At 71.3% G+C, this 54,521-nt stretch carries 65 protein-coding genes and 1 pseudogene (1 of these 66 running past the window's edge); 56 read left to right on the top strand and 10 right to left on the bottom strand.

The features are described 5' to 3' along the window. From tuf to truA, 33 genes and pseudogenes are all read left to right on the top strand, one after another. Positions 1–929: elongation factor Tu (tuf, locus tag ACFFBG_RS16140; RefSeq protein WP_375480555.1), on the top strand; the 929-nt coding region annotated here is incomplete at its 5' end. A gap of 109 nt (positions 930–1,038) precedes the next feature. Beyond that, entirely contained in the window at positions 1,039–1,344 is a 306-nt protein-coding gene (gene rpsJ, locus ACFFBG_RS16145) for a 30S ribosomal protein S10 (protein ID WP_375480557.1), read from the top strand. 9 nt (positions 1,345–1,353) lie between these two features. Further along, on the top strand, positions 1,354–2,010 hold the full coding sequence (rplC, locus tag ACFFBG_RS16150; protein ID WP_375480559.1) for a 50S ribosomal protein L3: 657 nt from the start codon (positions 1,354–1,356) through the stop codon (positions 2,008–2,010). After that, positions 2,007–2,702, top strand: a complete 696-nt coding sequence (rplD, locus tag ACFFBG_RS16155; protein WP_375480561.1) for a 50S ribosomal protein L4 — start codon at positions 2,007–2,009, stop codon at positions 2,700–2,702. Before rplC ends, rplD begins: the two co-directional genes overlap by 4 nt. Beyond that, positions 2,702–2,995, top strand: coding sequence for a 50S ribosomal protein L23 (gene rplW / locus ACFFBG_RS16160; protein WP_375480563.1), 294 nt, complete (start codon positions 2,702–2,704; stop codon positions 2,993–2,995). Before rplD ends, rplW begins: the two co-directional genes overlap by 1 nt. A gap of 15 nt (positions 2,996–3,010) precedes the next feature. Beyond that, entirely contained in the window at positions 3,011–3,844 is an 834-nt protein-coding gene (rplB, locus tag ACFFBG_RS16165; RefSeq protein WP_375480565.1) for a 50S ribosomal protein L2, read from the top strand. 15 nt (positions 3,845–3,859) lie between these two features. Beyond that, on the top strand, positions 3,860–4,141 hold the full coding sequence (gene rpsS / locus ACFFBG_RS16170) for a 30S ribosomal protein S19 (protein WP_375480567.1): 282 nt from the start codon (positions 3,860–3,862) through the stop codon (positions 4,139–4,141). A gap of 10 nt (positions 4,142–4,151) precedes the next feature. Then, positions 4,152–4,535 carry a 50S ribosomal protein L22 gene (rplV, locus tag ACFFBG_RS16175; protein ID WP_375480569.1) on the top strand — a complete coding sequence of 128 codons (384 nt, stop codon included), beginning with the start codon at positions 4,152–4,154 and terminating at the stop codon, positions 4,533–4,535. 85 nt (positions 4,536–4,620) lie between these two features. Further along, positions 4,621–5,448, top strand: a pseudogene (rpsC, locus tag ACFFBG_RS16180) (30S ribosomal protein S3); the annotation flags it as partial. A gap of 273 nt (positions 5,449–5,721) precedes the next feature. Next, positions 5,722–6,138 carry a 50S ribosomal protein L16 gene (gene rplP, locus ACFFBG_RS16185; protein ID WP_375480571.1) on the top strand — a complete coding sequence of 139 codons (417 nt, stop codon included), beginning with the start codon at positions 5,722–5,724 and terminating at the stop codon, positions 6,136–6,138. Further along, positions 6,138–6,392 (top strand): 50S ribosomal protein L29, encoded by a 255-nt coding sequence (rpmC, locus tag ACFFBG_RS16190; RefSeq protein WP_375480573.1) that lies wholly within the window; start codon positions 6,138–6,140, stop codon positions 6,390–6,392. The genes rplP and rpmC overlap by 1 nt, the downstream gene beginning before the upstream one ends. Next, positions 6,389–6,706 carry a 30S ribosomal protein S17 gene (rpsQ, locus tag ACFFBG_RS16195; protein WP_375480575.1) on the top strand — a complete coding sequence of 106 codons (318 nt, stop codon included), beginning with the start codon at positions 6,389–6,391 and terminating at the stop codon, positions 6,704–6,706. The genes rpmC and rpsQ overlap by 4 nt, the downstream gene beginning before the upstream one ends. A gap of 64 nt (positions 6,707–6,770) precedes the next feature. After that, positions 6,771–7,139 carry a 50S ribosomal protein L14 gene (gene rplN / locus ACFFBG_RS16200; RefSeq protein ID WP_375480577.1) on the top strand — a complete coding sequence of 123 codons (369 nt, stop codon included), beginning with the start codon at positions 6,771–6,773 and terminating at the stop codon, positions 7,137–7,139. Positions 7,140–7,141: 2 nt separating this feature from the next. Continuing rightward, entirely contained in the window at positions 7,142–7,459 is a 318-nt protein-coding gene (gene rplX, locus ACFFBG_RS16205) for a 50S ribosomal protein L24 (protein WP_375480579.1), read from the top strand. Then, the gene (gene rplE / locus ACFFBG_RS16210; protein ID WP_375480581.1) at positions 7,459–8,031 is read left to right on the top strand and encodes a 50S ribosomal protein L5; all 573 of its coding nucleotides are present in this window, start codon (positions 7,459–7,461) and stop codon (positions 8,029–8,031) included. The genes rplX and rplE overlap by 1 nt, the downstream gene beginning before the upstream one ends. Positions 8,032–8,095: 64 nt before the next feature. Continuing rightward, the gene (locus tag ACFFBG_RS16215) at positions 8,096–8,281 is read left to right on the top strand and encodes a type Z 30S ribosomal protein S14 (RefSeq protein ID WP_375480583.1); all 186 of its coding nucleotides are present in this window, start codon (positions 8,096–8,098) and stop codon (positions 8,279–8,281) included. Between the two features lie 66 nt (positions 8,282–8,347). Next, positions 8,348–8,767 (top strand): 30S ribosomal protein S8, encoded by a 420-nt coding sequence (gene rpsH, locus ACFFBG_RS16220; RefSeq protein ID WP_375480585.1) that lies wholly within the window; start codon positions 8,348–8,350, stop codon positions 8,765–8,767. A 13-nt stretch (positions 8,768–8,780) separates the two neighbouring features. Continuing rightward, complete coding sequence (gene rplF / locus ACFFBG_RS16225) at positions 8,781–9,320, top strand: 50S ribosomal protein L6 (RefSeq protein WP_375480587.1); 540 nt, start codon at positions 8,781–8,783, stop codon at positions 9,318–9,320. Positions 9,321–9,331: 11 nt separating this feature from the next. Then, positions 9,332–9,706, top strand: a complete 375-nt coding sequence (gene rplR, locus ACFFBG_RS16230) for a 50S ribosomal protein L18 (RefSeq protein ID WP_375480664.1) — start codon at positions 9,332–9,334, stop codon at positions 9,704–9,706. Positions 9,707–9,734: 28 nt separating this feature from the next. Further along, positions 9,735–10,382 carry a 30S ribosomal protein S5 gene (rpsE, locus tag ACFFBG_RS16235; protein ID WP_375480589.1) on the top strand — a complete coding sequence of 216 codons (648 nt, stop codon included), beginning with the start codon at positions 9,735–9,737 and terminating at the stop codon, positions 10,380–10,382. Between the two features lie 2 nt (positions 10,383–10,384). Beyond that, positions 10,385–10,567: a 50S ribosomal protein L30 gene (gene rpmD, locus ACFFBG_RS16240; protein WP_375480591.1), complete on the top strand. Its 183-nt coding sequence runs from the start codon at positions 10,385–10,387 to the stop codon at positions 10,565–10,567. Positions 10,568–10,569: 2 nt separating this feature from the next. Beyond that, positions 10,570–11,013 (top strand): 50S ribosomal protein L15, encoded by a 444-nt coding sequence (gene rplO, locus ACFFBG_RS16245; protein ID WP_375480593.1) that lies wholly within the window; start codon positions 10,570–10,572, stop codon positions 11,011–11,013. 191 nt (positions 11,014–11,204) lie between these two features. Continuing rightward, the gene (gene secY / locus ACFFBG_RS16250) at positions 11,205–12,521 is read left to right on the top strand and encodes a preprotein translocase subunit SecY (protein WP_375480595.1); all 1,317 of its coding nucleotides are present in this window, start codon (positions 11,205–11,207) and stop codon (positions 12,519–12,521) included. A gap of 16 nt (positions 12,522–12,537) precedes the next feature. After that, positions 12,538–13,188 (top strand): adenylate kinase, encoded by a 651-nt coding sequence (locus ACFFBG_RS16255; protein ID WP_375480597.1) that lies wholly within the window; start codon positions 12,538–12,540, stop codon positions 13,186–13,188. Beyond that, on the top strand, positions 13,188–14,015 hold the full coding sequence (gene map, locus ACFFBG_RS16260; protein ID WP_375480599.1) for a type I methionyl aminopeptidase: 828 nt from the start codon (positions 13,188–13,190) through the stop codon (positions 14,013–14,015). Before ACFFBG_RS16255 ends, map begins: the two co-directional genes overlap by 1 nt. A 198-nt stretch (positions 14,016–14,213) precedes the next feature. Continuing rightward, the gene (gene infA, locus ACFFBG_RS16265) at positions 14,214–14,435 is read left to right on the top strand and encodes a translation initiation factor IF-1 (RefSeq protein ID WP_027139599.1); all 222 of its coding nucleotides are present in this window, start codon (positions 14,214–14,216) and stop codon (positions 14,433–14,435) included. A 31-nt stretch (positions 14,436–14,466) separates the two neighbouring features. After that, positions 14,467–14,580, top strand: coding sequence for a 50S ribosomal protein L36 (rpmJ, locus tag ACFFBG_RS16270; protein WP_015883600.1), 114 nt, complete (start codon positions 14,467–14,469; stop codon positions 14,578–14,580). Between the two features lie 158 nt (positions 14,581–14,738). Then, positions 14,739–15,119: a 30S ribosomal protein S13 gene (gene rpsM / locus ACFFBG_RS16275; RefSeq protein WP_375480601.1), complete on the top strand. Its 381-nt coding sequence runs from the start codon at positions 14,739–14,741 to the stop codon at positions 15,117–15,119. Beyond that, a complete protein-coding gene (gene rpsK, locus ACFFBG_RS16280; protein ID WP_375480603.1) occupies positions 15,119–15,523 on the top strand; it encodes a 30S ribosomal protein S11 in 405 nt (134 codons plus the stop codon). Before rpsM ends, rpsK begins: the two co-directional genes overlap by 1 nt. After that, positions 15,523–16,128, top strand: a complete 606-nt coding sequence (gene rpsD / locus ACFFBG_RS16285; protein ID WP_375480604.1) for a 30S ribosomal protein S4 — start codon at positions 15,523–15,525, stop codon at positions 16,126–16,128. Before rpsK ends, rpsD begins: the two co-directional genes overlap by 1 nt. Before the next feature lie 143 nt (positions 16,129–16,271). Beyond that, entirely contained in the window at positions 16,272–17,297 is a 1,026-nt protein-coding gene (locus tag ACFFBG_RS16290) for a DNA-directed RNA polymerase subunit alpha (RefSeq protein ID WP_375480605.1), read from the top strand. A gap of 20 nt (positions 17,298–17,317) precedes the next feature. Then, positions 17,318–18,004, top strand: coding sequence for a 50S ribosomal protein L17 (gene rplQ, locus ACFFBG_RS16295; protein WP_375480606.1), 687 nt, complete (start codon positions 17,318–17,320; stop codon positions 18,002–18,004). A gap of 33 nt (positions 18,005–18,037) precedes the next feature. Further along, positions 18,038–18,850 (top strand): tRNA pseudouridine(38-40) synthase TruA, encoded by an 813-nt coding sequence (gene truA, locus ACFFBG_RS16300; RefSeq protein WP_375480607.1) that lies wholly within the window; start codon positions 18,038–18,040, stop codon positions 18,848–18,850. A 59-nt stretch (positions 18,851–18,909) separates the two neighbouring features. Here the strand turns inward: truA and ACFFBG_RS16305 are convergent, their stop codons facing one another. After that, the gene (locus tag ACFFBG_RS16305) at positions 18,910–19,497 is read right to left on the bottom strand and encodes an RBBP9/YdeN family alpha/beta hydrolase (protein ID WP_375480608.1); all 588 of its coding nucleotides are present in this window, start codon (positions 19,495–19,497) and stop codon (positions 18,910–18,912) included. A gap of 366 nt (positions 19,498–19,863) precedes the next feature. Continuing rightward, positions 19,864–21,282 (bottom strand): FAD-binding oxidoreductase, encoded by a 1,419-nt coding sequence (locus ACFFBG_RS16310; RefSeq protein ID WP_375480609.1) that lies wholly within the window; start codon positions 21,280–21,282, stop codon positions 19,864–19,866. Positions 21,283–21,365: 83 nt separating this feature from the next. Here ACFFBG_RS16310 and ACFFBG_RS16315 point away from each other — a divergent pair, with 83 nt between their 5' ends. Next, entirely contained in the window at positions 21,366–22,985 is a 1,620-nt protein-coding gene (locus ACFFBG_RS16315; RefSeq protein WP_375480610.1) for an ABC-F family ATP-binding cassette domain-containing protein, read from the top strand. Positions 22,986–23,062: 77 nt separating this feature from the next. Here ACFFBG_RS16315 and ACFFBG_RS16320 read toward each other — a convergent pair whose 3' ends face one another. Then, complete coding sequence (locus tag ACFFBG_RS16320; RefSeq protein WP_375480611.1) at positions 23,063–23,743, bottom strand: class F sortase; 681 nt, start codon at positions 23,741–23,743, stop codon at positions 23,063–23,065. A 190-nt stretch (positions 23,744–23,933) separates the two neighbouring features. On the opposite strand from ACFFBG_RS16320, the gene rplM reads away from it, so the two are divergent. Genes rplM through ACFFBG_RS16340 form a run of 4 tightly spaced genes read left to right on the top strand, consistent with a single transcriptional unit; the run spans position 23,934 to position 27,515 of the window. Beyond that, positions 23,934–24,374 (top strand): 50S ribosomal protein L13, encoded by a 441-nt coding sequence (rplM, locus tag ACFFBG_RS16325; protein WP_375480612.1) that lies wholly within the window; start codon positions 23,934–23,936, stop codon positions 24,372–24,374. Positions 24,375–24,382: 8 nt separating this feature from the next. After that, a complete protein-coding gene (gene rpsI / locus ACFFBG_RS16330) occupies positions 24,383–24,766 on the top strand; it encodes a 30S ribosomal protein S9 (RefSeq protein WP_375480613.1) in 384 nt (127 codons plus the stop codon). A 5-nt stretch (positions 24,767–24,771) separates the two neighbouring features. Further along, positions 24,772–26,103 carry a phosphoglucosamine mutase gene (glmM, locus tag ACFFBG_RS16335; protein WP_375480614.1) on the top strand — a complete coding sequence of 444 codons (1,332 nt, stop codon included), beginning with the start codon at positions 24,772–24,774 and terminating at the stop codon, positions 26,101–26,103. 2 nt (positions 26,104–26,105) lie between these two features. Continuing rightward, positions 26,106–27,515 carry a serine/threonine-protein kinase gene (locus tag ACFFBG_RS16340; RefSeq protein WP_375480615.1) on the top strand — a complete coding sequence of 470 codons (1,410 nt, stop codon included), beginning with the start codon at positions 26,106–26,108 and terminating at the stop codon, positions 27,513–27,515. Between the two features lie 6 nt (positions 27,516–27,521). Here the strand turns inward: ACFFBG_RS16340 and ACFFBG_RS16345 are convergent, their stop codons facing one another. Next, positions 27,522–29,117, bottom strand: coding sequence for a GMC family oxidoreductase (locus tag ACFFBG_RS16345; RefSeq protein ID WP_375480665.1), 1,596 nt, complete (start codon positions 29,115–29,117; stop codon positions 27,522–27,524). A gap of 47 nt (positions 29,118–29,164) precedes the next feature. Next, positions 29,165–30,175 (bottom strand): MBL fold metallo-hydrolase, encoded by a 1,011-nt coding sequence (locus ACFFBG_RS16350; protein ID WP_375480616.1) that lies wholly within the window; start codon positions 30,173–30,175, stop codon positions 29,165–29,167. 119 nt (positions 30,176–30,294) lie between these two features. On the opposite strand from ACFFBG_RS16350, the gene glmS reads away from it, so the two are divergent. The 14 genes from glmS (at position 30,295) to groL (ending at position 45,945) form a co-directional block, all read left to right on the top strand. Further along, a complete protein-coding gene (gene glmS / locus ACFFBG_RS16355; RefSeq protein ID WP_375480617.1) occupies positions 30,295–32,151 on the top strand; it encodes a glutamine--fructose-6-phosphate transaminase (isomerizing) in 1,857 nt (618 codons plus the stop codon). A gap of 18 nt (positions 32,152–32,169) precedes the next feature. After that, entirely contained in the window at positions 32,170–33,204 is a 1,035-nt protein-coding gene (locus tag ACFFBG_RS16360) for an NAD(P)/FAD-dependent oxidoreductase (RefSeq protein ID WP_375480618.1), read from the top strand. A 5-nt stretch (positions 33,205–33,209) separates the two neighbouring features. Next, positions 33,210–33,581, top strand: a complete 372-nt coding sequence (locus ACFFBG_RS16365) for a holo-ACP synthase (RefSeq protein WP_375480619.1) — start codon at positions 33,210–33,212, stop codon at positions 33,579–33,581. 129 nt (positions 33,582–33,710) lie between these two features. Beyond that, entirely contained in the window at positions 33,711–35,144 is a 1,434-nt protein-coding gene (locus tag ACFFBG_RS16370) for an NAD(P)H-hydrate dehydratase (RefSeq protein WP_375480620.1), read from the top strand. Positions 35,145–35,266: 122 nt separating this feature from the next. After that, positions 35,267–36,385, top strand: coding sequence for an alanine racemase (gene alr, locus ACFFBG_RS16375; protein ID WP_375480621.1), 1,119 nt, complete (start codon positions 35,267–35,269; stop codon positions 36,383–36,385). Continuing rightward, on the top strand, positions 36,382–36,876 hold the full coding sequence (gene tsaE / locus ACFFBG_RS16380) for a tRNA (adenosine(37)-N6)-threonylcarbamoyltransferase complex ATPase subunit type 1 TsaE (RefSeq protein WP_375480622.1): 495 nt from the start codon (positions 36,382–36,384) through the stop codon (positions 36,874–36,876). The genes alr and tsaE overlap by 4 nt, the downstream gene beginning before the upstream one ends. A 63-nt stretch (positions 36,877–36,939) precedes the next feature. Then, a complete protein-coding gene (gene tsaB, locus ACFFBG_RS16385) occupies positions 36,940–37,593 on the top strand; it encodes a tRNA (adenosine(37)-N6)-threonylcarbamoyltransferase complex dimerization subunit type 1 TsaB (protein ID WP_375480623.1) in 654 nt (217 codons plus the stop codon). After that, positions 37,590–38,090, top strand: a complete 501-nt coding sequence (gene rimI / locus ACFFBG_RS16390; RefSeq protein ID WP_375480624.1) for a ribosomal protein S18-alanine N-acetyltransferase — start codon at positions 37,590–37,592, stop codon at positions 38,088–38,090. Before tsaB ends, rimI begins: the two co-directional genes overlap by 4 nt. 19 nt (positions 38,091–38,109) lie before the next feature. Continuing rightward, positions 38,110–39,129, top strand: coding sequence for a tRNA (adenosine(37)-N6)-threonylcarbamoyltransferase complex transferase subunit TsaD (tsaD, locus tag ACFFBG_RS16395; protein WP_375480625.1), 1,020 nt, complete (start codon positions 38,110–38,112; stop codon positions 39,127–39,129). Next, a complete protein-coding gene (locus ACFFBG_RS16400) occupies positions 39,126–39,377 on the top strand; it encodes a hypothetical protein (RefSeq protein WP_375480626.1) in 252 nt (83 codons plus the stop codon). Before tsaD ends, ACFFBG_RS16400 begins: the two co-directional genes overlap by 4 nt. Before the next feature lie 68 nt (positions 39,378–39,445). Beyond that, the gene (locus ACFFBG_RS16405; RefSeq protein ID WP_375480627.1) at positions 39,446–42,448 is read left to right on the top strand and encodes an AMP-binding protein; all 3,003 of its coding nucleotides are present in this window, start codon (positions 39,446–39,448) and stop codon (positions 42,446–42,448) included. Between the two features lie 46 nt (positions 42,449–42,494). After that, positions 42,495–43,742 carry a hypothetical protein gene (locus tag ACFFBG_RS16410; RefSeq protein ID WP_375480628.1) on the top strand — a complete coding sequence of 416 codons (1,248 nt, stop codon included), beginning with the start codon at positions 42,495–42,497 and terminating at the stop codon, positions 43,740–43,742. Between the two features lie 137 nt (positions 43,743–43,879). After that, positions 43,880–44,185 (top strand): co-chaperone GroES, encoded by a 306-nt coding sequence (gene groES / locus ACFFBG_RS16415; RefSeq protein ID WP_375480629.1) that lies wholly within the window; start codon positions 43,880–43,882, stop codon positions 44,183–44,185. A 113-nt stretch (positions 44,186–44,298) separates the two neighbouring features. After that, entirely contained in the window at positions 44,299–45,945 is a 1,647-nt protein-coding gene (gene groL / locus ACFFBG_RS16420) for a chaperonin GroEL (RefSeq protein WP_375480630.1), read from the top strand. A 73-nt stretch (positions 45,946–46,018) separates the two neighbouring features. Here groL and ACFFBG_RS16425 read toward each other — a convergent pair whose 3' ends face one another. Both ACFFBG_RS16425 and ACFFBG_RS16430 read right to left on the bottom strand, forming a co-directional pair. After that, on the bottom strand, positions 46,019–46,327 hold the full coding sequence (locus ACFFBG_RS16425) for a WhiB family transcriptional regulator (RefSeq protein WP_375480631.1): 309 nt from the start codon (positions 46,325–46,327) through the stop codon (positions 46,019–46,021). 126 nt (positions 46,328–46,453) lie between these two features. Further along, complete coding sequence (locus ACFFBG_RS16430; RefSeq protein WP_375480632.1) at positions 46,454–46,834, bottom strand: DUF5319 family protein; 381 nt, start codon at positions 46,832–46,834, stop codon at positions 46,454–46,456. A 203-nt stretch (positions 46,835–47,037) separates the two neighbouring features. On the opposite strand from ACFFBG_RS16430, the gene guaB reads away from it, so the two are divergent. After that, on the top strand, positions 47,038–48,534 hold the full coding sequence (gene guaB, locus ACFFBG_RS16435; protein ID WP_375480666.1) for an IMP dehydrogenase: 1,497 nt from the start codon (positions 47,038–47,040) through the stop codon (positions 48,532–48,534). A gap of 4 nt (positions 48,535–48,538) precedes the next feature. Here guaB and ACFFBG_RS16440 read toward each other — a convergent pair whose 3' ends face one another. After that, a complete protein-coding gene (locus ACFFBG_RS16440) occupies positions 48,539–49,198 on the bottom strand; it encodes a response regulator (RefSeq protein ID WP_375480633.1) in 660 nt (219 codons plus the stop codon). Further along, complete coding sequence (locus ACFFBG_RS16445) at positions 49,146–50,570, bottom strand: GAF domain-containing protein (protein ID WP_375480634.1); 1,425 nt, start codon at positions 50,568–50,570, stop codon at positions 49,146–49,148. The genes ACFFBG_RS16440 and ACFFBG_RS16445 overlap by 53 nt, the downstream gene beginning before the upstream one ends. A 273-nt stretch (positions 50,571–50,843) precedes the next feature. On the opposite strand from ACFFBG_RS16445, the gene ACFFBG_RS16450 reads away from it, so the two are divergent. Next, entirely contained in the window at positions 50,844–51,962 is a 1,119-nt protein-coding gene (locus ACFFBG_RS16450) for a GuaB3 family IMP dehydrogenase-related protein (protein ID WP_375480635.1), read from the top strand. A gap of 76 nt (positions 51,963–52,038) precedes the next feature. Here the strand turns inward: ACFFBG_RS16450 and ACFFBG_RS16455 are convergent, their stop codons facing one another. Beyond that, entirely contained in the window at positions 52,039–53,067 is a 1,029-nt protein-coding gene (locus ACFFBG_RS16455) for a magnesium transporter CorA family protein (RefSeq protein WP_375480636.1), read from the bottom strand. 76 nt (positions 53,068–53,143) lie between these two features. Between ACFFBG_RS16455 and ACFFBG_RS16460 the strand changes: the two genes are divergently transcribed. Together ACFFBG_RS16460 and guaA are read left to right on the top strand one after the other, a co-directional pair. Continuing rightward, entirely contained in the window at positions 53,144–54,049 is a 906-nt protein-coding gene (locus tag ACFFBG_RS16460) for an oxidoreductase (RefSeq protein WP_375480637.1), read from the top strand. 24 nt (positions 54,050–54,073) lie between these two features. Further along, positions 54,074–54,521, top strand: partial view of a glutamine-hydrolyzing GMP synthase gene (guaA, locus tag ACFFBG_RS16465; protein ID WP_375480638.1) — the beginning only. 1,103 nt of this gene lie beyond the right edge of the window; 448 of the gene's 1,551 nt are visible here — the first part of the coding sequence; the start codon lies at positions 54,074–54,076; its stop codon lies beyond the right edge, outside the window.

The following is a 54,521-nucleotide window of genomic DNA, read 5'->3' on the forward strand; positions in this document are numbered from 1 at the left end:
ACTACATCAAGAACATGATCACCGGCGCGGCCCAGATGGACGGCGCGATCCTGGTGGTCGCCGCGACCGACGGCCCGATGCCGCAGACCAAGGAGCACGTGCTCCTGGCCCGCCAGGTCGGCGTGCCCTACATCGTCGTGGCGCTGAACAAGGCCGACATGGTCGACGACGAGGAGATCATGGAGCTCGTCGAGCTCGAGGTCCGCGAGCTGCTGACCCAGTACGAGTTCCCGGGCGACGACGCTCCGGTCGTGAAGGTCTCGGCGCTCAAGGCGCTCGAGGGCGACGCGAAGTGGGGCGAGTCGGTGCTCGAGCTCATGCAGGCCGTGGACGACTCGATCCCGCAGCCCGAGCGCGAGATGGACAAGCCGTTCCTCATGCCCGTCGAGGACGTCTTCACGATCACCGGCCGCGGCACCGTCGTCACCGGCCGCATCGAGCGTGGCACCCTGAAGGTCAACGAGACCGTCGACATCGTCGGCATCCACCCGACCAAGCAGACCACCACGGTCACCGGCATCGAGATGTTCCGCAAGCTGCTCGACGAGGGCCAGGCCGGCGAGAACGTGGGCCTGCTGCTGCGCGGCATCAAGCGCGAGGACGTCGAGCGCGGCCAGGTCGTGATCAAGCCGGGCACGACCACCCCGCACACGAAGTTCGAGGCGAACGTCTACATCCTCAGCAAGGACGAGGGCGGGCGGCACACGCCGTTCTTCAACAACTACCGCCCGCAGTTCTACTTCCGCACCACCGACGTGACCGGCGTGGTGACCCTCCCGGAGGGCACCGAGATGGTCATGCCGGGCGACAACACCGAGATGTCGGTCGAGCTGATCCAGCCGATCGCCATGGAGGAAGGCCTGCGCTTCGCAATCCGCGAGGGCGGCCGCACCGTCGGTGCGGGCCGCGTCACCAAGATCGTCCAGTAGCAACCGTTCCGGGCGGGCCTGCCAAGGTCCGCCCGGGACCATGCTCCGGCTGGCGCAGCCGCGAGCTCGAACCTGCAGCATCAAGAACAACGAAGGTGAGTCAGCTCGCATGGCTGGACAGAAGATCCGCATCCGGCTCAAGGCCTACGACCACGAGGCCATCGACTCCAGCGCGCGCAAGATCGTCGAGACGGTCACGCGCACCGGGGCCCGTGTCGTGGGTCCGGTGCCGTTGCCGACCGAGAAGAACATCTATTGCGTCATCCGGTCGCCGCACAAGTACAAGGACAGCCGCGAGCACTTCGAGATGCGCACGCACAAGCGGCTCATCGACATCCTCGACCCGACGCCGAAGACGGTCGACGCGCTCATGCGCATCGACCTGCCGGCGAGCGTCGACGTGAACATCCAGTAGGCGAGAGACATGGCTAACGAGACAACGGGGATCCTGGGCGAGAAGCTCGGCATGACTCAGGTCTTCGACGAGAACAACCGGATCGTGCCGGTGACCGTCGTGAAGGCCGGGCCATGCGTCGTCACCCAGATCCGCACCGAGGAGAAGGACGGGTACCGCGCCGTCCAACTCGCCTACGGGCAGATCGACCCGCGCAAGGTCACCAAGCCGGTGGCCGGCCACTTCAAGGCCGCCAACGTCACGCCGCGCCGGCACTTGGTCGAGCTGCGCACCGACTCGGTCGACGACTACACCGTCGGTCAAGAGATCAGCGCGGACGTGTTCGTCGACGGTGCCCGGGTCGACGTCACCGGCACCACCAAAGGCAAGGGCACCGCGGGCGTCATGAAGCGGCACGGCTTCCACGGCGTGTCCTCCTCGCACGGCTCGCATCGCAACCACCGCAAGCCGGGCTCGATCGGCGCCTGCGCCACGCCCGGCCGCGTCTTCAAAGGCGTGCGGATGGCCGGCCGGATGGGCCACGTCAAGGCGACCGCCACCGGCCTGGTCGTGCACAAGGTGGACATCGAGCGCGGCCTGTTGCTGATCAAGGGCGCCGTTCCGGGCCCCAAGGGCGCGCTGCTGTTCGTCCGCTCCGCCAACAAGTCGAAGGGACCGTCGGCATGACCTCCTTGACCGTGCGACACCCGCTCGGCGCCGACTCCGACGGCGGTGCGGAGAGCGCCGTCGAGCTGCCCGCCGAGATCTTCGACGTCGAGACCAACATCGCGCTGATCCACCAGGTCGTCGTTGCCCAGCTCGCCGCCGCGCGGCAGGGCACGCACAAGACCAAGACCCGCGCCGAGGTCTCCGGCGGCGGCGCCAAGCCGTATCGGCAGAAGGGCACCGGCCGGGCCCGGCAGGGCTCGACCCGCGCGCCGCAGTTCGCGGGCGGCGGCGTCGTGCACGGCCCGCGGCCGCGCAAGTACGACCAGCGCACGCCCAAGAAGATGAAGGCTGCCGCCCTGCGCGGCGCCCTGTCGGATCGGGCCCGCAACGAGCGGGTGCACGTGGTGTCCGCGCTGGTCGACGCCGACTCGCCGTCGACCAGGGCGGCCGCCGCCGCGCTGGCGACCATCAGCGAGGCCCGGCACGTGCTGGTCGTGGCCGAGCGGACCGACGAGCTGACGTGGCGCAGTCTGCGCAACGTGCCGGCCGTCCACCTGCTCGAGCCGGGCCAGCTGAACACCTACGACGTGCTCGTCAGCGACGACGTCGTGTTCACGCAGGGCGCGCTCGAGACGTTTCTCGCGGGGCCGATCAAAGGCAAGTCCGCGAAGGCGAGCGCCAGCTCGGACGAAGTTGAGGAGACCGCCTGATGTTCGACGATCACCGCGACGTGCTGCTCGCTCCGGTCATCTCGGAGAAGAGCTACGGCCTGCTGGACGACAACAAATACACCTTCGACGTCCACCCGCAGGCGAACAAGACGCAGATCAAGATCGCCGTCGAGAAGGTGTTCAACGTCAAGGTGCTCGGCGTCAACACCCTGAACCGCCAGGGCAAGCGCAAGCGCACCCGCGGCGGCTTCGGCACCCGGCGCAGCGTCAAGCGCGCCGTCGTGACGCTGCGCGCCGGCGACCGCATCGACGTGTTCGGCCAGATCGGCTAGAGGACTGACTGACTCATGGCTATTCGCAGATACAAGCCGACCACCCCGGGCCGCCGCGGCGCCTCGGTCGCCGACTTCGCCGAGGTCACCCGTGACCACCCGGAGAAGTCGCTGGTCCGTCCGCTGCACAACAAGGGCGGTCGCAACAACACCGGCAAGATCACGACCCGGCACCAGGGCGGCGGCCACAAGCGCGCCTACCGGGTGATCGACTTCCGGCGGCACGACAAGGACGGCGTCCCGGCGACAGTCGCGCACATCGAGTACGACCCGAACCGCACCGCGCGCATCGCGCTCTTGCACTATGCCGACGGCGAGAAGCGCTACATCCTCGCGCCGCGGCTGCTCAAGCAGGGCGACCGCATCGAGAACGGCCCGAGCGCGGACATCAAGCCGGGCAACGCCCTGCCGCTGCGCAACATCCCGGTCGGCACGGTGATCCACGCGATCGAGCTGCGGCCCGGCGGCGGCGCGAAGATCGCCCGCTCGGCCGGCGCCAGCGTGCAGCTCGTCGCGAAGGACGGCCCGTACGCGCAGCTGCGCATGCCGTCCGGCGAGATCCGCAACGTCGACGTCCGCTGCCGGGCGACCGTCGGCGAGGTCGGCAACGCCGAGCAGAGCAACATCAACTGGGGCAAGGCCGGCCGCATGCGCTGGAAGGGCAAGCGCCCGACCGTCCGCGGTGTCGCCATGAACCCGGTCGACCACCCGCACGGCGGTGGCGAGGGCAAGACGTCCGGCGGCCGGCACCCGGTCAATCCGAACGGCAAGCCCGAGGGTCGCACCCGTCGCCACAAGGCGAGCGACCAGCTCATCGTCCGCCGCCGCCGCACGAACAAGAAGCGCTGAGGGGTCTGAACAGCCATGCCACGCAGTTTGAAGAAGGGCCCGTTCGTCGACGGCCACCTGCTGAAGAAGGTCGACGCGCAGAACGACCGCGGCTCGCACAACGTCATCAAGACGTGGTCACGCCGCTCGACGATCATCCCCGACATGCTCGGCCACACGATCGCCGTGCACGACGGCCGCAAGCACGTCCCGGTGTTCGTCACCGAGGGCATGGTCGGGCACAAGCTGGGCGAGTTCGCCCCCACGCGCACGTTCCGCGGGCACATCAAGGACGACCGCCGAGCGCGACGAGGCTGAGGACACTGTCATGACTGAACTGAACGAGGTGCGGCACGCCTTCGCGAAGGCGACGCATGTGCGCGTGACGCCGATGAAGGCGCGGCGCGTCGTCGACCTCATCCGCGACCTGCCGGCGCAGGAGGCGGTGTCGGTGCTCAAGTTCGCGCCGCAGGCCGCCAGCGAGCCGGTGCTCAAGGTGCTGCAGAGCGCAATTGCGAACGCCGAGCACAACTTCTCCCTCGACCCGCAGTCGCTGATCATCTCGCGCGCCTACGTGGACGAGGGGCCGACGTTGAAGCGGTTCCAGCCGCGCGCGCAGGGCCGCGCGTACCGCATCCGCAAGCGCACGAGCCACATCACGATCGAGGTCGAGAGCGTGGACACGCCAAGCCGTAAGAGGGGCAATCGATGAGTGAGCATCGCAGGGCCGCCCGCGGCCCGAGGAGCGGAGCGAACACAGCGATGAGCGCTTGCGCGAAGAGCAAAGGACACAGCTAATGGGGCAGAAGGTCAACCCGAACGGGTTCCGGCTCGGTATCACCACGGACTTCAAGAGCCGCTGGTTCGCCGACAAGCAGTACGCGGAGTACGTCAAGGAAGACGTGGCGATCCGCCGACTGATGTCCAAGGGCATGGAGCGCGCCGGCATCGCCAAGGTCGAGATCGAGCGCACCCGCGACCGCGTCCGCGTTGACATCCACACCGCCCGGCCGGGCATCGTCATCGGCCGGCGCGGCGCGGAGGCCGACCGCATCCGCGGCGAGCTGGAGAAGCTGACCCGCAAGCAGGTGCAACTGAACATCCTCGAGGTGAAGAACCCCGAGGGCGACGCGCAGCTCGTGGCGCAGGGCGTCGCGGAGCAGCTGAGCAACCGCGTCAGCTTCCGCCGCGCGATGCGCAAGAGCATGCAGTCGGCGCTGAAGGCGCCGGGCGTCAAGGGCATCCGGGTGCAGTGCGCCGGCCGCCTCGGCGGCGCGGAGATGTCCCGCTCGGAGTTCTACCGCGAGGGCCGCGTCCCGCTGCACACGTTGCGCGCGAACATCGACTACGGCTTCTACGAGGCCCGCACGACCTTCGGCCGCATCGGCGTCAAGGTCTGGCTGTACAAGGGCGAGGTGCCGACCGGCTCACGCGCCGAGCGGGAGGCCGCCGCGGCCGCCGAGGCGCTGCGCCAGCGCCGGGACCGCCCGGCCGGGGCGCGTCCGCGCCGTTCGGGCTCGCAGGGCACGACGGGTGTCAGCACCGACGCCGGTCGCGCCGCGTCCGGCCAGACAAGCGTCGAGGCGCCGGTCAGCGAGCCGGCGGAGCTCGAGGAGCAGGAGTCGCGCGTCAACACGGCCGCCGAGGCCGGCGCCGACGTCGCCGCCAGCACGCCAGACCTGGTCACCAAGACCGAGGCCGAGATCACCGCGCAGGTCAACGCCGAGCCGACGATCACCGAAGCGGCCGAGCCCGTTGAGGCAACCATCGACGCGGCCGCCGAGCGCGACAGCGCGGCTGCCGCTGCCTCGACTGACGCTGCTCCGACCGATGCCCCTTCGACCGATGCCGCTTCGACCGACGCCGCGGCCGCCGACGAAACCCCGGAGAGCTGAGTCATGCTCATCCCACGCAGGGTCAAGCACCGCAAGCAGCACCACCCGAGTCGCCGGGGCATGGCCTCCGGCGGCACCAAGGTGTCCTTCGGCGAGTACGGCATCCAGGCGCTGGAGCCCGCCTACGTGACCAACCGGCAGATCGAGTCGGCGCGTATCGCGATCAACCGGCGGATTCGCCGCGGCGGCAAGGTGTGGATCAACATCTACCCCGACCGGCCGCTGACCAAGAAGCCGGCCGAGACCCGGATGGGTTCGGGCAAGGGTTCGCCCGAGTGGTGGATCGCGAACGTCAAGCCCGGTCGGGTGCTGTTCGAGCTGTCGTTCCCGAACGAGGTCGTCGCCCGCGAAGCGCTCACCCGCGCGATCCACAAACTGCCGATGAAATGCCGGATCGTCACCCGGGAAGGTGAATTCTGATGGCCAGCTCGACGACCGCTGAGCTGCGCGAGCTCAACGCCGAGGAACTCGACACGCGGCTGCGCGAGTCGAAGGAAGAGCTGTTCAACCTGCGCTTCCAGACGGCGACCGGGCAGCTGGATAACAACCGGCGGCTGCGCGCCGTCAAACACGACATCGCGCGGATCTACACGATCCTGCGCGAGCGCGAGCTCGGCCTGTCGGTCGCGCCCGACGCAGTCAACGCGACCGCAAGTGAAGGTGTCACAGCATGAGCCAGCCAACGGCCGAGCAGACCGAGCACGCAGCGCCAACCGAGCAGACCGAACAGGCCGCCCGGACCTCGCACCGCAAGGTGCGCGAAGGCCTCGTGGTCAGCGACAAGATGAGCAAGACCGTGGTGGTCGAGGTCGAGGACCGGGTCAAGCACCCGCTCTACGGCAAGGTCATCCGCCGCACCACCAAGCTCAAAGCGCACGACGAGTCCGACCAGGTCGGCATCGGCGACCGCGTCCTGATCATGGAGACCCGTCCGCAGTCCGCGACCAAGCGCTGGCGCGTGGTCGAAGTGCTCGAAAAGGCCAAGTAAGCCCTCATTTCCTCGGGTGGATGGGCCACCGCCCTAGGTCAGCCGCAATTTCAGGAGAGTTCCAGTGATTCAGCAGGAGTCGCGACTTCGAGTCGCCGACAACACCGGCGCCAAGGAGATCTTGTGCATCCGCGTGATGGGCGGCTCCGGCCGGCGCTACGCCGGGATCGGCGACATCATCGTCGCGACGGTCAAGGACGCGCTGCCCGGCGCCGGCGTCAAGAAGGGCGACGTCGTCAAGGCGGTCATCGTCCGCACCGTCAAGGAGCGGCGCCGTCCGGACGGCAGCTACATCCGCTTCGACGAGAACGCCGCCGTGCTGATCCGCCAGGACGGCGAGCCCCGCGGCACCCGCATCTTCGGCCCGGTGGGCCGCGAGCTGCGCGACAAGCGGTTCATGAAGATCATTTCCCTAGCGCCAGAGGTTCTCTAGTCATGAAGGTCAAGAAGGGCGACGAGGTCGTCGTCATCGCCGGCAAGGACCGCGGCGTCAAGGGCAAGGTCATCGCGGCCAACCCGGACACGAACAAGGTGGTCGTCGAAGGCGTCAACCGCGTCACGAAGCACACCCGGGTCGGCCAGACCGCCCGCGGCGCGAAGTCCGGCGGCATCGAGCACGTCGAGGCGCCGATCAGCGCCAGCAACGTGATGGTGATCGACAGCGAGGGCAAGGCGACTCGCGTCGGCTACCGGCACGACGAGGAGAGCGGCCGCAACGTGCGCACGTCCCGCCGCTCCGGAAAGGATCTGTGATGAGCGCACCCGCCACCGAGGCCCCGACGCCACGGCTCAAGACCCGCTACCGCGCCGAGATCGTGCCGGCGCTGACGGAGCAGTTCTCCTTCGGCAACCCGATGCAGGTGCCCGGCCTCGTCAAGATCGTCGTCAACATGGGCGTCGGCCAGGCCGCCAAGGACAGCAAGCTGATGGACGGCGCGGTCCGCGACCTGACGCTGATCACCGGCCAGAAGCCGCTGGTTCAGCGCGCCCGCAAGTCCATCGCGCAGTTCAAGCTGCGCGAGGGCATGCCGATCGGCGCGAAGGTCACGCTGCGCGGCGACCGCATGTGGGAGTTCCTCGACCGCGTGCTGTCGCTCGCGCTGCCGCGGATCCGCGACTTCCGCGGGCTCTCGGACCGGCAGTTCGACGGCAACGGCAACTACACCTTCGGCCTCACCGAGCAGTCGATGTTCACCGAGATCGATCCGGACAGCATCGACCGGCAGCGCGGCATGGACATCACCGTGGTGACCTCCGCGGCCAACGACGACGAGGGGCGGGCGCTGTTGCGCGCGCTCGGCTTCCCGTTCAAGGAGAACAGCTGATGGCAACCGGAGTAAACGCTCACCTCCGCTTCGCGGACCAGGTGCGAAACGGAGTGTTGATCTGATGGCAAAGACGGCGCTGCGGATGAAGGCGGCCGGCAAGCCGAAGTTCGGCGTGCGCGGCTACACCCGCTGCCAGCGATGCGGACGCTCGCAGGCGGTCTATCGCAAGTTCGGCCTGTGCCGGATTTGCTTCCGCGAGATGGCGCACGCCGGCGAGCTGCCCGGCGTCACCAAATCGTCCTGGTAACACCCGAGACAACAACTCTTCGCTCCAGGCCTTTACCGGAACCGGGCGAGAAAGAAGTGCAACGCAATGACAATGACTGACCCGATCGCGGACATGCTCACCCGCGTGCGCAACGCCAACACGGCGTTCCACGACGAGGTGGCCATGCCGCACTCGAAGCTCAAGGGCCACATCGCGGAGATCCTGAAGCAGGAGGGCTACATCGCCGGCTTCAAGGTCGCCGACGCGCCGGAGGGCGCTGACGGCAAGAGTGTCGGCCGCGTGCTGACCCTCGAGCTGAAGTACGGCCCCAACCGCGAGCGCAGCATCGCCGGCGTCCGTCGGGTGTCCAAGCCGGGCCTGCGCGTGTACGCGAAGTCCACCGGACTGCCGCGGGTGCTCGGCGGCCTCGGCGTGGCCATCATCTCGACGTCGACTGGGCTGCTGACCGACCGGCAAGCGGCCAAGCGTGGGGTGGGCGGGGAAGTCCTCGCCTACGTCTGGTGACGGAGGTAGTCCAATGAGCAGAATCGGAAAGCTTCCCGTTCCCGTGCCCTCCGGTGTGGACGTGGCCATCGACGGTCAGACGGTCACGGTGAAGGGCCCCAAGGGCACCCTGAACCACGTCGTCGCCGAGCCGATCACCGTCAGCCGCGACGGCGACGTCATCGCCGTCGCCCGGCCGGACGACGAGCGTGAGTCGAAGGCGCTGCACGGCCTGTCCCGCACGCTGATCGCGAACATGGTCACCGGCGTCACGGCTGGCTACGCGAAGACGCTCGAGATCGTCGGCACCGGCTACCGCGTCACCGCCAGGGGCAGCGACCTCGAGTTCGCGCTCGGCTTCTCGCACCCGGTGTTCGTCACGGCGCCGGACGGCATCACCTTCCGCGTCGAGGCCCCCACCCGGTTCGCCGTCGAGGGCATCGACAAGCAGAAGGTCGGCGAGGTCGCCGCCAACATCCGCAAGCTGCGCAAGCCGGATCCGTACAAGGGCAAAGGCGTGCGCTACCAGGGCGAGGTCATTCGCCGCAAGGCTGGAAAGGCTGGCAAGAAGTGAGCGCGAGCAGCATCGTCAAGCAGGCCCGCGGGTCGGCCGGCGCCTCGGCCAACCGCCGGGTCGCGAAGTCCCGCCGGCACTTCCGGCTGCGCAAGAAGGTCGTCGGCAGCGCCGAGCGGCCGCGCCTCGTGGTCACCCGTTCGTCGCGGCACCTGTTCGTGCAGGTCGTCGACGACTCGTTGGGCGTCACGCTGGCCTCCGGGTCCACGTTCAAGCTCGCCGACGGCGACAAGACGGCCCAGGCCAGGCAGCTCGGCGCGACCGTCGCGGACGCCGCGAAGGCCGCCGGGGTCACCAAGGTCGTCTTCGACCGTGGCGGCAACACCTACACCGGCCGGATCGCGGCATTCGCCGAGGCCGCCCGCGAAGCTGGATTGGACTTCTGATGAGCAACACAACTGAGGGGACCGTCTGATGCCTGGACCGCAGCGCGGCGCCCGCACCGGCGGCAACGACCAAGGCGGCCCGGGTGGCCAGGGCGGTCAAGGCGGCCAGCGCGATCGTCGGGACCGTCGTGACGGCGGCCGTGGCGGCAACGCCGCGGAGAAGAGCACCTATCTCGAGCGGGTCGTGACGATCAACCGCGTCGCCAAGGTGGTCAAGGGCGGCCGGCGGTTCAGCTTCACCGCACTGGTGGTCGTCGGCGACGGCGACGGCACGGTCGGCGTCGGTTACGGCAAGGCGAAGGAGGTTCCGGCAGCCATCGCCAAGGGCGTCGAAGAGGCAAAGAAGAACTTCTTCAAGGTGCCGCGGATCCAGCAGACCATCCCGCACCCGATCCAGGGCGAGAAGGCCGCGGGCGTCGTCCTGCTCAAGCCGGCGAGCCCCGGCACCGGCGTCATCGCCGGCGGCCCGGTGCGCGCCGTGCTCGAGTGCGCCGGCATCCACGACGTGCTGTCCAAGTCGCTCGGGTCGGACAACCCGATCAACATCGTGCACGCCACCATCGCCGCGCTGAAGGGCCTCGTCCGTCCCGAGGAGGTCGCGGCGCGCCGTGGGCTGCCGCTCGAGGACGTCGCGCCCGCCGGCATGCTGCGGGCGCGCGCCGGCCAGGGAGCATGACGATGACGCAGCTGAAGATCACCCAGACGAAGTCGGGCATCGGCTACAAGCAGAACCAGAAGGACACGCTGCGGTCCCTGGGCCTGAAGCGGATGCACGACACCGTCGTCAAGGAAGACCGCCCGGAGATCCGGGGCATGGTTGCCACCGTCGTGCACCTCGTGACGGTTGAGGAGGTCGAATAGCCATGGGAAACCTGAAGGTCCACCACCTGAAGCCGGCCCCCGGCTCGCACACCAAGAAGACCCGGGTGGGTCGTGGCGAAGGCAGCAAGGGCAAGACGGCCGGCCGCGGCACCAAGGGCACCGGCGCGCGCTACCAGGTGCCCGCCGGGTTCGAGGGCGGCCAGATGCCGATCCACATGCGGCTGCCCAAGCTGCGTGGCTTCAAGAACCGCTTCCGTGTCGAGTATCAGGTCGTGAACGTGGCGACGCTGGCGGCCAAGTTCCCGCAGGGCGGGGATGTCGACGTCGATGCGCTCGTGGCCGCCGGCGCCGTCCGCAAGGGCGAGCCGGTCAAGGTGCTCGGCGACGGCGATCTCACGGTCGCGCTGACCGTCAGCGCGCACGCGTTCTCCGGCTCCGCGCGGGAGAAGATCGCCGCGGCCGGCGGCTCGGTCATCCAGCTCTAACCGCAGGTCTTGGCCCCGCTGCGGCGCGCCGCCCCGTGTGTCGCGCCGCAGCGCGGCCAACCTCTGCCTGCGGCCGTGACTGGACGAAGGTCCCGATCAGCGCCGCACTGTTAGCCTGAGCGTCATCACTGGCCGGGGTAGCCGCGCCGCCGCCCCGTCCCATGTACACCAGCATTGCCGCAGGAGGATCTGTGCTCAGCGCGTTCGCATCGGCGTTCCGGACGCCCGACCTGCGCAAGAAGCTGCTCTTCACGCTGGCGATCCTGGTGCTGTACCGCTTCGGCGCGTCCATCCCGACGCCGAACACGAACACCGACGCGATCAACGGCTGCATCGCCAGCGGCGCGAAGAACCACCAGAACATCTACTCGCTGATCAACCTGTTCAGCGGCGGCGCGCTGCTGCGGCTGTCGGTCTTCGCGCTCGGCATCATGCCCTACATCACCGCGAGCATCATCATCCAGCTGCTCGTCGTGGTCATCCCGCGCTTCGAGCAGCTGAAGAAGGAGGGCCAGGCCGGCCAGCAGAAGCTGACGCAGTACAGCCGCTACCTGACCATCGGCCTGGCGATCCTGCAGTCGACCGGCTTCATCGCGCTGGCCCGCTCGGGCCAGCTGTTCCCGGACTGCAAGAGCACCTCGATCCTCTACCACCAGGACGTCTGGACGCTCACCACGATGGTGCTCACGATGACCGCGGGCACCGCGGTCATCATGTGGCTCGGCGAGCTGATCACCGACCGCGGCGTCGGCAACGGCATGTCCGTGCTGATGTTCACCTCGATCGCGGCGCGGATCCCGAGCGAGGGCCACATCATCCTGCAGAACGCGGGCGGCTTCGTCTTCACGCTGATCCTGCTGCTCGGGCTGGCGATCATCGTCGCGGTGGTGTTCGTCGAACAGGCGCAGCGCCGCATCCCGGTGCAATACGCCAAACGGATGGTCGGCCGGCGCCAGTACGGCGGCACGTCCACCTACTTGCCGCTGAAGGTGAACCAGGCGGGCGTCATCCCAGTCATCTTCGCGTCGTCGCTGCTCTACATCCCGCAGCTGATCAGCCAGCTGACGAGCGGCAGCACCGGCAGCAGCGGCGGCTTCGCGCGGTGGGTGAACGCCTACCTCATCAACCAGCAGTCCTGGGTCTACCTGACGGTCTACTTCCTGCTGATCATCTTCTTCGCCTACTTCTACGTCGGCATCACCTTCGACCCGGTCGAACGCGCCGACGACATGAAGAAGTACGGCGGGTTCATTCCCGGCATCCGGCCCGGCCGGCCGACCGCCGAGTACCTGCAGTTCGTGCTGTCGCGGATCACGCTGCCCGGCTCGCTGTACCTGGGAATCGTCGCGGTGCTGCCGAACTTCTTCTTCAACATCACCAGCGGCAACAACCAGAACTTCCCGTTCGGCGGCACCGCCGTGTTGATCATGGTCGGCGTCGCGCTGGACACGGTGAAGCAGATCGAAAGCCAGCTGATGCAGCGCAATTACGAAGGCTTCCTGCGCTGAGAAGGGGAGTGCTGCAGTGAGACTGGTGCTCGTCGGACCCCCGGGCGCGGGGAAGGGGACGCAGGCGGAATTCATCGCCGCGCACTTCGACATCCCGAAGATCTCGACCGGCGACATCTTCCGCGCGAACGTGTCCGGCGGCACGGACCTCGGCCGGCTCGCCAAGAAGTACATGGACGCCGGGGACCTGGTGCCCGACGAGGTCACCAACGCGATGGTCCGCGACCGGCTTGCGCAAGACGACGCCCGCGAGGGCTTCCTGCTCGATGGCTTCCCGCGCAACGTCGCGCAGGCCGGCGAACTCAACGGCATCCTGGACGAGCTGGGTCTGGCTCTCAGCGTCGTGCTGGACCTCGAGGTGGAACATGCCGAGGTGGTGAAGCGGCTGTCCGGCCGGCGCACCTGCAAGAAGTGCGGCCACGTCTGGCATCTCCAGTTCGACCCGCCGTCGACGGCCGACGTCTGCGACAGGTGCGCCGGCGAGCTGTACCAGCGCGATGACGACAAGCCGGCAACGGTGCGTCATCGGCTCGATGTGTACGCCGCGCAGACCGCGCCGTTGATCGACTTCTACCGATCGTCGGACCAGCTCGTCGCCATCGAGGCGATCGGCCCGGTTGAGGACGTCACCGAGCGCGCCGTCGCCGCCCTGACGCCGTACGCCTGATGCGCGCCACCGCAGAGCGGATTGAGCTCAAGTCGCCGGAGCAGATCGCGACGATGCGCGCGGCCGGGCTGGTGGTCGCGGCTGCGCTCGCGGCGATGCGCGACGCCGTTGCGCCCGGCGTGTCGACCGGCGACCTCGACGCCATCGCCAGGGACATGCTCAAGGCGGCCGGCGCGACCCCGTCGTTCCTCGGCTATCACGGCTACCCGGCGGTGATCTGCGCGTCGGTCAACGACAAGGTCGTGCACGGCATCCCGTCCGCGGCCGAGAAACTGATGGAAGGCGATCTCATCTCGATCGACTTCGGCGCAATCGTGGACGGCTGGCACGGCGACTCGGCGATCTCGGCGCAGGTGGGGGAGATCGCTGCCGATGTCGCGGAGCTGTCGGCGGCATGCGAGGCCTCGATGTGGGACGGCATCGCCGCCGCGCGCGCGAACGGCCGGCTGAGCGACATCTCGAACGCGGTCGAGACGTCGGTCCGGCGGGCCGGCAGGTACGGCATCGTCGCTGGCTACGGCGGCCACGGCATCGGCACGCAGATGCACATGGCGCCGCACATCCTGAACTACGGCCGGCCGGGGAAGGGGCCTCGGCTGACCCCGGGCATGGCGCTCGCGATCGAGCCGATGATCACCTTGGGCTCGCGCGCGACCGAGGAGCTCGACGACGGCTGGACGGTGCGCACCGTCGACGGCTCGTGGGCCGCGCACTGGGAGCACACCGTGGCGATCCTCGACGACGGCCCGTGGGTGCTGACCGCCGAGGACGGCGGACGCGCCGAGCTCGCCCGCCGGGGCGTCCAGCTCAGCGCTACCGCCGCCTGACGTCCCGGTTTTGGCTGGACGGCGAACTCCGGCGTAGACTGGACCGCTGGCGCACGCCATCTCTTCCGTACCTCCGCTGTGGCCGCGGACAGGACGAGCCCTCACGGCGCAGCCCATTGCCCTACACAGCACTACACAGCACGACACCGCCGGATCACGGCTGTGCCTGAGCACGTCCAGTCACGAAAAGCGGAGGTTATGGCCAAGAAAGACGGGGCCATCGAGGTCGAAGGCCGCGTGGTCGAGCCATTGCCCAACGCGATGTTCCGAGTGGAACTGAGCAATGGGCACAAGGTCCTCGCCCACATCAGCGGCAAGATGCGTCAGCACTACATCCGGATCCTTCCGGAGGACCGTGTGGTCGTGGAGCTCTCGCCCTACGACCTCACCCGCGGCCGCATCGTCTACCGCTACAAGTGAGTCGCCCAGCATCTGAAAGGTTGGCACGGCCGTGAAGGTCAAGCCGAGCGTCAAGCCGATCTGCGACAAGTGCAAGGTCATTCGTCGCCACGGTCGGGTCATGGTCATCTGCGAGAACCTGCGCCACAAGCAGCGTCAGGGCTAGCAGAGCCATCCATCGAGCGCGTGCCTGCGTCGTCAGCTGACGGCTAAGCACCTCCGGACGAAGGCCGGAGCCCGCGCCGCACACCAGGACTCGTCCGGGCGTGCGACACGGGACGGACGCGCTGAACACCTTCGAGTCACACACTGGAGAACGACCGTATGGCACGTCTTGCCGGCGTCGATCTGCCCCGCGAGAAGCGGCTGGAGATCGCGCTCACCTACATCTACGGCGTCGGGCGGACCCGCGCGCACGAAACCCTGAAGGCCACCGGCGTCAGCCCGGACGTCCGCGTCCGGGACCTCAGCGAGGACGACGCGGTGAAGCTGCGCGAATACATCGACGCCAACTTCCGCGTCGAGGGCGACCTGCGCCGCGAGGTCGCCGCCGACATCCGTCGCAAGATCGAGATCGGCTGCTACGAAGGCGTCCGGCACCGCCGCGGCCTGCCCGTCCACGGCCAGCGCACGAAGACCAACGCGCGCACCCGCAAGGGCCCCAAGAAGACCATCGCGGGCAAGAAGAAGGCAGGTAAGAAGTAGTGCCAGCACAAGCGCGCAAGGCGGGCGTGAAGAAGGTCCGCCGCAAGGAGAAGAAGAACGTCGCGGTGGGCCAGGCCCACATCAAGAGCACGTTCAACAACACGATCGTCTCGATCACCGACCCGCAGGGCAACGTGATCAGCTGGGCCTCCGCCGGGCACGTGGGCTTCAAGGGCTCGCGCAAGTCGACGCCGTTCGCGGCGCAGATGGCGGCCGAGAACGCCGCCCGCAAGGCCCAGGAGCACGGGCTGAAGAAGGTCGACGTGTTCGTCAAGGGCCCGGGATCTGGCCGGGAGACCGCGATCCGGTCGCTGACCGCCGCTGGCCTCGAGGTCGGGACGATCTCCGATGTCACCCCGCAGCCGCACAACGGCTGCCGTCCGCCGAAGCGTCGGAGGGTCTGATGGCTCGTTACACCGGACCTGCGACACGTATTTCGCGGCGCCTCAACGTCGACCTCGTCGGCGGCGACCGCTCGTTCGAGCGCCGCCCGTACCCGCCCGGCCAGCACGGCCGCTCGCGCATCAAGCAGAGCGAGTACCTCCTGCAGCTGCAGGAGAAGCAGAAGGCGAAGTACAGCTACGGCGTGCTCGAGAAGCAGTTCCGGCGCTATTACGAAGAGGCCGTCCGCGGTCAGGGCAAGACCGGCGACAACCTGCTGCAGATCCTCGAGTCCCGGCTGGACAACGTCGTCTACCGTGCCGGCATCGCCCGCACCCGGCGCCAGGCCCGCCAGCTGGTGAGCCACGGCCATTTCCTGGTCAACGGCCACAAGGTCGACATCCCGAGCTACCGCGTCTCGCAGTACGACATCGTCGACGTGAAGCCGAAGTCGCTGGAGACCACGCCGTTCCTGATCGCCCGCGAGACGCAGGGCGACCGGCCCGTCCCGGCCTGGCTGCAGGTCGTGCCGAACCGGCTGCGGGTGCTCGTGCACCGGCTGCCGGAGCGCGCGCAGATCGACATCCCGGTCCAGGAGCAGTTGATCGTCGAGCTCTACTCCAAGTAGGACGCTCGCAATCTCGAGTTGTCCGCGCGTCATCGGCCCAGCGGCCGAGCAACCGAGGACAACTCGTGAAGCAAAACAACTGAACACCGAAAGTTCACGGGCTTCATATAGCGGGAGCCCCGTCAGAAGAAGGAGCACTGCCTGTGCTGATCTCTCAGCGCCCCACCCTGGCCGAAGAGCCGATCGCCGAGAACCGCTCGAAGTTCGTCATCGAGCCGCTCGAGCCCGGCTTCGGGTACACGCTCGGCAACTCGTTGCGGCGCACGCTGCTGTCCTCCATCCCGGGCGCGGCAGTCACCAGCATCCGCATCGACGGCGTGCTGCACGAGTTCACGACCGTCGAGGGCGTCAAGGAAGACGTCACCGACGTCATCCTGAACCTCAAGGAGCTCGTCGTCAGCTCGGACAGCGATGAGCCGGTCGTCATGTACCTGCGCAAGCAAGGCCCGGGCGACGTCACCGCCGCGGACATCGCTCCGCCGGCCGGCGTCACCGTGCACAACCCGGACCTGCACATCGCCACCATCAACAAGAAGGGCCGGCTCGAGATCGAGCTGGTCGTCGAGCGCGGCCGCGGCTACGTCACCGCCACGCAGAACAAGCAGGCGGGACAGGAGATCGGCCGCATCCCGGTCGACTCGATCTACTCGCCGGTGCTGAAGGTGACCTACAACGTCGAGGCCACCCGCGTCGAGCAGCGCACCGACTTCGACCGTCTGGTCGTCGATGTGGAGACGAAGAACTCGCTGGCCCCGCGCGACGCCGTCGCCTCGGCCGGGCACACGCTGGTCGAGCTGTTCGGCCTGTTCCGCGAGCTGAACGACGAGGCAGAAGGCATCGACGTCGGTCCGTCGCCGGCCGAGGTCGCCGACATCGCGGCGTTCTCTATGCCGATCGAGGACCTCGACCTCACCGTGCGCTCCTACAACTGCCTCAAGCGCGAGGGCATCCACACCGTGGGCGAACTGGTCGGCCGCAGCGAGGCGGACCTGCTCGACATCCGCAACTTCGGCTCGAAGTCGATCGACGAGGTCAAGGTCAAGCTGGCCGGCCTCGGACTGCAGCTGAAAGACAGCCCGCCCGGATTCGCGCTGCCGACCTCGGTGGAGTCCTACGGCGAGGACGACTTCGCCGACGACACTGATTACGCCGAGACCGAGCAGCTCTAAATCCGACTAGGAGCACCACAATGCCCACGCCCACCAAGGGTGCCCGCTTCGGCGGCAGCCCCGCGCACGAGCGGCTGATGCTGGCGAATCTCGCCACGTCTCTGTTCGAGCACGATCGCATCACCACCACCGAGGCCAAAGCGAAACGGCTGCGGCCGTTGGCCGAGCGGCTGATCACCTTCGCGAAGCGGGGTGACCTGCACGCTCGCCGCCAGGTGCTGACGGTCATCCGGGACAAGGATGTCGTGCACAAGCTGTTCGCGGAGATCGGCCCGAAGTTCGCAACCCGGCCTGGCGGCTACACCCGCATCGTCAAGACCGGTCCGCGCAAGGGCGATAACGCGCCGATGGCGATCATCGAGCTGGTGGAGGAGCTTCGCTCGGTCGTCGCCGAGGCCGAACGAGCCCGCGGCACGAAAAGCGCGGCGAAGAAGGCTCCGAGCGGCCGCACCCGGGAGATCGCCGAGGACGCCGCCGCCGAGTCGGCGACGGCCGCGGCGGTGGCCGCCGACGACGCCTCGGTCGAAACGGTCGAGGTCGACGAGAGCGCCGAGACCGGCGCGACCGCGGCGACCGACGAGGGGCTGACGGCGCTCGGCTTGGACAGCGAAAAGGCCGAGGGCGCCGCGGAGGCGGCCGAAGAGGTGCTCGAGGGCGAGGAGCCCGAGGCCGGTGGCCAGGAAGCGCGCTCCGCCAACGAGGACTGAGCCACCGAGGACTGACCCACGCTGAACGACAGCATGATCGAGGCGGGCCCGCTGATGCGGGTCCGTCTCGACCTCACTTATGAGGGCGCCGGGTTTTCCGGCTGGGCTCGCCAGCCGGGTCGGCGCACCGTCCAGCAGGTCGTCGAGGACGCGTTGGCGGTCGCCTTGCGGCTGCCCGCCGTGCGGTTGGTCGTGGCCGGCCGCACGGACACCGGCGTGCACGCGACCGGTCAAGTCGCGCATTGCGACGTGCCGGAACTGCCGGGCACATTGCTGCGCAGTCTGCGCGGGCTGCTGCCCCCCGACGTCCGAGTGCTCGCGGCGTCAGTCGCTCCGCTCGGCTTCGACGCCCGGTTCGCCGCGATGCTGCGCCGCTACGAGTACCGGATTGCCGATGCCCCGGGCGGGGTCGACCCGTTGCGCCGTCGGTTTGTGCTCGGCTGGCCGCGCCCCCTTGACGTCGAGTCGATGGCCGGCGCCGCGCGGCAGCTGGTCGGGCTGCACGATTTCGCCGCGTTCTGCCGGCGCCGCGAGGGGGCGACGACGATTCGCACCCTGTTGCGCCTCGACGTCGAGCGCGACGGCGATTCGGGCGCCGAGATCGTGTGCACAGTCGTGGCCGACGCCTTCTGCCACTCGATGGTGCGCTCGCTGGTCGGCGCGTTGCTCGCCGTCGGCGAGGGCAGACGTGCCGTCGATTGGCCGGCGTCCCTGCTCGATCGGGACCGGCGCTCGGACGAGGTCGGGGTGGCGCCGGCGCACGGCTTGACGCTCGTCGAGGTGGGCTACCCGCCGGATGCGGAGCTGGGCGCCCGCGTCGAGCAGACGCGAGCGCGTCGAGCCTGACCGTCTTTGGCCGCGTGGCGGTGCGACAGGCGCAAGATCTGCCGCGGCGGGGCGACGACTCAGAAGAACGCGAGGTTGTCGCGGTTGCACCAGTTGAGCGCTGCCGGCCACTCGCCGAATCCGCTGTCAGCGTTCAAGTGCCCGCCGCCCTCGATCACCGTCGTCGCGATCTTGAGCGGCACGCCGTAGGCCGCCGCAATCCCTTCGGGCAGGTACGGGTCGTCATCGCTCGCCACCAGCACCGTGCCATCCGCGCCCGCGCGCACCGCGTCGACGTACAGCGGCGGCGGGAAGAACTCGTCGATCTGCGGCTCCGCCGTCGTCGGCGACGGGGGCGACACGAGCGCGACGCGGGCGGCCCGCGGCGAGGTGCCCGGCACCTGCACGTGATGCAACCACAGCACCGCGCCCAGCGAGTGAGCCAGCACGTCGTAGCCGTCGGCCGGCAGGTCGGCCAGCGCAGCCCGCAGCGCGGCCAGCCAGCCGGCGAGGTCGGGGTTGTCGACGTCGTCGAACGCCGGGCGGCGCGTCTGTCGGCCGGCTTCCTGCAACCGACCCTCGAGCCACGTCTGCCAGTGCTCCGGGCCGGACCCGCCCCAGCCCGGCACGACAACGGTCGGGACGGCTCTGCTCGGACGGCGCGGCATGAGACTCGACCCTAGGCGGACGGCGCCCACCACCACCACCAGGTGGTTCCCCCTCAGCGCCTGTGTTACGGCGGTAGCACAGTGCTGGAACGGACACCCCGGGTCGGCGCCGCCACTATCCGGCCTCGAACTGTCAGTGGCGCTATTTAGCGTTGGGGGAGGACGAACAGAGAGGGTCTCCATGAGCGCAGAGAAGCCCTGGCTCGATGACTTCGAGCGTCAGCTCGCGGCCTTCGACGAGCTCGATCGGCTGGAGCGCGAAGGGTCGCTGCGGTTGAGCAACCGCCGTCGAGACTCTCGCCGCGGTCGGCCGGCTCGAGGACGCGTGCGCGGAACTGCGTGCCCTGCTCTCCTGACGGTGAAGCCTCACGTCCGGGTGGGGCTGAGCACGACGCCGGGGTTGAGGATGCCGAGCGGGTCCAGCGCGTCCTTGATCCGGCGGGTGAGCGCCATGACCTCCGGCCCGAGCTGCGCCGGCAGCCACGGCGCCTTCAGCCGGCCGACGCCGTGTTCGCCGGTGATCGTGCCGCCGAGGGACAGCGCTAGGTCCATCACCTCGCCGAAGGCGATCCGCGCCCGCGCCTCGGCTGCGGCGTCGCCGGGCGGATAGGCGATGATCGGGTGGGTGTTGCCGTCGCCGGCGTGCGCCACGACCACGATCTCGGTGTCTTGGGCGGTCGCGATCTCCCGGACGCCGCGGACCAGGGTCGGCAGCTCCGGCACCGGGACGCCTACGTCCTCCAGCAGGAGTGCGCCGCGCCGCTCCATCGCCGGGAACGCCGCGCGCCGCGCCACCGCGAACGCCTCGCCCTCATCGGGATCCGAGGTCAGGTAGATCTCGTCCGCGCCGTTCGCCACACACGATTCGCGGACCAGCTCCAACTCGGCCTCCGCGGCCGGCGCCGGCGCGTCGGAGCGGGCGAGCAGCAGTGCCCCGGCGTCGCGGTCGAGGCCCATCGAGATCATGTCCTCGACGGCGTTGATGCTGCCGTTGTCCATCAGCTCGAGCATCGAGGGCCGCACCCGCGCGGTGCAGGAGACGACAGCCTTCGCGGCGGCCTCGATCGAGGCGAACGTTGCGACCAGCGTCGAGCCGACCGGTGGCGCCGGCAGCAGCCGCAGGGTCAGCTCGGTGATCACGCCCAACGTGCCCTCGGAGCCGACGAACAGCTTGGTCAGCGACAGCCCGGCGACGTCCTTGAGCCGCGGTCCGCCGAGCCGCACGGCTGTCCCGTCGGCGAGCACGACCTCCATGCCCAGCACGTAGTCGGTGGTGACGCCGTACTTGACGCAGCACAGGCCGCCGGCGTTCGTCGCCGCGTTGCCGCCGATCGAGCAGATCTCGAACGACGACGGGTCGGGCGGGTACCAGAGCCCGTGCGCGGCCGCCGCCGCCTTCACCTCGACGTTCAACGCGCCGGGCTGCGCGACCGCGACCCGGGTGACCGGGTCGACGACGACCTCTCGCATTCGCTCAGTGCTCAGCGTGATCCCGCCGTCCACCGCGGTAGACCCGCCGGACAGGCTGGACCCAGCCCCGCGCGGCACGACCGGGACGCGCCGCGCGCTTGCCCAGCGCAGCACCGTCTGCACGTCCGCCGTGCACGTGGCGCGGACGACCGCGAGCGGCGTCCCCGCGTCCGGGTCGCGCGCCCAGTCCTGCCGGTAGCCGGCGAGCAGGTCGGGATCGGTGAGCAGCGCGCCGGCCGGCAGCTGCGCTGCCAGCGCGGCTAGTTCGACCTCGCCGGCGGCAGCTGCCTCAGCTGGATTGTCGGTGAGCGACATGGCGACCATCTTGCTCCAGCAGCGCCGCGAAGGTGGTGGTAACCGGGGTGCGCGGCGGGCCCGATTCCCGTCAGACTGAGCCGATGGGCTACGTCGACGTCAGCGGGGTCGGGCACACGCTGTCCGACGGCCGCGCGCTGCTCACCGACGCGACCTTCCGGATCGGCGAAGGCGTCAAGGCGGCCCTGGTCGGGGCCAACGGCGCCGGCAAGACGACGTTGCTGCGCCTCGTCGCCGGCGACGAGCAGCCGCAGAGCGGCGCGATCGCCCGGGTCGGCGGTCTAGGCGTCATGCGCCAGTTCATCGGCTCGGTGCGCGACAGCACGAGCGTGCAGGACTTCTTGATCCAGCTCTGCGCGCCGGCGCTGCGCGTCGCGTGGGCGGCGCTACAGGCCGCAGAGCTGTCGCTGATGGAGCGCGACGACGAGGCCGCGCAGCTCGCGTACGCGCACGCGATCACCGAGTGGGGCGACGCCGGCGGCTACGACGCCGAGGTGCTGTGGGACACCGTGACGGTCGCCGCGCTCGGCGTCCCGTACGAGCGGTGCAAGTACCGCGAGCTGCGGACGCTGTCGGGCGGCGAGCAGAAGCGACTCGCGCTCGAACTCCTGCTGCGCGGCCGCGACGAGGTGCTGTTGCTCGACGAGCCGGACAACTACCTCGACGTGCCCGGCAAGCGTTGGCTCGAGCAGCGGCTGCAGGAGACGTCGAAGACGGTGCTGTTCGTCAGCCACGACCGCGAACTGCTCGCCGCCGTCGCCGACCGGGTGGTGACGATCGAGGGCGGCACGGCCTGGGTGCACGGCGGCGGCTTCGCGTCCTATCACGAGGCGCGGGCGAATCGGCACGAGCGGATGGCCGAGCTGCGCCGGCGCTGGGAGGAGGAGCACGCCCGGCTGAAGGAGCTGACCCGAACCCTGCAGCAGCAGGCGAAGATCAGCCCGGACATGGCCTCGCGCTACCGGGCCATGGCCAACCGGCTGGCGAGGTTCGAGGCCGTCGGGCCGCCGCCGGACAAGCCGGCGGACCAGCAGGTGTCGATGCGGCTGCGCGGCGGGCGCACCGGCAAGCGCGCGATCACCTGCGTCGGCCTAGAGCTGGCCGGGCTGATGCGCCCGTTCGACGCCGAGATCTTCTACGGCGAGCGGATCGGCGTGCTCGGCGCGAACGGCGCGGGCAAGTCGCATTTCCTGCACCTGCTCGCCGGCTCGCCGGTCGCGCACACCGGCGAGTGGCGGCTCGGCGCGCGCGTCGTCCCGGGCCTGTTCGCGCAGACGCACGCGCACGCGGAATGGTTCGACCGTCCGCTGCTCGACCTGCTCTGGAAGGGCGCCGAGGACCGGCCGAGCGTCGACCGCGGCCGCGCGATGTCGGTGCTGCGCCGCTATGGGCTGGGCGAGCAGGCCGAGCAGCCGTTCGGCACGCTGTCCGGCGGACAGCAGGCGCGTTTCCAGATCCTGTTGCTGGAGCTCTCCGGCGCCACCCTGCTACTGCTCGACGAGCCGACCGACAACCTCGACGTGCTCAGCGCCGAGGCGTTGGACGAGGCGCTCGACTCCTTCGACGGCACGGTCCTGGCGGTGACCCACGACCGCTGGTTCGCCCGCTCCTTCGACCGGTTCCTCGTCTTCGGCGCGGACGGCCGGGTGTACGAGTCGAACGAGCCGGTCTTCGACGAGACACGGGTGCAGCGCGCCCGCTGACCTGCAGCTCAGGCCGGCACGGCTCTGCAGCTCAGGCCGGCACGGCTCTGCGGCTCAGGCCGGCACGGCTCTGCAGCTCAGGCCGGCACGGCGTAGACGACGATGTTGTCGAGGTAGTTGCCGGTGGCCGCGTCGAACGGGCCGCCGCAGGTCACGAGCGCGATCCGGCCGACGACCTTCTGGTCGAAGATCTGCCGGTAGGGCAGCGACGTCTTGTGGTAGGTCCGGACGCCGGTGACCGAGAACTTGACCTCGGCCCGGCGGCCGGCCCCATTCTTAGCGACGTTGTGCGTGCCGAACACGTACACCGGATCGCCGGGCTTGAGCTTGCCGATGTCGGCGAGCGCGCCTGTCACGCCGGCGTAGTTGATGTGCCCGGCGAGCACGGCGGTGCCGGTCTTCGCCCCGGGCTGTGCGCCCGGCTTCCACCAGCCGACGATCTTCGGGTCGAGCGGGATCTCCAGCTCGCCGTTGGAACTGGTGGCGACCGAGACGACCGGCGCCTGGGCCTTCAGCGTGGGCAGCTCGACCCGGTTCGGGCTCAGCGCCAACGCCGCGGCGTCCGAGCCGACGCCTGCGGTTGTCGGCACCGACCCGACGTTGCGCTCCTGCGCCTGCGCGTTGTGGCCCCAGTAGGGCGAGGTCAGCCACGTGACGCCGGCGAGCGACAGGACCAGCACCATCGCGATGACGCAGGCGAAGGGCACCCAGCCGATGTGCTGCAGGACGCTGGAGCGCTGCGATTTGGCCTGCGGCACCGGGCTCCTGTTCGTCGTTCGTACCGCTGAGGATGATAGGCCGGATTTGGCCGGGCCGCCGCAGCGCCGGTAGTGTCAGTGGTCGACGTGCGGCAGACCTGCGCGTCCCGGCCATGCCTCGGAGTGACCGCCCCAATCGCGGGCACTGTGGGGGCGCGTTCCGCGTGAAGACCGAGCAGAGGACCAAGCTGTGCCCACGTACTCCCCGAAGCCGGGTGAGATCGAGCGTTCCTGGCACGTGATCGACGCCGACGACATCGTTCTCGGCCGTCTCGCCAGCACCGCCGCCCGCCTGCTGCGCGGCAAGCACAAGCCGCAGTTCGCCCCGCACGTCGACACCGGCGACTTCGTCGTCGTCGTCAACGCGTCCAAGATCGCCGTCGCGGCCAGCAAGCGCGGCGACCTCCGTTACCGGCACTCCGGCTACCCGGGCGGCTTGCGGCAGGTGACGGTCGGCGAGCTGCTCCAGCGCCGGCCCGAGCGCCTGGTCGAACTCGCCGTGCGCGGCATGCTCCCGAAGAACACCCTCGGCCGCGCCCAGCTGAAGAAGCTCAAGGTGTACGCCGGCCCTGACCATCCGCACGCGGCGCAGAAGCCCCAGCCTTTCGAGATCAAGCAGGTTTCCCAGTGACAACTCCCATGCCCGCACCCGTCGTCGGCCGCCGCAAGGAGGCCATCGTCCGAGTCCGCCTGATCCCCGGCACCGGCGACTTCAAACTCAACGGCCGCACCCTCGACAGCTACTTTCCGAACAAGGTCCATCAGCAGCTCATCCGCGAGCCGTTCGTGACGCTGGAGAAGGACGGCCAGTACGACGTCATCGCCTCGCTGATCGGCGGCGGCATCACCGGCCAGGCCGGCGCGCTGCGGCTCGCGATCTCCCGCGCGCTCATCGGCATCGAGCCCGACGACCGGCCGGCGCTGAAGAAGGCCGGCTTCCTCACCCGCGACCCCCGGGCCAAGGAGCGCAAGAAGTACGGGCTGAAGAAGGCCCGCAAGGCGCCTCAGTACTCCAAGCGGTAAACGACTTGTCGCTGTTCGGCACCGACGGCGTTCGCGGCCTCGCGAACGGCGACTTGACGCCGGAACTCGCGCTCGCGGTCGCCAGCGCGGCCGCTCGCGTCCTGGTCGCGCACGACGCGTCGCACCGCCCGTTGGCGGTCGTCGGCCGCGACTCGAGGGCCAGCGGCGAGATGCTGGAGGGCGCGGTCGTCGCGGGCCTCACCTCCGCCGGCGCGGACGTGCTGCTCGCCGGCGTCGTGCCCACTCCCGCCGTGGCGTACCTGACCGACTCGTACGGCGCGGACGTCGGCGTCGTGCTGTCGGCGTCGCACAACCCGATGCCAGACAACGGGATCAAGCTGTTCGCGGCCGGCGGGGTAAAGCTGCCCGACGAGATCGAGGCGGAGATCGAGGCGCTGCTCGACGCGCCGGTCCGCAACCGGCCCACCGGCGCGGCCATCGGCCGGCTGCGGGTGGCCGACGACGCGGTCGAGCGCTACGGCGCCCACCTGCTCGGCACGCAGCCGGCGCGCCTCGACGGCCTGCACGTGGTGGTCGACTGCGCGCACGGCGCGGCGTCGGCCGTGGCGCCGGAGATCTACCGCGGCGCCGGGGCGAGCGTCACCACCCTCGCCGCCGCGCCGGACGGGTTGAACATCAACGACGGGGTCGGCTCCACACACCTGGGTCCGTTGATCGCCGCCGTGCGGGCCAGCGGCGCGGACCTGGGCATCGCCCACGACGGCGACGCAGACCGCTGCCTGGCCGTCGACGCCACCGGCGCGGTGGTCGACGGCGACCAGCTGCTCGCGATCTGCGCTCTCGCGCTGCGGGCGGCTGGCCGGCTGCGCGACGACACGGTCGTGGCGACGGTGATGAGCAACCTCGGCTTCCATCACGCCATGCGCGACGCGGGCATCTCGGTGCTGACGACCGCGGTGGGCGACCGGTACGTCCTGGAGACGCTGCGCGCGAAGGACCTCAGCCTGGGCGGCGAGCAGAGCGGGCACCTCATCTTCGCCGACGACGCGACGACCGGCGACGGGCTGCTCACCGCGCTGAACGTCATGGCCCGGATGGCCGACACCGGCGCGGCGCTGGCCGAGCTGGCGGGCGTCGTGCAAAGGCTGCCGCAGACGCTGGTGAACGTCCCGGTCGGCGACCGGGCCGCCGTCGCGTCCTCGCCCGCGGTGGCCGCTGCGGTCGAGGCCGCCGAGCGCGAGCTGGGCGACGCCGGCCGGGTGCTGTTGCGAGCCTCGGGCACCGAGCAGCTAGTGCGGGTGATGGTCGAAGCCGGCAACCAGGAGCTCGCCGACGCGCTCGCCGGGCGCATCGCCGACGTCGTCGCCACTGCCTGATCATGGACCCGGACGACGCGGGCCCGCGCACCCAGCCGATGCCCAGCGAGCCGAACCCGTCGGGCTGGCTGCTCGCGAACCGCTACCGCGTGCTCGACCAGATCGGCAGCGGCGGCATGGCCCAGGTGTTCCGCGCCCACGACGATCTGCTCGACCGCGACGTCGCCGTCAAGCTGTTCCGCTCGGTGACTGACGAGCCGGCCGACACCGTCGCCAGCGCCCCAGGCGCCCGGCGAGCGCTCGAGCTGCAATCGCTGGCGCGGCTGAACCACCCCAATCTGATCACCCTCTACGACGGCTCGATGTCCGACGACGGGCCGAGCTTCCTGGTCATGGAGCTCGTCGACGGCACGGACCTCTCGGTGCGGCTGCGCGAGGGGCCGATGCCGCCGGCCGAGGTCCGCGCGATCGGCGCCCAGATCGCCGCCGCGCTCGGCTACGTCCACGCGCAAGGCCTGGTGCACCGCGACGTCAAGCCGGCAAACATCCTGCTCGGCGCCGACAACGATCCGGACGACCCCAGCGGGGTGCGCGCCCGGCTGTCCGACTTCGGCGTCGTCCGGCTGGTCGGCAGCCCGCGGATGACCTCGGCGGCGATGACGCTCGGCACCGCGTCCTACCTCGCGCCGGAGCAGGCGCGGGGCGGCGATGTGGATCCGGCGGCCGATGTGTACGCGCTCGGCCTGGTGCTGATCGAGGCGCTCACCGGCCGGCGCAGCTTCGACGGACCGGTGCTGGAGACCATGGTCGCCCGGCTCACCCGCGCGCCCGAGATCCCCGCGACGCTGCCGCCGCCGTGGCCGCAGCTGCTGGCCGCCATGACCGCGATGGACCCCGCCGCGCGGCCGACCGCCAGCCAGGTGGCGCGCACGTTGCGCGGCGCGGACCCCGGCGCGCACCCGTCGGCGCCGCCCTACGGTGCGGATGCCCCCACGACCGCGTTGCGGCACGGAGCGTTGCCCTACGCGGCGGCCGGCCCGCCAGTCCTTCCGCCCGTCCTGCGGCCCGTCGGCGCCCAGGGCAGCGCGGGCGGCCCGGGTAGCTCGGGTCGTCGTGGCGTGGCGGTGATCATCGTGATCGTTGCGGTGCTGCTGCTCAGCGGGCTGCTCGCCTACCTGGTGGCGAGCTCGTCGGGCGGATCCGGCGGAAGCCCTTCGCAGTCGCCGTCGCCGTCGCCGTCGCCTTCCTCGACCTCGAAGCCGACGTCCTCCGCTGCGCGGACGACCAGCTCCGAACCGTCGACGTCGAGCCACTCGTCGACCAAATCGAGCGAGCCGCAAACCTCCAGCAGCAAGCCGCCCTCCAGCAAGCCGCCGACCACGAGCAGCTCGGTCAGCTCGCCGGCCACCTCGGCCAGCAGCACGCCGCCGTCGAGTTCGACCGGCAGCACACCGGCCGCCGCCGCTGGCTGAGCGTGCTCAACCGGTGGACCGGATCAGGTCCGCGGCCCGTTCGGCGATCATCACCGTCGGCGCGTGCGTGTGGCCGCGGATGATGCGCGGCATCACCGACGCGTCGACCACGCGCAGGCCGTCGAGGCCGCGCAGCCGCAGCTGCTCGTCCACGACCGCGTCGTCGTCGGCGCCCATCCGGCAAGTGCCGCACGGGTGGTAGAGCGTCTCGGCCGCCGTCCGCACGTACTCGGCGAGGTCTGTCTGGCCCGGCGCCGGCATCATCGTCTCCCCGACATGGCCGCGCAGCGCGCTGGTCTCGAACAGCCGTTGCGAGATCAGGCAGCCGGCGACCAGGCGTTCGAGGTCCTTGGCGGCGGTGAGGTATCCGGCGTCGACCACGGGGGGCACCCGGGCGTCGACCGAGCGCACCGTCACCGTCCCGCGCGATTCCGGCCGGAGCAGGATGACGCCGATCGTGATGCCGTGGCCGGGCGGCGTCGCCTGGCCGTGGTCGATGAACGGCGCCGGGGCGAAGATGAACTCCAGGTCCGGATGCTCGACCTCGGGCTCCGAGCGCCCGAACAGCACCGCCTCGCCGACGTTCGACGTCAGCATGCCCTTGCGCTGGGCGAGGAACTTGATCAGGTTGATCGGCTTCTCGGCGTCGACCAGAGTGCCCCCGGCGGGCGTGAACATGATGACCGGCACGGACAGGTGATCCTGCAGGTTCTTGCCCACGCCGGGGCTCGCGACAACGACCGGGACACCGGCGGCGGCGAGGACGTCCGGGTCGCCGACGCCGGAGATCTGCAGCAGGTGCGGCGTGTGCACCGCGCCCGCGCAGACGAGCACCTCGCGGCTGGCGTGCAGCGTCGCGCCGCCGCCCGGTCCGGCGATCCGCACCCCGACGGCGCGGCCGTCCTCGATCAACACCCGTTCGGTCAGGGAGTTCACGAACAGGGTGACGTTCGGCCGCTTGAGCGCGGGGCGCAGGTAGCCGTCGGCCGCGCTCCACCGGCGGCCGCGGCGCTGGGTCACCGGCGTCGGGGCGTAGCCGTCGATACCGGGCACGTTCAGCTCGGGCAGCCGGTCGAAGCCGTCCTGGGCGCACGCCTCGAAGAACGCCGCCCGCATCGGATTCGGGTCGCGCAGCTCCTCGATGTAGAGCGGGCCGCCGGTTCCGTACACGTCCCCGGCGTTGCTGCCGACCCGGTTCTCCGCGCGCCGGAAGTACGGCAGGACGTCGGCGAAGCCCCAGCCCGGCGCATGGGCGGCCCACTCGTCGTAGTCGGCGTCCGCGCCGCGGACCCACATCTGCGCGTTCAGCGACGACGAGCCGCCGAGCGTCCGCCCGCGCGGCCAGTACAGCTCGCGCGCCTTCAATTCCGGCTGGGAGGTCGTGAACAGGTCCCAGTCGTACTTCGTGTGGAACAGCTTCGGAAACGCCGGCGGCAGCCGGATGTTGACGCTGCGGTCCGGCGGTCCGGCCTCGACGACGGCCACGGACACAGACGGGTCAGCGCTCAACCGATTGGCGAGCACACAACCCGCCGAACCGGCACCGACGATCACGTAGTCGAAGCGCCGCGCCGGGCCGGACTGAGACCTGCGGCCGGACAGAAGTGTGGAAGCGCGTCGTGAGGGCACCGGGCTGAAGCTACGCCGGCTCAGATCCGCGCGAAATGGGCCACGCCATCGACGTCGGACCGGGTCAACGCGCCCTGGTCGACCAACACCCGCAGGTGCGCCATCGTCTCTTGCACCGCGAGGATCTGGTTGAACAGGTCGAGGTCGTCGAAGCGCCGGCCGCGCCGCGTCCACGGCAGCGCGCGCGCGGCCTCAAAACCCGTCTCGGCGCCGTGGTCGACGACCCCGGCGGTCGCCTCGAGCCGGTCGGCGTGGTGGGCGAGCAGCTCGTCGACCCGCTCGTGCACCGACTCGGCGACCGGGCCGTGCGCCGGGAACAGCCGGGCGTCGGGCAGCGCGCGGACCAGCGCGAGCGAGGCGAGGTAGTCGCGCAGCGGCGAGGGCGGCCGGTTCGGCTCGACGCCGATCGAGGGCGTGATGTGCGGCAGCACGTGGTCGCCGCTGAACAGCGCCTGGTTGGCCGAGTCGAGGTACACGACGTGGCCGCGGGTGTGGCCGGGCGTCGCGATCACCCGCAGCGTCCGGGTGGAAAGTGGTAATTCGACGCCGTCGTCGAGCCAGCGGTCCGGGTCCGTCCACTCCTCCGGGTCAGCCCGCTCGCGCCACGCCTCGGCCTGCCGGGCGATGTCCGCCGCGCCCGCCTCGCGCAGCCGGCTGGCGTTGTGCGCCGAGCCCGACTCCGATCGGACGAGGCGCAGGCACTCGCGCTCGCCCGCGCCGAGCGACACCCGGCTGCCGAACACCCGTCGGAGCACGACGGCTTGGGTGTAGTGGTCGCGGTGGGCGTGCGTCACCAGGAACTCCCGGACGTCGCCGAGCTCGAAGCCGATCTCGCCGAGGCCCGCGGCGAGCCGTGTCCGCGCCTCGTCGAGCGCCCAGCCGGCGTCGATCAGCACCACGCCGTCGCCGTCGACGATCGCGTAGACGTTGACCGCGCGCAGCCCGTCGTTCGGCAGGGGCAGCGGGATCCGGTGCACTCCGGGAGCGACCTCGACGGCGCCCGGCCGTTCCCAGGCGCGGCGATCAAGCACGACAGCACGCTAGTGCCCCGCTCGTTCTTGGCCGCGCGGCGGGGTGGCGCGCCGAGACACGGGCCGCGACGGGGCCAAAGCTCCCGTCCCGGAGCTGACCGCCCGGTTAAGCTGGGCGGATGTGCGGCATCGTCGGTTACGTCGGACCGCGCTCGGCGCTCGACGTCGTGGTCGAGGGCCTGCGGCGCCTCGAGTACCGCGGCTACGACTCGGCCGGCGTCGCGATTCTGGACGGCGCGCAGTTGCAGGTGGCCAAGAAAGCCGGCCGGATCGAGAATCTCGACAAGCTGATCGCCAGCGAATTCGACGACCACCCGATTCGCGGCAACACCGGCATGGGCCACACCCGGTGGGCCACGCACGGCGCGCCGACCGACCGCAACGCCCACCCGCACGCCGGCGCGGCCGGCCGGGTCGCGGTCGTGCACAACGGCATCATCGAGAACTTCGCCGACCTGCGCGCCGAACTCGAGCGGGACGGCGTCGAGTTCGCCAGCGAGACCGACACCGAGGTCGTCGCGCATCTGGTCGAGGCGGCGCTCGCCGCCGGGGCCCGCTCGCTCGCCGATGCGCTGCGGGCCGTCTGCCGTCGTCTTGAGGGCGCCTTCACCCTCGTCCTGCTCGACACTGCCGAGCCGGACGTCGTCGTCGCCGCCCGCCGCAACTCACCGCTGGTGCTCGGCGTCGGCGAGGGCGAGACGTTCTTGGGCAGCGACGTCGCCGCGTTCATCGAGTTCACCCGCGACGCCGTGGAACTCGGGCAGAACCAGATCGTCGAGATCCGCCGAGACGGCTACACCATCACCGACTTCGCCGGCGAGCCCGCGCAGGGGGCGCCGTTCCACATCACCTGGGATCTGACCGCCGCCGAGAAGGGCGGCTACGAGTACTTCATGCTCAAGGAGATCGCCGAGCAGCCGAAGGCGGTCGCCGACACCCTGCTCGGCCACCTGGTCGACGGCCAGATCGTGCTGGACGAGCAGCGGCTCGACCCGCAGGAGCTGCGCGACATCGACAAGGTGTTCATGGTGGCGTGCGGCACGGCCTACCACTCCGGCCTGATCGCCAAGCAGGTGATCGAGCACTGGACGCGGATCCCGGTCGAAGTGGAGATGGCCTCGGAGTTCCGCTACCGGGACCCGGTGCTCGACCGGCAGACGCTCGTCGTGCCGATCAGCCAATCGGGCGAGACGGCGGACACCCTCGAGGCGGTGCGGCACGCCGCCGAGCAGCGCGCGAAGGTGCTGGCGATCTGCAACACCAACGGCGCACAGATCCCGCGCGAGTCCGACGCCGTCCTCTACACCCACGCCGGGCCGGAGATCGGCGTCGCCGCGACGAAGACGTTCCTCGCTCAGGTCGCGGCAGTGAAGCTCGTCGGGCTCGCGCTGGCGCAGGCGCGCGGCACCAAGTACGGCGATGAGATCGTCCGCGAGTACGAGTCGCTGTGCGCGATGCCCGCCGCGATCGCCGAGACGCTCGCGGCGATGGCCGGCGTCCGCGAACTCGCCCGCGACATCGCGCAGGCGAAGGCGGTGCTGTTCCTCGGTCGGCACGTCGGGTTCCCGGTCGCGCTCGAAGGCGCGCTCAAGCTCAAAGAGCTCGCCTACATGCACGCCGAGGGCTTCCCGGCCGGCGAGCTCAAGCACGGCCCGATCGCGCTGGTCGAGGAGGGGCTGCCGGTCGTCGTGGTCATGCCGTCGCCGGCCGGCCGGCCGGTGTTGCATCAGAAGATGCTCTCCAACGTTGCTGAGGTCAGGGCGCGCGGCGCGCGGACGATCATCGTGGCCGAGGCCGACGACGTCGCCGCGCGGCGCCTGGCGGCGGATTTCATCGAGGTCCCGCGGGTGCCGACGCTGTGCTCGCCGATGGTGACGACGCTGCCGCTGCAGATCCTGGCCGCGGAGATCGCCCGCGCCCGCGGCTATGACATCGACAAGCCGCGGAACCTGGCGAAGTCAGTGACCGTCGAGTGAGTCGCTAGGCTGCCGGCTGTGACGCCTGTGCTGCGCGGCTCGCTCTCGTCAGTCGACCTCGTCATCGTCGGCGCCGGGCCGGTGGGCCTGTTCGGCGCGTACTACGCCGGCGTGCGGACGCTGTCGACGGCCGTCCTGGACTCCCTCGAGGAGCCGGGCGGGCAGATCACCGCCATGTACCCGGAGAAGGCGATCTTCGACGTCGCCGGGTTCCCGGCGATCCGCGGCCGCGACCTCGTCGAGCAGCTGCTCGAGCAGGCGGCGCCGTTCCAACCCGACTACCGCCTCGGCCATCAGGCTGTCGGCCTCGAGCGGGGGGACGGCTCGTTCGCGATCACGACCGCGTCCGGCCACCGCATCGAGTGCCGCGCCATCGTGATCACCGGCGGCATCGGCACGTTCACCCCGCGGCCGCTGCCGACCGGCGCGGAATACCTCGGCCGCGGACTCGTGCACTTCGTGCCGGACCCGACCGCGTACGCCGATCAGCACATCGTCGTCGTGGGCGGCGGCGACTCCGCGATCGACTGGGCGCTGCTGCTGGAGCCGATCGGCGCCTCGGTGACCGTCGTGCACCGCCGCGGCGAGTTCCGCGCGCACCCGCACTCGGTCGAGTTGTTGAAGGCGTCCAGCGTCGAGCTGATCACCGACGCCCAGATCTCCGCCGTCCGCGGCGACCCGGACGTGTCCGAGGTCGAGGTGAGCGTCAAGGGCGCGGACGCGCCGCGCACGCTGCACTGCGACAAGCTCGTCGCCGCGCTCGGGTTCACCGCGAACCTGGGACCGCTGCTCGAATGGGGGCTGCGGATCGAGAAGCGGCAGATCGTGGTCGACACCGCGGGCCGCACGACCGTGCCCGGCGTCTACGCGGCCGGCGACATCGTCGACTACGACGGCAAGGTCAAGCTGATCGCCACCGGCTTCGGCGAGGTCGCGACGGCGGTCAACAACGCCGCCGCCTACCTCAACCCGGCCGTCTCGGCGTTCCCCGGCCACCTGTCGGACTACGCCCCGGCGCCGGGCGAGCCGGTGGCCGTGTCGCCGACGGCCTGACCGGCGTGCCGGTCGTCGGCGTGGGCATCGACGTGGTGCCGGTCGAACGGTTCGCCGCCGTGCTGCGCCGCACGCCCGCGCTTGCCGCGCGGCTGTTCACCGCCGCCGAGCGCAGCACGCCGGCCGGCGCGCCGCGGACCGCCGAGTCGCTTGCCGCCCGGTTCGCGGCGAAGGAGGCGCTGGCGAAGGCGCTGGGCGCGGGCGGGGGGATGTCGTGGATAGACGCCGAGCTGCTCGTCGACGACGCCGGCCGGCCGCGGCTAGCCATCCGCGGCACCGTGCAGGCGCGCGCGGACTCGCTCGGCGTGGGCCGGCTGCACGTGTCGCTGTCGCACGACGGCGGGGTGGCGGCGGCGACGGTGATCGCGGAGAGCTGACCCCCTCTCGCGAGTTGTCCGCGTGTCGTCGGGCGTGACGCCGACGTAGCGCGGACAAGTCTGTGGTGGGAGCGGCGATGGGTGGGCGGCGATGGGCGGGCGGCCGTGCGGTGCGGGTAGGAAGGGCGGGTGCGCACCGTCTACACCGTTGCCGAGGTCCGGGACGCCGAGGAACAGCTGATGGCCGGGTTGCCCGATGGCGCCCTGATGGCCCGCGCGGCGGCCGGGCTTGCCGTCGAATGTGCCCGGCTGCTGCGCGAGCGCGGCGGCGTTTATGGCCGGCAGGTCGTGCTGCTGGTCGGCGGCGGCAACAACGGCGGGGACGCTCTCTATGCCGGCGCCCTGCTCGCGCGGCGAGGCGCTGCGGTGACCGCGCTGCTGCTCGACCCCGACCGCGCGCATGCCGGCGGACGTGCCGCGCTGCTGCGCGCCGGCGGCCGCGCGGTCGCGCCGGACGCCGACTTCGTGCGCGGCGCTGATCTTGTCCTGGACGGCATCGTGGGCATCGGCGGCGCCGGCGGGTTGCGCGCGCCTGCGGTTCCGCTGGCCGCGGCGGCGCGCGGCGCGCTGACGGTCGCCGTGGACGTGCCGTCCGGGGTGGACGCGGACACCGGCGCCGCGGGCGAGCACGCCGTGTCCGCCGACGTCACTGTGACGTTCGGGGCGTTGAAGGCCGGCCTCGTCGCGGGCGCCGGGGTGGCGCAGGTCGGCGAGCTGCGGCTCGTCGACATCGGGTTGGGCGCAACGCTCCCGGCGGGTCGGACGTTCGTGCTCGAGGCGCCGGACGTCGCCGCGCTGCTGCCCGCGCCCGCCGCCGCCGACGACAAGTACACCCGCGGCGTCGTCGGCCTGGTGTCCGGCTCGAGCGACTATCCCGGCGCCGGCGTCCTGTCGACGGGCGCCGCGATCACCGGCGGCGCGGGGATGGTGCGCTACGCCGGTGGGGCGGCCGATGCCATCCGGGCGCGGTATCCCGAGGTGGTCGTGCACGAGGGCGCCAAGCCGAGCGAGCTGCGGGTGCAGGCCTGGGTGGCCGGCCCGGGCGCCGGGACCGACGACGACGCGCGCGAGCTGCTCGCCGACGTCTTGTCCACCGACGTGCCGGTGCTGGTGGACGCGGACGGCCTCACGGTGCTGGGAAAGCACCCTGACCTGCTGCGCGGCCGGTCGGCGCCGACGGTGCTCACGCCGCACGACCGGGAGTTCGCGCGCATCGCCGGAGCGCCGTCGGCCGACCGGTTGGCGAGCGCGCGCGCCGCGGCCGCCGACCTCGGCGCGACCGTCCTGCTCAAGGGCGACGCGACGGTCGTCGCCGCGCCGGACGGCCGAGCCTGGATCAACCGCACCGGCACGCCGTGGCTCGGCACGGCCGGCAGCGGCGACGTGCTGAGCGGGCTGATCGGCTCGCTGCTGGCGACCGGGCTCGAGCCGCCGCTCGCCGCCGCGGTCGGGGCGTACGTGCACGGCGTGGCCGCCCAGGTGGCGGCAAGTGACGGGCCGCCGTCCTCGCTGGACGTGCTGCACGCCGTGCGCGAGGCGCTGCGCACGATCGCCGCCGGCTGAACGCGGCCGCCCGACGACCTCCGCCGTCCTGACAGTGGTCAGTTGCGCGGTCAGTGGTCGGCTGCAAGTGACCACTGACCCGCGCAACTGACCACTGTGGGCCGGTCGGCGAGAATGGACGCGTGCTGCGCACCGAAGCGGTCGTCGACCTCGCCGCCATCACGGCCAACGTCGCGACCCTGAAGGCCGGCACGAGCGCCGAGCTGATGGCCGTCGTCAAGGCTGACGGGTACGGCCACGGACTGCTGCCGGCGGCCCGGGCGGCGCTTGCCGGCGGCGCCACGTGGCTCGGCGCCGCGATCGTCGACGAGGCGGTGGCGCTGCGTGCCGCCGGACTCACCGTGCCGCTATTGGCCTGGCTGTGGACGCCCGGCGAGGCCGCGACCGTGCGCCGGGCGCTCGCCGCCGACGTCGACCTGTCGGTCAGCGGCCGCTGGCAGCTCGACGCCGTCGTCGCGGCCGCACGCGAAGCCGGCCGCCCGGCCCGGGTCCACCTCAAGATCGACACCGGACTGTCCCGCAACGGCGCGTATGTCGACGACTGGTCCGACCTCGTCACCGCCTCGGCGAAGGCGCAGGCCGAAGACGTGCTCGACGTGGTCGGGGTGTGGAGTCACTTCGCCTACGCCGACGAGCCCGGCAACCCGACGATCACCCGGCAGCTGCGCGCGTTCGAGGCGGCGCTCGACGTCGCGGCAGCCGCCGGCGTGCGGCCGCAGCTGCGGCACATCGCGAATTCGGCGGCGACGCTCACGCTGCCCGCCGCGCATTTCGACCTCGTCCGTCCCGGCATCGCGGTGTACGGGCTGTCACCGGTGCCCGGTCAGCACGGGCTCGTCCCGGCGATGACGCTGCGCGCGGCCGCGGCCAACGTCAAGCGGGTCCGCGCAGGGGAGGGCGTCTCGTACGGCCACGAGTACACGACGGATCGCGCGACGACGCTGGTGCTCGTGCCGCTCGGCTACGCCGACGGCGTGCCCCGGCACGCCGGCAACGCCGGGCCGGTGCAGGTCAGCGGGAGGCGTTTCGCGATCAGCGGCCGGGTCTGCATGGACCAGGTGATCGTCGATGTCGGCGACCACCCGGTCGCGCCTGGCGATCCGGTGGTGCTGTTCGGGTCAGGCGCGGACGGCGGCCCGACCGCGCAGGACTGGGCCGACGCCGCGGGCACCATCCACTACGAGATCGTCACCCGGATCGGCCCGCGCGTGCAGCGGGTGTACGTCGGCGGTTCGTCATGAACACGTTTGTCGCAAACCTGCCGACCGCGCAGGACACGCATGACTTCGGCGCCGAGCTCGGCAGGCTGCTCCGCGGCGGCGACCTCGTCGTGCTCAGCGGGCCGCTCGGCGCCGGCAAGACCGCGCTGACGCAGGGCATCGGCGCCGGAATGGCAGTGCAGGGCCGGATCGCCTCGCCCACCTTCGTGATCGCGCGGGTGCACCCGCCGCGCGATCCGGGCGGGGTGACGCTCGTGCACGTCGACGCCTACCGGCTCGGCTCGCTGGCCGAGGTGGACGACCTTGACCTCGACATTGCCGTGACCGACTCGGCAACCGTCGTCGAATGGGGCGCGGGGCTGGTCGAGCAGCTGGCCGAGGCGCGGCTGGTGATCGATCTGCAGCGCGGCGCGGATTCCGACGAGCGCACCGCCGCCCTGACCCCGGTCGGCGGCGACTGGGCCGACCGCCTCGCCCGGCTGCCCTGCCCTGGTGCCCGACCTGGTCGCTGATCGCCCGAAAACGCGACCATCTCAGCCACCAAGGCGGGGGAACTAGGCTGAGGAGTCGTGTTCGTGCTGGCGATTGACACCTCGTCGCCGGCCGTGACGACCGGCGTCGTCTCGGTCGGCCAGGACGTCGTGCTCGTCGCCGAGCGCGCGCCGGTCGCGCCCCGCGGGCACGGCGAGCTGCTCGCCCCGGCGATCGTCGACTGCCTGGCCGAGGCGGGCGCGCGACCGCGGGACATCGGCGCGGTCGTCGCCGGCGTCGGGCCCGGCCCCTACACCGGGCTGCGCGTGGGTCTGGCGACGGCTGCCGCATTCGCCGACGCCATCGGCGCGCCGGCCTACGGCGTCGGCTCGCTGGACGCCCTGGCGGTGGCCGCCGCCGACGAGCCCCGGCTGCTTGTCGTCGCCGACGCCCGGCGTCGCGAGGTCTACTGGGCGCGCTACGAGCGGGGCGCCGCGGTCACCGAGCCCGCGGTCGGCCGGCCGGCCGAGATCCCGGCCGAGGACGCCACGGCGGCGGCCGGGGCCGGCGCCGAGATGTACGCCGAGGCGTGGGCGCGACTGCGCCGCCGGGCCGAGCGGCATCCGGACGCGCTGTCGCTCGCCCGGGCCGCCGCGCCGCGGATTCGGGCCGGCGCGGCCGGCGAGCGGTTGACGCCGCGGTACCTCCGCCGGCCGGACGCGGTCGCGCCCGGCGCGCCGAAGACGGTTCTGCAGTGAGCGGCGGCGACGAGCCGACCGCCGCCGCCACGGCGCCCCCGGGCGACGTCCGGCTGCGCCCAATGACCCTTGCCGACGTCGACGCGGTCCTGCCCTACGAGCAGGGCATGTTCGGCGCCGAGGCGTGGAGCCGGGCGAGCTACCGCGCCGAGCTCGCCGATCGGCGAGCGCGCAGCTACGTCTTCGCCGAGGACCCGACGGGCGCCGCGCTCGGCTGGGCCGGCGTGCTGGTGATCGGCGAGACGGCCGAGATCCTCACCGTCGGCGTCGTCCCCGCCGCCCGGCGCGCCGGCCTCGGCCGCCGGCTGCTCGGCGCCCTGCTCGACCTAGCGCGACAGCGCGGCTGCGTCGAGGTCTTCCTCGAGGTGCGCGAGGACAACGCCGCCGCCCGCACGCTGTATGAGTCGGCCGGCTTCGCCGCCGTCGGCGTGCGCCGCGGCTACTACGACGGCGGCCGCGTCGACGCCGTCACCATGCGCCGGGAGATCCCCCGATGACGCCTGTTCTGCGGCCCCGATGACCATCGTGCTGGGCATCGAGACGAGCTGCGACGAGACCGGCGTGGGCCTCGTCGAGGACGGCGTGCTGCTCGGCGACGCGCTCGCCTCGAGCATGGCCGAGCACGCCCGCTTCGGCGGGGTGGTGCCGGAGATCGCCGCCCGCGCGCACCTCGAGGCGATGACGCCGACCGTGCATGCCGCGCTCGAGCGCGCCGGGATCACGCTCGCCGACGTCGGCGCCGTGGCGGTCACCGCCGGGCCGGGCCTCGCGACCGCGCTGCACGTCGGCGTCGCCGCGGCGAAGGCCTACGCGCTCGCGCTGGAGGCGCCGCTGTACGGCGTGCACCACCTCGCCGGGCACGCTGCGGCCGACACCCTCGAGCACGGCCCGCTGCCCGAGCGCTCGGTGGTGCTGATCGTGTCTGGCGGGCACACCTCGCTGCTCGGCGTGCGCGACCTCGTCCGCACCCCGATCACGCACCTGTCGGACACCGTCGACGACGCCGCCGGCGAGGCGTTCGACAAGGTGGCCCGGCTGATCGGCCTGCCTTACCCCGGCGGGCCGTCGATCGACCAGGCCGCCCGCGACGGCGACCCGGCCGCCATCCGGTTCCCGCGGCCGCTCACCGGGCCGCACGACCCGCCGCTGGGCTTCTCCTTCTCCGGCCTGAAGACGGCCGTGGCCCGCTACGTCGAGGGCCACCCGGACGCGTCCGCGCCGGACGTCGCGGCGAGCTTCCAGGAGGCGGTCGCGGACGTGCTCACCGCAAAGGCCCTGCGCGCGTGCCGGGACGAGCACGTCGACACGCTCGTCGTCGTCGGCGGGGTGGCCGCCAACAGCCGGATCCGCGCGCTGGCCCAACAACGCTGCGACGCCGCCGGCATCGAACTCCGCGTCCCGCCGATGCGGCTGTGCACCGACAACGGCGCGATGATCGCCGCGATCGGCGACCTGCTCGTGCGCGACGGCGCGAAACCCTCGCCGCTCGACTTCTCCGCCGTGCCCACCGTCGAGCTGCGAAGCGCCCAGCTGTGACGACCCCGACGACGTCAGAGAACCCGCAGCCGCGCACGCTGATGTGGGAGGTCAAGGCCGCCGACGGCCGCCTCGACGAGCTGCTCGCGCTCGTCCTCGCCCGCGCCGATCCAGCGGCCGACGTCTACCGCAGCGGCGACGGGCGCCTGGTCGTCATCGACCCCACCGGCCGCGGCGTCGAGGACATCCCGGCCGAGCTGCTCGCCCGGCCGCCGCACGCGTGGCCCTTCGAGCCCGTCCCGCGCTGACCCCCGGCGCCGCGGAACCGCCGGCGTCCGCTTGCGGCCTGCCGCTTCGGGCAGCACAGTTCTTTGTCATGGGCGACACAGTTGTCGACGGCCGGGCAGTCGACCGCCCCGCAGGCGGCGAGTTGGAGCTGTCCGGGCGCGGCCGCCACGGCCCGCTCGCCGTGCCGGGCTCGGCCGTCCGCTACGTCCGCCGGGTCTCGCAGACCGCGCGCAACGTCGCCGAGGTGGTCCGCTTCGGCGGCCTCGCGACCGACGAGGAGCCCTCGCCGTACACCGTGACGGCCGAGCAGCCCGTCTACCGCCTGCGGCACTACTTCGCCGACGACGTGCCGGCCGACGCAGTGCCGATCGTGCTCATCCCGCCGCTGATGATCAGCACCGAGGTCTGGGACGTCGCGCCCGACACCTCCGCGGTCGCCGCGCTGCACGCGGCCGGGATCGACCCCTGGGTCGTCGACTTCGGCGACCCCGACCTCGAGCCCGGCGGTCGGGAGCGCAACCTGACCGACCACGTGCTGGCCGTCAGCGACGCCGTCGACCGGGTCGAGGACGCCACCGGCCGCGCCGTCGTGCTGGCCGGCTACTCGCAGGGCGGCATGTTCGCCTACCAGACCGCGGCCTATCGCCGCGGCAAAGGGGTGGACTCGATCGTCACTTTCGGCTCGCCGGTCGACGCCACCGCGCCACTGCCGATCCCGATCGCGCCGGACGTCGTCGCCCGGCTGGCAGCCGACATCGTCGACAGCGGGCTGCTGCGCAACTTCCAGGTGCCGGCGTGGATGTCGCGCACCGCGTTCAAGCTGTTGACCCCGGCGAAGTCGGTGCAGGGCCGGGTGCAGTTCCTGCTGGCGCTCAACAACCGCGACGCCTTGCTGCCGCGCGAACGGCAGCGCCGCTTCCTCGACTCCGAAGGGTGGACGGCGTACTCCGGCCCGGCGATCGCCGAGTTCCTCGAGAACTTCGTGACGCACAACCGGATGCTCGAGGGCGGCTTCATCATCGACGACCGGCTGGTCACCCTCGCCGACATCGAGGTGCCGGTGCTGACCTTCGTCGGCCTGTCCGACACCTTCGGCCACCCGGATTCGGTGCGCGCGATCGGCCGGGCCGCGCCGCGCGCCGCGATTTACGAGGCCACGCTCGCCGCCGGCCACTTCGGCCTGGTCGTCGGCTCCACGGCCCGCGAGATCAGCTGGCCGGCGGTCGCGGACTGGGTCGACTGGCGCGCGGGCAGACGGCCCGTGCTGCCCGCCTCGATCCTGCCGGCCGAGGACGTCGCGCCCACCCGCCCGCTGCGCCCGACGACCGCGGCGACCGCCGTCGCGCAGGCCACCGAGCTCGGTTTCGGCGTCGGCCGGGTGGTCGTCGGCTCAGCGCGCCGCGCCGGCAAGCTCGCCCGAAGCGTCGTGCGCGAGGCGCCGGTGCAGCTGCCGCGGCTCAACCGCATCGAACACCTGGACCCCTCGACCCGCATCTCGCTGGGCCAGCTGCTCGACGAGCAGGCGCGGCGCGCGCCGGAGGCCGTCGCGTTCCTGTTCGGCGACCGCGCCCACCGCCAGCAAGAAGTCAAGGCCCGCGTCGACAACGTGGTCAAGGGGCTGGTCAGCATCGGCGTGCGGCAGGGCGACCGCGTGGGCGTGCTGATGGACATGCGGCCGAGCGCGTTCGTGCTGGTCACCGCGCTGAGCCGGCTCGGCGCGACCGCGGTGCTGCTGCGTCCCGACGGCGACGTCGCGCGGGAGGCCGCGCTCGGCCGGCCGACCTGGGTCGTCTGCGACCCGGAGCACGTCGAACGGCGCGACGAGGTGCCGGACGCGGCCTGGGCGGTGCTCGGCGGCGGCGGGGAGCAGCGCGACCTGCACGCCGACGCGGTCGACTTGGAGCGGATCGACCCGGATGAGGTGCAGCTGTCCGCCTGGTACCGGCCGAACCCGCACCGCGCCGGCGACGTGGCGTTCATCCTGTTCACCGGCGAAGGCGCCGGCGTCAAGCCGCTGCAGATCACGAACCGGCGCTGGGCGCTGTCGGCGCTGGGCACCGCCTCCGCGGCGGCGTTGAAGCCGGGCGACACCATTTACAGCACGACTCCGATGTACCACTCGTCGGCGCTGTTGATGAGCATCGGCGGGGCCGTCGCGAGCGGCGCGCGGTTCGCGATGGCGAGCGGCGAGGATCCGGAGACCTTCTGGGACGAGGTCCGCCGGTACGGCGCGACGCATGTGTCCTACACCTGGGCCTCGCTGCTGCCGGTCGTGAACGCGCCGCCGAGCAGAGCCGAACAGCACCACCCGGTACGGATGTTCATGGGCTCAGGCATGCCGCGCAACCTGTGGCGGCGGGTGAACGCGCGCTTCCCAACCGTGAAGGTGCTCGAGTTCTACGCCTCGACGGAGGGCGAGACGATCCTCGCCAACGTCACCAGCCGCAGCGCTGGGTCGATGGGCAAGCCGTTGCCCGGCACCGCGCCGGTCAAGGTAGCCGCATTCGACCTCGAACACCGCCGGGTCGCGCTGGACGAGCGCGGACTCGGGCGCGAGTGCGCGGTGGACGAGGTCGGGCTGCTGCTCGCCAAGGTGGACCCGCGCGAGTCGATGGCCGGCGTGCCGATGCGCGGCGTCTTCGAGGCCGGCGACGCCTGGCGCTCGACCGGCGACCTGTTCCTGCGCGACGAGCACGGCGACTTGTGGCTGGCGGGCTCGGTCGGCGAACTGGTCGACACCGCCGCCGGCGTCGTGCTGCCCTCCGGCGCGAGATTCGCGCTCAGCACCATCCCGGCCGTCGACCTCGTCGTCGCCTATGGGGTCCCAGCGCAAGGCCGCGGGGAGCTCGTCGCGGCGTTCACGGTGCGACCGGGCGGCGAGGTGAGCACCGCGATGCTGGACAAGGCGCTCGGCAAGTTGCCGGCGGTGCAGCGGCCGGCGTACGTGCAGGCGGTGCCGAACATTCCCCTGACGACCTGGCACCGCCCGCAGTGGCGGCTGCTGCAATCGCGCGGCGTGCCCAAGCCGACCCGCAGCCGGCGGGTGTGGCAGCTCGACCCCGCGGGCGGCGGCTATCGATCCCTCGGCTGAGCGTCGCCTCAGCCCCGGCTGGGCATGATTGCGCATCGTGGCGCGATTGAGAATCCTTCTGACCGCCCTGTGCGGCGCTGTGCTCGCGCTCGCCGGTTGCACCGCTTCCTCCGGCGGGGGCAGGACGGGCTCGGCGTCGGTCGCGCCGCTCACAGGCACGGTGACCCGGACGACGACCAGGACTGCGACGTCGTCACCGCCCGTCTCGTCCACGGCGCGCACGTCCGGATCCACCTCGGGTGCGCCCGGCCGGGTCGCGCCGAAACTGACGAACTTCCGGATCGCCGACGTCACGTTCGTCGGCGACCAGGCGTGGGCGCTCGGCACCGCCGACTGCCTGTCCGGGAGCGGCAGCGACTGCTCGGCGCTGGAGCACAGCGCAAACGGCGGCCGCACGTGGTCCTCGTTGCCCACCCCGGTGACGACCGTGCAGAGCCCGTTCAACGCCGCGTCCTGCGCCGGCTCCTGCGTCGAGCACGTCCGCTTCGCCACCGCAAAGGTCGGCTACCTCTACGGCAACCGTGCAAGCGGCCGCGGCCCGAACTTCTTCACCACCGCGGACGGCGGGCGCACCTGGCGCGTCGCGCCGGGCCAGAGCGCGGAGGCGCTGGAGTCGCTGAACGGCGACGTCATCCGCGTGGTCACCTCCACGCCTGGGTGCCCGCCGGCGTGCTCGTACCGGGTGCAGACGGCGCCGGTCGGCAGCCTGCGCTGGCGTGCGGCCCCGCTGCCACAGCCGACCGAGGCAACCGCCGTTGCGCTGTCCCGCGTCGGCACGCGCTCCTATCTGGAGACGTACTTGAACCCGGCGGGAGGCGCGGAAAGCGCCCGGGCCAGCCTGTTCGTCTCCACCGATGGCGGCCGGCGATGGGCCTTCCGCGGCGAGCCTTGCCCGCAGGATGGCCGGAACGAGGTCGACAGCACCGCGATGACCACCGCGCCCGATGGTTCGCTCGTCGTGCTCTGCACGCCGCGGGACGCGCAGCGCAACTCCTTCATCGCCGTGTCGACGAACGGCGCGCGGTCTTTCCACGTCGCTTCGCGGTCCGCGCTCGGCGCCGCGCCGGTGTCCGTGTTGGCCGCGGCGACATCGCGCTTGCTCGTCGTCAGCTCCGACAGCACCTACCGCAGCTCCGACGGCGGGCGCCGATTCGCCCGGCTCGGCAGCCCGGGCCAGCTCGGCTACGCCGGCTTCGCGACCACCTCGCTCGGCCACGCGGTGTCGAGCGACGGCCGGACGCTGTGGACCACGACTGACGGCGGGGCCGACTGGACCGCGCACCGGTTTTCCTGACCGGTGACCGCCCGCCGGAAGGTTCGACAGTTGGCACTCGTCGCGTTAGAGTGCCAATCGGGAGAGGTTGACCCCCGCGACGGCAGCCGCCCCCACCTGAACCGTTTCTTTTCGCATCAAGCAAGGGGAGTCCTACTGTGACCGCCACCAAGGTCAGCATCAAGCCGCTCGAGGACCGCATCGTCGTCCAGGCCAACGAGGCCGAGACCACCACTGCCTCCGGCATCGTCATCCCGGACACCGCCAAGGAAAAGCCCCAGGAGGGCACCGTCCTGGCCGTCGGCCCGGGCCGCATTGACGACAAGGGCAACCGAGTCCCGCTCGACGTCAGCATTGGCGACGTCGTGCTCTACAGCAAGTACGGCGGCACCGAGGTTCGTTACGCCGGCGAGGACTACCTGGTCCTGTCCGCCCGCGACGTCCTCGCCGTCATCGAGAAGTAGCCACTTTCCACCTCGCTGACACACCGCCCCGGGCGCGCGCTGAACCCGCGGGCCCGGGGCGTCGGCGGTTGCTGCCCTAAAAAGCGTGCACAGAACAAGAGAGAAGGAAGGCCATGGCGAAGATCCTCAGCTTCGACGAGGACGCCCGGCGCGCGCTTGAGCGCGGCGTCGACAAGCTCGCTAACGCCGTCAAGGTGACGCTCGGCCCGAAGGGCCGCAATGTCGTGCTGGACAAGAAGTTCGGCGCTCCGACGATCACCAACGACGGCGTGACCATCGCCCGGGAAATCGAGCTGGACGACCCGTTCGAGAACCTCGGCGCGCAGCTCGCGAAGTCCGTCGCGACGAAGACCAACGACGTCGCCGGCGACGGCACCACCACCGCCACCGTGCTCGCCCAGGCGCTGGTCAACGCCGGTCTGAAGAACGTCGCGGCCGGCGCGAACCCGATCGCCCTCAAGCGCGGCATCGACACCGCGGTCGAGGCGGTCAACAACGCCCTGGACAAGGCCGCGCACCCGGTCAACGGCGAGCAGGAGATCGCGCACGTCGCGACGATCTCCGCGCAGGACGCGACCATCGGCGGCCTGATCGCCGAGGCGTTCACCAAGGTGGGCAAGGACGGCGTGATCACCGTCGAGGAAGCCCAGACGATGACCACCGAACTCGAGTTCACCGAGGGCATGCAGTTCGACAAGGGCTACATCAGCCCGTACTTCGTCACCGACGCCGAGGCCGGCGAGGCCGTCTTCGAGGACCCGTACCTGCTCATCACCACGCAGAAGATCACCGCGATCGCCGATCTGCTGCCGGTGCTGGAGAAGGTCGTCGAGACGGGCAAGGCGCTCGTGGTGATCGCCGAGGACGTCGACGGCGAGGCGCTGTCCACACTGGTCGTCAACGCGATCCGCAAGACGTTCACCGCCGTCGCGGTCAAGGCGCCGTTCTTCGGCGACCGCCGCAAGGCGTTCCTGCAGGACCTCGCGATCGTCACCGGCGCGCAGGTCGTCGCGCCGGAGGTCGGGCTCAAGCTCGACCAGGCCGGCCTGGACGTGCTCGGCCGCGCCGGCCGGGTCGTCGTCACGAAGGACACGACGACGGTCACGCACGGCAGCGCGGCGAAGAGCGAGATCGACGCCCGGGTGGCGCAGATCCGCCGAGAGATCGACGACACCGACTCCGACTGGGACCGCGAGAAGCTGCAGGAGCGGTTGGCCAAGCTCGCCGGCGGCATCGGCGTCATCAAGGTCGGCGCCGCGACCGAGGTCGAGATGAAGGAGCGCAAGCACCGCATCGAGGACGCGATCTCGGCGACCCGCGCGGCCGTCGAGGAGGGCATCATCGCCGGCGGCGGCGCGGCGCTCGTGCACGCTGCGACCTCGCTCGACGGCGACCTCGGCCTGCACGGCGACGAGGCGACCGGCGTGGCGGTCGTGCGCACCGGGCTCGACGAGCCGCTGCGCTGGATCGCGAGCAACGCCGGGCACGAGGGCTACGTCGTCGTGGCGAAGGTCCGCGACCTGCCGGACAACCACGGCCTGAACGCCGCGACCGGCGAGTACGTCGATCTGCTGGCCGCCGGCGTGGTCGATCCGGTCAAGGTGACGAAGGCCGCGCTGGCCAACGCCGCCTCGGTGGCCGCGCTGCTGCTGACCACGCAGAGCGCGGTGGTGGAGAAGCCGGAAGAGGCCGAGCACACGGCCGACGGTCACTCGCACGGCGGCCATGGGCACGGCCACTCGCACGGCCCCGGCTACTGATCGCCCACCTCAAGTTGTCCTCGCTTCGTCGGGCGTGACGCCGACGAGGCGAGGACAACTTCGGAGTTGCCGCTCAAGCGCCTTTGCGGGCCAACCTCGGGGCTGCGCCGCTCGCGGAGAGCAGCGCCTCTCGCTCGTCGACCGACAGCCCGCCCCACACGCCGTAGGGCTCGCGGGCGGCCAGCGCCCAGCGAAGGCAGTTCTCGAGGACCGGACAGCGCGCGCACACTGCCTTCGCGCGCATTTCCCGGCGCGTCCTGGACGGGCCGCGCTCGTTCTCCGGGTGATAGAAAGTGCTCGTGTCGACCCCCCGGCACGCGGCGTCGACCTGCCAGTCCCAATCGCCCTCGCGCAACGCGGGCAAGCGTTTGATCTCCCCCATTGTGAACTCCGTACGACAGCGCGACCACCGTCCGGTAACGGCGGTCTACTGCTGTGTTCAAAGAGCGAACGGCGAAAAAGTGACGGTCCGCACCTGCTCACCCGGCATTCGCGCGCCGCGCGGGGGTCAGCGGCGTTTGCTCAGGGCCTGCACGGCGTCGGTGTAGCCGCGGGCGTAATCCCAGCTGACGTAGGCGTCCGGGTCGGGGGCGAAGGCCGGCTCGTGGACGTGCGTGCGGCCCTCGCCCAGCAGCGCGCGCAGGTTGGCGGCCATCAGGTCCCAGCCGAAGTAGTGCTGCTCGCCGCAGTCTGCGCAGTCGACGATGATGCCGTCGACGCCCAGCGGCGACAGCACCGCGCGGAACTCGGCGACCTCGGCGAGGTCGGCCAGCACGTCTTCGCGCTCCTCGTCCGACAGCGGCTGCGGCGGCTCGGCGTCGTCCAACACCGCCGCCGGGTCGTCCGGGTCGTCGAGAAACGGATCCCGCGGCCCGTCGTCCAGATTCATCGTCCGGACTCCGAAGTCCCGGAGCGTCGCTGGGTGGTCGTCACGTCGCCCACGGTAGAGCCCGACACGGGCGCGCGCCACACGAGGCGGCCCCGGTCGTGCACAGACCCGCGCATAGACTGGACGCACCGGCGACCAGAGGAGTTCCGACGTTGCCCAACGACGATCAGTTCGCCGATCAGCCCGCCGAGGACCAGTCCGCGCTGCCGGCCAAGTTCGCACCGCTCGGCCTGACCTACGACGACGTTCTCCTATTACCCGGCGCGACCGATGTCGACCCCGCGCAGGTCGACACGTCCACCCGGCTGACCCGCGAGCTCACCGTGGCGATCCCGCTGCTGTCGGCTGCGATGGACACCGTCACCGAGGCGCGGATGGCGATCGCGATGGCCCGCCAGGGCGGCATCGGCGTGCTGCACCGCAACCTCTCGATCGAAGATCAGGCGTACCAGGTCGACCTCGTCAAGCGGACGCAAACCGGCCGGATCCCGAACCCGGTCACCATCGGCCCGGATGCCACCCTGGAGCAGCTCGACGAGGTGTGCGGGCAGTACCGCATCTCCGGCCTGCCGGTCGTGGACGCCGACCAGCGGCTGCTCGGCATGATCACGAACCGCGACCTGCGCTTCGTCCCGGTGGCCGACTGGGCGACGACCAAGGTCGACGAGGTCATGACGCCGACGCCGCTGATCACCGCTCCGCTGGACATCTCGCACGACGACGCGACGAAGATCCTGCGCCAGCACAAGCGCGAGCGGCTGCCGCTCGTCGACGCGGCTGGCCGACTCGCCGGACTGATCACGGTCAAGGACTTCGTGAAGTCCGAGCAGTTCCCGCTCGCGTCGAAGGACGCGCACGGCCGGCTGCTGGTCGGCGCGGCGATCGGCTATTTCGGCGACGCGTGGCAACGGGCCACCACGCTGATCGAGGCCGGCGCGGACGTGCTCGTCGCCGACACCGCGCACGGCCATGTGCGCCTGCTGCTGGACATGGTCGCGCGGCTGAAGAGCGACCCGGCGACCAGGCACGTGCAGGTGATCGGCGGCAACGTCGCGACGCGGGCCGGCGCGCAGGCGTTCGTCGACGCCGGCGCGGACGCGGTGAAGGTCGGCGTCGGGCCGGGTTCGATCTGCACCACCCGGGTCGTCACCGGCGTCGGCGCTCCGCAGATCACCGCGGTGTACGAGGCGGCGCGGGCCTGCCAGCCGGCCGGCGTCCCGGTGATCGCCGACGGCGGCCTGCAGCAGTCCGGCGACATCGCCAAGGCGCTGGTCGCCGGCGCGGACACCGTGATGGTCGGCTCGCTGCTCGCCGGCTGCGACGAGTCGCCCGGTGAATTGATCTTCATCAATGGCAAGCAGTTCAAGGCGTATCGGGGAATGGGCTCGCTCGCGGCGTTGAGCTCGCGCGGCAAGAAGTCGTACTCGAAGGACCGCTACTTCCAGGCCGAGGTCAGCAGCGACGACAAGCTCGTCCCGGAGGGGATCGAGGGCCGGGTCGCCTATCGCGGGCCGCTCGCCGCGGTCGCGCACCAGCTGGTCGGCGGGCTGCGCCAGTCGATGTTCTACGTCGGCGCCCGGACGGTGCCCGAGTTGCAGGAGCGCGGCGAGTTCATCCGCATCACCCAGGCGAGCCTGAAGGAAAGCCATCCGCACGACATCCAGATGACGGTCGAGGCGCCGAACTACTTCGCCGGCTGACCGGCTACTCCTCGGTCTCTTTCAGGGTGGCGCCGAACACGGCTGCCTGCGTCCGGCGCTGCATGCCGAGCTTGGCCAGCAGGCTGGACACGTTGTTCTTGACGGTCTTCTCGGCGAGGAACAGCCGCTCGCCGATCTGCCGGTTCGTCATCCCCTCCGCTATCAGCACGAGGATCTTGCGCTCCTGCGCGTTGAGCGAGGACAGCCGCGCGTCTTCCTGCTTGCCCTCGCGGATGCGCTGCAACACCCGGGCGGTGACCGTCGGGTCGAGCAACGACTGGCCGGCAGCGACCTGGCGGACCGCGTCGATCAGGTTCGAGGCGCGGATCTGCTTGAGCACGTAGCCCGCCGCGCCGGCGAGGACGGCCGCGAAGATGGCGTCGTCGTCGTCGTAGGACGTCAGGATGAGGCACTTGACGTTCGGGTGGTCCTCGCGCACGACGCGGCAGACCTCGATCCCGCTGCCGTCCGGCAGCCGGCCGTCCAAGATCGCGACGTCCGGCTCGACAGCGGGGATGCGGCGCAGCGCCTCAGCCGCGGTGCCCGCTTCGCCGACGACCTCGAAGTCCTCGACCGCGCTCAGCAGTTCCGCGAGGCCGCGTCGGACGATTTCATGGTCGTCGAGTAGGAAGATGCGGGTGACCGGCGCTTGCGCTGCGGTCATCGAGGTCGCTCCTTGCCGGCTGGGTGTCCACTTCGTGGTGTCCCGACTCGCGGGGCGACGAAGGGAACCGGCGACGTCCTGATTGGTTGTCGGCCACTGACTGGCTGACCGTATCGCTCTCAACCACCCTGTGCGACTCTGAACCGGACGGCACTCCGTTATCGCTCAGGGTGAAAACGCGGGTGCGAATCTCGTCGATCGTCTCGTCGAGCTCGGCGATGTGGCGTTGGACACGCGCGGCGGTCTCGGGCGTGCCCTGCTGGCCGGCCAGCACCTGCAGGCCGATGCCGGTGGCGAACAACCGCTGCATGACGTTGTCGTGCAGGTCGCGCCCGATCCGCTGCCGGTCTTCCAGGACGGCCACCCAGGCGGCGTCGGCGCGCGCGTTGTCGAACTGCAGCGCCAAGGCGACGTGGGCGGCGAAGGTCGTCGCCGACTCGACGTCATGGCGGCCGAACGCAAGCCGCCCGGTCGAGCGCATCAGCAACACCGCGCCACGCAGTCCGTCCGCGTCGATCAGCGGCGCGATCATCGCCGGCCCAAGGTCGCGGGGATTGGCGAACCCGATCCTCGACCAGTCGGCGACGTCTGCGAACACCGACGTCGCGCCCGCCGCGATCGCCGCGGCGAGCGGGGAGGCATCGGGGTCGAACACCCGCCCGACGTAGTCCTCGGCCCCCAGCCCGGCGGTGCTCAGCACCTGCAGTTGGCCGGCGGCGGTCGGCACGATCAGCGCCCCGAAGTCGGCCTCGCCGGCCGCGAGCGCCTGATCGAGCACTTCGGCGAGCATGTCGACGTCGGCGTTGCGCAGCAGCGCCCGCGCGATGTCGCCGGATGCGCGCAGCCAGGCGGCGCTGCGCTGCGCGTCGCGGTACAGCCGGGCGTTGTGGATCGCGCTGCCGGCGAGCGCGGCCAGGGTGGCGACGAGATCCGCGTCGTCCGCGCTGAATCGGCCGGTCGCGGGCTCGGCGAGGAACAGATCGCCGAACGCGGTGTCGCCGACGTTGATCGGCACGGCCAGCGACTTGCCGAGCTGGTCGCCCCGCGCGCTGTCGCCGGGCGGCAGGTCCGCTTCCAGCCGGTCGCCGTGCCCACGCAGGGGCAGCGGGTCGGGCCGCCCGGGCGCGCCGACACCGTGTCGGATGAGTTGCTCGAAGACGCCGTCCGCGCCCAGCACGCCGAGGACTCCGTGGCCGGCGCCAACCAGGTCGCACGCCGCGGCGGTGATCCGCTCGAGCATCGTCGGCAGGTCGAGGTCGGCGGCGATCAGGCGGTGGGCGGCGAGCAGGCCGCGCAGCCGTTCGGCGCCCGCGTTCGCGTTCGCGCCAGCGAGGTCCGCCGACGCGGCGCCAAGGGGAGGGGGTGTCACCATGTCCTCGTCAGACGGTAACGCGGTTCGGCGTCCGGCGCAGATCTTGCGCACCGGCCGCCGAACCGCGTCCGTGGCGTCGCAACTCGTTCAGGGGGACCACCCCTGTGCACCGGCTGACCCAGTCGGTGCGCATCGCGGCTCCCCTGCAACTCCGATACGCGTTATGTGTTGCTAGCGTTTAGATTCTCTGCGAAGAACAGGAATCGGCCCAGGCGCAGACGACCTCGGCGCCGAGGACCTTCGTCCCGAACGCCAGTGCGGCACACTCGCGGTATGCCGGAAACTGTGGAGATCGGCCTTGGCCGCAGCGCCCGCCGGGGCTACCACCTTGCCGACCTCGCGCTCGTGCCCACGCGCCGAACCCGGGGCGCGGGGATGGTGTCGCTCGCCTGGCAGATCGACGCGCTCAGCCTCGAGCTGCCGTTCGTGGCCGCGCCGTCCGACGCGGTCGTCTCGCCGGCCACCGCGCTCGAGATCGACCGGCTCGGCGGGCTGGCCGTGCTCGACGGCGAGGGACTCTGGGCCCGCTACGACGACCCGGGGGGCGTGCTCGGCGACCTTGACGGCGACACCGCGGCGCTGCAGGACGTCTACCGTCGGCCGATCTCGACCGACCTGCTCGCCGCCCGGATCGCCGAGTTGCGAGCCGCCGGCACCAGGGTGGCCGTCCGGCTGTCGCCGCAGCACACTGCCGAGCTCGCGCCAGCCGTGCTGGCCGCCGGCGTCGACCTGCTCGTCATCCAGGGCACCGTGATGTCCGCCGAGCACGTCGTGCGCGAGGACGTGCCCGGGCTGAACCTGAAGACGTTCATCGCCGACCTGGACGTGCCGGTGCTCGTCGGCGGCGTCACCAACTATCAGACCGCGCTGCACCTCATGCGCACCGGCGCCGCCGGGGTGATCATCGGCTACGGCGCCCACCTCGGCGCCACCACCCCGGCGGTGCTCGGCATCGACGTGCCGATGGCCACCGCGCTCGTCGACGCCGCCGCCGCCCGGCGGGACTATCTCGACGAGACGGGCGGGCGATACGTCCACCTCGTCGCCTACGGCGATCTCGCGACCGGCGGGGACATCGCCAAGGCCCTCGCCTGCGGGGCGGACGCGGTGATGCTCGGCGAGCCGCTCGCCGTCGCCGCCGAGTCGCCCGGCGGCGGCCGGTACTGGGACGCGACCGCAGCCCATCCGCGGGTGCCGCGCTCGGCGGTCGTCGACCTCACCGGGATCGGCGCGGACCGGCCCACGCTCGAGGAGCTGCTGGTCGGGCCGACCGCGGACGCCAGCGGCGAGCGCAACCTGTTCGGCGCGCTGCGCCGGGTGATGGGCAAGTGCGGCTACGCCTCGCTGAAGGAGTTCCAGAAGGCCGAGCTGATCGTCACCGCCGCCCGTTGACTCGTGAGTGGTCATTTCCGGCCCACAGTGGGCGCCCCGGGCCGACCACTGACGCCTGGAAATGACCACTGAGGCGTCAGAGCCAGTCGCGGCGCTTGAAGGAGACATAGAGCGCGAGCGCGATGGCCACGACCACGCCAACGCTGAGCCAGAAGCCCCAGTGCTGCCCGAAGCCGGGGTAGGGCACATTCTGGCCGAAGTAGCCGGTGACCGCGGTCGGCACCGCGATGATCGCCGCCCACGCGGTCAGCTGCTTCATCACCAGGTTCATCCGGGTGTCGGACAGCGACATGTTGGTCTCGAAGATCGACGTGATCATGTCCCGCAGCGACTCCGTCCACTCGGCGGCGCGCAGCACGTGGTCGTAGAGGTCCTCGTAGTACGGCGCGAGTTCGACGGCGTTGTCCGCCCCGGTGCGGTGCATGAGCGTGTTCACCACCTCGCGCATCGGCAGGACGACCCGGCGCACCTGCACCAGCGACCGGCGCAGTTGGAAGGTCCGCCGGGACACCTCCCTGGCGGCCTGCGCGTTCTCGTCGAACAGGATGTCCTCGATCGCCTCGACCGCGTCGTCGAGCGACTCGACCGTCTCGAAGTAGCCGTCGACGATCTCATCGAGCAATCCGTGCGACAGCAGCCGCGGGCCGTACTTGATCAGGTCGGCGTTGTCGTCCCAGCGGCGCAGCACCGCGTCCATGTCGAGGGAGTCGTCGAGCCGCACGGTGACGAACGCGCGCTCGGTCGCGAACGCCGACACCCGGCCCAGCCGCACCTCGGCGAAGTCCGCGTCGTGCTGGACGGCGTAGGCGGTCAGGAACAGGTGAGTCGTGTAGCGCGTCGCCTTCGGCCGTTCGGCCGCCGCCTCGGCGTCCTCGATCGCATGCGGATCGAGGCTCAGCTCCTCGGCCAGCTTCAGCAGCGACTCGTGATCGGGATACATCAGGTCGGCCCAGACGAGGCAGTCTGGCTCCTGGAGGTAGTCCGACACCTGCTCGAACGGGAAGTTCTCCGCCTCCAGGGCGCCGTTGCGCCAAACCCGAGTGCGGATGGTGCAGTGCTGGATGCCCCGCACGGCGGCCGCGTCAGTCATCCCCACGTCAGTCATCCCTACAGTGTCCAGTCCCTGCGATGTCGCCGGACCTCGCCTCGCCGGCGCGCCAGACTCGCGTAGCGTCGCAGGGGTGCGATGGCACCACAGCCAGCTCGGCGATCTTCGCGGCCGCCGAGCGGTCGTCACCGGGGGCAACTCGGGCATCGGCTTCGCCACAGCTCGGGCCCTCGCCGAGCACGGGGCCGACGTCACGCTGGCGTGTCGGGACGAGTCGGCCGGCCGCCGCGCGGCGGACCGCGTCGACGGCGAGGTCCGCGTCGAGGTGCTCGATCTCGCCGCGGTCGAGTCGGTGCGCCGGTTCGCGGCGTCCTGGACCGCGCCGCTGGACATCCTCGTCAACAACGCCGGGGTGATGGCCCCGCCCAAGCCGCGGCGCACCGCCGACGGCTACGAGCTGCAGTTCGGCACCAACCACCTCGGGCACTTCGTGCTCACCGGCCTGCTGCTGCCGCACCTGCTGGCGGCCGGCGGCCGGGTCGTCACGGTGTCCTCGATCGCGCATCGCTCGGCCGGCGAGGACGTCCTGGACGGCAACGCGGGCGCTCCCTACGACTCGCAGCGCACCTACGCGAACTCCAAGCTCGCGAACCTGCTGTTCGCGACGGAGCTGCACCGCGAGCTGACGGCGCGCGGGCTCGCGGCGACGTCCGCGGCCGCGCACCCCGGTGTGTCGGCGACCGGGCTGTTTACCGACCGGCAGGGGATGGGCGCCCGGCCCGCCGTCCGGCTGCTGGGACCGGTCGCGCTCGCCGCGGCGGCGGCCCGGCCGAGCGCCGCGGCCCGCGCGACGCTGTACGCGGCGACGCAGGCCGAGCCCGGCTCCTACACCGGCCCGCGGCTGTTCGGCGAGACCCGCGGGCCGATCGGCCCGGCCCGGCGTTCCACGCTCGCGCAGGACGAGAAGCTGGCGCGGCGGCTCTGGCAGGTCAGCGAGGAGCTCACCGGCTTCCGCTACGACTGGCCGGCTTCTGGCTAGATTTGGCTCCGTAGACTCGCCTGCGTGCGCACCGACCTCGTGCTCGTCGTCGACTACGGGGCGCAGTACGCGCAGCTGATCGCGCGCCGGGTCCGCGAGGCGCACGTCTACTCCGAGATCGTGCCGAGCTCGATGCCGGTCGCGGACATGCTGGCGCGCGAGCCGAAGGCGATCATCCTGTCCGGCGGCCCGTCGTCGGTGTACACGCCGGGCGCGCCGCAGACCGACGCCGCGCTGTTCACCGCGTCGGTGCCGGTGTTCGGCATCTGCTACGGGTTCCAGGCGATGACGCAGGCGTTGGCCGGCGAGGTCGCGCGGACCGGCGGCTCGGAGTTCGGCCGCACCTCGCTGACCGTCGCGGAGCCCGGCGTGTTGCTGCGCGGGCTGCCGGCGATGCAGCAGGTGTGGATGAGCCACGGCGACGCGGTGACGGTCGCGCCGCCGGGGTTCACGGTGACCGCAGGCTCGGCCG

It is taken from the genome of uncultured Jatrophihabitans sp., assembly GCF_964251945.1.
Taxonomy (GTDB): Bacteria; Actinomycetota; Actinomycetes; order Mycobacteriales; family Jatrophihabitantaceae; genus Jatrophihabitans.

Excerpts from the sequence above, each read along its gene's own strand:
- rpsJ (WP_375480557.1), top strand. The coding sequence starts at position 1,039 with ATGGCTGGACAGAAGATCCGCATCCGGCTCAAGGCCTACGACCACGAG.
- rplC (WP_375480559.1), top strand. The coding sequence starts at position 1,354 with ATGGCTAACGAGACAACGGGGATCCTGGGCGAGAAGCTCGGCATGACT.
- rplD (WP_375480561.1), top strand. The coding sequence starts at position 2,007 with ATGACCTCCTTGACCGTGCGACACCCGCTCGGCGCCGACTCCGACGGC.
- rplW (WP_375480563.1), top strand. The coding sequence starts at position 2,702 with ATGTTCGACGATCACCGCGACGTGCTGCTCGCTCCGGTCATCTCGGAG.
- rplB (WP_375480565.1), top strand. The coding sequence starts at position 3,011 with ATGGCTATTCGCAGATACAAGCCGACCACCCCGGGCCGCCGCGGCGCC.
- rpsS (WP_375480567.1), top strand. The coding sequence starts at position 3,860 with ATGCCACGCAGTTTGAAGAAGGGCCCGTTCGTCGACGGCCACCTGCTG.
- rplV (WP_375480569.1), top strand. The coding sequence starts at position 4,152 with ATGACTGAACTGAACGAGGTGCGGCACGCCTTCGCGAAGGCGACGCAT.
- rplP (WP_375480571.1), top strand. The coding sequence starts at position 5,722 with ATGCTCATCCCACGCAGGGTCAAGCACCGCAAGCAGCACCACCCGAGT.
- rpmC (WP_375480573.1), top strand. The coding sequence starts at position 6,138 with ATGGCCAGCTCGACGACCGCTGAGCTGCGCGAGCTCAACGCCGAGGAA.
- rpsQ (WP_375480575.1), top strand. The coding sequence starts at position 6,389 with ATGAGCCAGCCAACGGCCGAGCAGACCGAGCACGCAGCGCCAACCGAG.
- rplX (WP_375480579.1), top strand. The coding sequence starts at position 7,142 with ATGAAGGTCAAGAAGGGCGACGAGGTCGTCGTCATCGCCGGCAAGGAC.
- rplE (WP_375480581.1), top strand. The coding sequence starts at position 7,459 with ATGAGCGCACCCGCCACCGAGGCCCCGACGCCACGGCTCAAGACCCGC.
- ACFFBG_RS16215 (WP_375480583.1), top strand. The coding sequence starts at position 8,096 with ATGGCAAAGACGGCGCTGCGGATGAAGGCGGCCGGCAAGCCGAAGTTC.
- rpsH (WP_375480585.1), top strand. The coding sequence starts at position 8,348 with ATGACAATGACTGACCCGATCGCGGACATGCTCACCCGCGTGCGCAAC.
- rplF (WP_375480587.1), top strand. The coding sequence starts at position 8,781 with ATGAGCAGAATCGGAAAGCTTCCCGTTCCCGTGCCCTCCGGTGTGGAC.
- rpsE (WP_375480589.1), top strand. The coding sequence starts at position 9,735 with ATGCCTGGACCGCAGCGCGGCGCCCGCACCGGCGGCAACGACCAAGGC.
- rpmD (WP_375480591.1), top strand. The coding sequence starts at position 10,385 with ATGACGCAGCTGAAGATCACCCAGACGAAGTCGGGCATCGGCTACAAG.
- rplO (WP_375480593.1), top strand. The coding sequence starts at position 10,570 with ATGGGAAACCTGAAGGTCCACCACCTGAAGCCGGCCCCCGGCTCGCAC.
- map (WP_375480599.1), top strand. The coding sequence starts at position 13,188 with ATGCGCGCCACCGCAGAGCGGATTGAGCTCAAGTCGCCGGAGCAGATC.
- infA (WP_027139599.1), top strand. The coding sequence starts at position 14,214 with ATGGCCAAGAAAGACGGGGCCATCGAGGTCGAAGGCCGCGTGGTCGAG.
- rpsM (WP_375480601.1), top strand. The coding sequence starts at position 14,739 with ATGGCACGTCTTGCCGGCGTCGATCTGCCCCGCGAGAAGCGGCTGGAG.
- rpsD (WP_375480604.1), top strand. The coding sequence starts at position 15,523 with ATGGCTCGTTACACCGGACCTGCGACACGTATTTCGCGGCGCCTCAAC.
- rplQ (WP_375480606.1), top strand. The coding sequence starts at position 17,318 with ATGCCCACGCCCACCAAGGGTGCCCGCTTCGGCGGCAGCCCCGCGCAC.
- truA (WP_375480607.1), top strand. The coding sequence starts at position 18,038 with ATGATCGAGGCGGGCCCGCTGATGCGGGTCCGTCTCGACCTCACTTAT.
- ACFFBG_RS16305 (WP_375480608.1), bottom strand. The coding sequence starts at position 19,497 with ATGCCGCGCCGTCCGAGCAGAGCCGTCCCGACCGTTGTCGTGCCGGGC.
- ACFFBG_RS16310 (WP_375480609.1), bottom strand. The coding sequence starts at position 21,282 with ATGTCGCTCACCGACAATCCAGCTGAGGCAGCTGCCGCCGGCGAGGTC.
- ACFFBG_RS16315 (WP_375480610.1), top strand. The coding sequence starts at position 21,366 with ATGGGCTACGTCGACGTCAGCGGGGTCGGGCACACGCTGTCCGACGGC.
- rpsI (WP_375480613.1), top strand. The coding sequence starts at position 24,383 with ATGCCCGCACCCGTCGTCGGCCGCCGCAAGGAGGCCATCGTCCGAGTC.
- ACFFBG_RS16340 (WP_375480615.1), top strand. The coding sequence starts at position 26,106 with ATGGACCCGGACGACGCGGGCCCGCGCACCCAGCCGATGCCCAGCGAG.
- glmS (WP_375480617.1), top strand. The coding sequence starts at position 30,295 with ATGTGCGGCATCGTCGGTTACGTCGGACCGCGCTCGGCGCTCGACGTC.
- tsaE (WP_375480622.1), top strand. The coding sequence starts at position 36,382 with ATGAACACGTTTGTCGCAAACCTGCCGACCGCGCAGGACACGCATGAC.
- tsaD (WP_375480625.1), top strand. The coding sequence starts at position 38,110 with ATGACCATCGTGCTGGGCATCGAGACGAGCTGCGACGAGACCGGCGTG.
- ACFFBG_RS16405 (WP_375480627.1), top strand. The coding sequence starts at position 39,446 with ATGGGCGACACAGTTGTCGACGGCCGGGCAGTCGACCGCCCCGCAGGC.
- groL (WP_375480630.1), top strand. The coding sequence starts at position 44,299 with ATGGCGAAGATCCTCAGCTTCGACGAGGACGCCCGGCGCGCGCTTGAG.
- ACFFBG_RS16425 (WP_375480631.1), bottom strand. The coding sequence starts at position 46,327 with ATGGGGGAGATCAAACGCTTGCCCGCGTTGCGCGAGGGCGATTGGGAC.
- ACFFBG_RS16430 (WP_375480632.1), bottom strand. The coding sequence starts at position 46,834 with ATGAATCTGGACGACGGGCCGCGGGATCCGTTTCTCGACGACCCGGAC.
- ACFFBG_RS16440 (WP_375480633.1), bottom strand. The coding sequence starts at position 49,198 with ATGACCGCAGCGCAAGCGCCGGTCACCCGCATCTTCCTACTCGACGAC.
- ACFFBG_RS16445 (WP_375480634.1), bottom strand. The coding sequence starts at position 50,570 with ATGGTGACACCCCCTCCCCTTGGCGCCGCGTCGGCGGACCTCGCTGGC.
- ACFFBG_RS16450 (WP_375480635.1), top strand. The coding sequence starts at position 50,844 with ATGCCGGAAACTGTGGAGATCGGCCTTGGCCGCAGCGCCCGCCGGGGC.
- ACFFBG_RS16455 (WP_375480636.1), bottom strand. The coding sequence starts at position 53,067 with ATGACTGACGTGGGGATGACTGACGCGGCCGCCGTGCGGGGCATCCAG.